The organism is Agarivorans sp. TSD2052, from assembly GCF_023238625.1.
Taxonomy (GTDB): Bacteria; Pseudomonadota; Gammaproteobacteria; order Enterobacterales; family Celerinatantimonadaceae; genus Agarivorans.
Genome location: NZ_CP096670.1, coordinates 547501 through 605171, shown reverse-complemented (window position 1 = coordinate 605171; position 57671 = coordinate 547501). Strand labels below are relative to the sequence as shown.

At 43.6% G+C, this 57671-nt stretch carries 43 protein-coding genes and 2 rRNA genes (2 of these 45 only partly in view); 13 read left to right on the top strand and 32 right to left on the bottom strand.

Features of this window, described 5'->3' with window-relative positions:
• Together cysI and M0C34_RS02795 are read right to left on the bottom strand one after the other, a co-directional pair.
• On the bottom strand, window positions 1-1156 hold the 5' portion of the coding sequence (gene cysI / locus M0C34_RS02800) for an assimilatory sulfite reductase (NADPH) hemoprotein subunit (protein WP_248714137.1). The gene continues 548 nt to the left of window position 1, outside the view; 1156 of the gene's 1704 nt are visible here — the first part of the coding sequence; its start codon is at window positions 1154-1156; its stop codon lies beyond the left edge, outside the window.
• Window positions 1156-2946 (bottom strand): assimilatory sulfite reductase (NADPH) flavoprotein subunit, encoded by a 1791-nt coding sequence (locus M0C34_RS02795; protein ID WP_248714136.1) that lies wholly within the window; start codon window positions 2944-2946, stop codon window positions 1156-1158. The genes cysI and M0C34_RS02795 overlap by 1 nt, the downstream gene beginning before the upstream one ends.
• Window positions 2947-3231: 285 nt before the next feature.
• On the opposite strand from M0C34_RS02795, the gene M0C34_RS02790 reads away from it, so the two are divergent.
• The 5 genes from M0C34_RS02790 (at window position 3232) to M0C34_RS02770 (ending at window position 9551) form a co-directional block, all read left to right on the top strand.
• Window positions 3232-4986 carry a sensor histidine kinase gene (locus M0C34_RS02790; RefSeq protein ID WP_248714135.1) on the top strand — a complete coding sequence of 585 codons (1755 nt, stop codon included), beginning with the start codon at window positions 3232-3234 and terminating at the stop codon, window positions 4984-4986.
• A complete protein-coding gene (locus M0C34_RS02785; protein WP_305883149.1) occupies window positions 4986-6326 on the top strand; it encodes a sigma-54-dependent transcriptional regulator in 1341 nt (446 codons plus the stop codon). Before M0C34_RS02790 ends, M0C34_RS02785 begins: the two co-directional genes overlap by 1 nt.
• Window positions 6327-6535: 209 nt before the next feature.
• Entirely contained in the window at window positions 6536-7516 is a 981-nt protein-coding gene (locus M0C34_RS02780; protein WP_248714134.1) for a TRAP transporter substrate-binding protein, read from the top strand.
• Between the two features lie 76 nt (window positions 7517-7592).
• On the top strand, window positions 7593-8129 hold the full coding sequence (locus M0C34_RS02775; RefSeq protein WP_248714133.1) for a TRAP transporter small permease: 537 nt from the start codon (window positions 7593-7595) through the stop codon (window positions 8127-8129).
• 24 nt (window positions 8130-8153) lie between these two features.
• A complete protein-coding gene (locus M0C34_RS02770; protein WP_248714132.1) occupies window positions 8154-9551 on the top strand; it encodes a TRAP transporter large permease in 1398 nt (465 codons plus the stop codon).
• Between the two features lie 33 nt (window positions 9552-9584).
• Here M0C34_RS02770 and M0C34_RS02765 read toward each other — a convergent pair whose 3' ends face one another.
• The 8 genes from M0C34_RS02765 to M0C34_RS02730 all read right to left on the bottom strand — a co-directional run bounded on the left by M0C34_RS02765 (window position 9585) and on the right by M0C34_RS02730 (window position 19169).
• A complete protein-coding gene (locus M0C34_RS02765) occupies window positions 9585-10031 on the bottom strand; it encodes an acyl-CoA thioesterase (RefSeq protein WP_248714131.1) in 447 nt (148 codons plus the stop codon).
• A 76-nt stretch (window positions 10032-10107) separates the two neighbouring features.
• Window positions 10108-11454, bottom strand: a complete 1347-nt coding sequence (gene prsR, locus M0C34_RS02760) for a PEP-CTERM-box response regulator transcription factor (RefSeq protein WP_248715583.1) — start codon at window positions 11452-11454, stop codon at window positions 10108-10110.
• Window positions 11455-11473: 19 nt separating this feature from the next.
• Entirely contained in the window at window positions 11474-13513 is a 2040-nt protein-coding gene (gene prsK, locus M0C34_RS02755; protein ID WP_248714130.1) for an XrtA/PEP-CTERM system histidine kinase PrsK, read from the bottom strand.
• A 45-nt stretch (window positions 13514-13558) separates the two neighbouring features.
• Window positions 13559-14620 (bottom strand): XrtA/PEP-CTERM system-associated ATPase, encoded by a 1062-nt coding sequence (locus tag M0C34_RS02750; RefSeq protein ID WP_248714129.1) that lies wholly within the window; start codon window positions 14618-14620, stop codon window positions 13559-13561.
• Window positions 14621-14622: 2 nt separating this feature from the next.
• A complete protein-coding gene (locus M0C34_RS02745) occupies window positions 14623-16092 on the bottom strand; it encodes a TIGR03016 family PEP-CTERM system-associated outer membrane protein (protein ID WP_248714128.1) in 1470 nt (489 codons plus the stop codon).
• Window positions 16064-16951, bottom strand: a complete 888-nt coding sequence (locus M0C34_RS02740; protein ID WP_248714127.1) for an XrtA-associated tyrosine autokinase — start codon at window positions 16949-16951, stop codon at window positions 16064-16066. The genes M0C34_RS02745 and M0C34_RS02740 overlap by 29 nt, the downstream gene beginning before the upstream one ends.
• Window positions 16948-18510, bottom strand: coding sequence for an XrtA system polysaccharide chain length determinant (locus tag M0C34_RS02735; protein WP_248714126.1), 1563 nt, complete (start codon window positions 18508-18510; stop codon window positions 16948-16950). Before M0C34_RS02735 ends, M0C34_RS02740 begins: the two co-directional genes overlap by 4 nt.
• 17 nt (window positions 18511-18527) lie before the next feature.
• Window positions 18528-19169 carry an XrtA/PEP-CTERM system exopolysaccharide export protein gene (locus M0C34_RS02730; RefSeq protein ID WP_248714125.1) on the bottom strand — a complete coding sequence of 214 codons (642 nt, stop codon included), beginning with the start codon at window positions 19167-19169 and terminating at the stop codon, window positions 18528-18530.
• A 276-nt stretch (window positions 19170-19445) separates the two neighbouring features.
• Here M0C34_RS02730 and M0C34_RS02725 point away from each other — a divergent pair, with 276 nt between their 5' ends.
• Both M0C34_RS02725 and xrt read left to right on the top strand, forming a co-directional pair.
• Window positions 19446-20849 carry a TIGR03013 family XrtA/PEP-CTERM system glycosyltransferase gene (locus M0C34_RS02725; RefSeq protein WP_248714124.1) on the top strand — a complete coding sequence of 468 codons (1404 nt, stop codon included), beginning with the start codon at window positions 19446-19448 and terminating at the stop codon, window positions 20847-20849.
• Window positions 20850-20852: 3 nt separating this feature from the next.
• Window positions 20853-22289: an exosortase gene (xrt, locus tag M0C34_RS02720; RefSeq protein WP_248714123.1), complete on the top strand. Its 1437-nt coding sequence runs from the start codon at window positions 20853-20855 to the stop codon at window positions 22287-22289.
• Here xrt and M0C34_RS02715 read toward each other — a convergent pair.
• The 9 genes from M0C34_RS02715 to M0C34_RS02675 all read right to left on the bottom strand — a co-directional run bounded on the left by M0C34_RS02715 (window position 22266) and on the right by M0C34_RS02675 (window position 32175).
• Window positions 22266-23813 (bottom strand): hypothetical protein, encoded by a 1548-nt coding sequence (locus M0C34_RS02715; RefSeq protein ID WP_248714122.1) that lies wholly within the window; start codon window positions 23811-23813, stop codon window positions 22266-22268. The genes xrt and M0C34_RS02715 overlap by 24 nt on opposite strands.
• 86 nt (window positions 23814-23899) lie before the next feature.
• Window positions 23900-24907, bottom strand: a complete 1008-nt coding sequence (locus tag M0C34_RS02710) for a polysaccharide deacetylase family protein (protein WP_248714121.1) — start codon at window positions 24905-24907, stop codon at window positions 23900-23902.
• The gene (locus M0C34_RS02705) at window positions 24897-26087 is read right to left on the bottom strand and encodes a hypothetical protein (protein ID WP_248714120.1); all 1191 of its coding nucleotides are present in this window, start codon (window positions 26085-26087) and stop codon (window positions 24897-24899) included. The genes M0C34_RS02710 and M0C34_RS02705 overlap by 11 nt, the downstream gene beginning before the upstream one ends.
• The gene (locus M0C34_RS02700) at window positions 26084-27256 is read right to left on the bottom strand and encodes a glycosyltransferase family 2 protein (RefSeq protein ID WP_248714119.1); all 1173 of its coding nucleotides are present in this window, start codon (window positions 27254-27256) and stop codon (window positions 26084-26086) included. The genes M0C34_RS02705 and M0C34_RS02700 overlap by 4 nt, the downstream gene beginning before the upstream one ends.
• On the bottom strand, window positions 27256-27783 hold the full coding sequence (locus tag M0C34_RS02695) for a serine O-acetyltransferase (protein WP_248714118.1): 528 nt from the start codon (window positions 27781-27783) through the stop codon (window positions 27256-27258). Before M0C34_RS02695 ends, M0C34_RS02700 begins: the two co-directional genes overlap by 1 nt.
• A complete protein-coding gene (locus tag M0C34_RS02690) occupies window positions 27780-28973 on the bottom strand; it encodes a glycosyltransferase family 4 protein (protein WP_248714117.1) in 1194 nt (397 codons plus the stop codon). The genes M0C34_RS02695 and M0C34_RS02690 overlap by 4 nt, the downstream gene beginning before the upstream one ends.
• Before the next feature lie 5 nt (window positions 28974-28978).
• The gene (locus M0C34_RS02685) at window positions 28979-29611 is read right to left on the bottom strand and encodes a polysaccharide deacetylase family protein (protein ID WP_248714116.1); all 633 of its coding nucleotides are present in this window, start codon (window positions 29609-29611) and stop codon (window positions 28979-28981) included.
• A 100-nt stretch (window positions 29612-29711) separates the two neighbouring features.
• Window positions 29712-30839 carry a glycosyltransferase gene (locus M0C34_RS02680; protein WP_248714115.1) on the bottom strand — a complete coding sequence of 376 codons (1128 nt, stop codon included), beginning with the start codon at window positions 30837-30839 and terminating at the stop codon, window positions 29712-29714.
• A complete protein-coding gene (locus tag M0C34_RS02675; RefSeq protein WP_248714114.1) occupies window positions 30829-32175 on the bottom strand; it encodes a phenylacetate--CoA ligase family protein in 1347 nt (448 codons plus the stop codon). Before M0C34_RS02675 ends, M0C34_RS02680 begins: the two co-directional genes overlap by 11 nt.
• A gap of 295 nt (window positions 32176-32470) precedes the next feature.
• On the opposite strand from M0C34_RS02675, the gene M0C34_RS02670 reads away from it, so the two are divergent.
• On the top strand, window positions 32471-33673 hold the full coding sequence (locus M0C34_RS02670; RefSeq protein WP_248714113.1) for a hypothetical protein: 1203 nt from the start codon (window positions 32471-32473) through the stop codon (window positions 33671-33673).
• 86 nt (window positions 33674-33759) lie between these two features.
• Window positions 33760-35148: an oligosaccharide flippase family protein gene (locus tag M0C34_RS02665; RefSeq protein WP_248714112.1), complete on the top strand. Its 1389-nt coding sequence runs from the start codon at window positions 33760-33762 to the stop codon at window positions 35146-35148.
• Between the two features lie 29 nt (window positions 35149-35177).
• On the opposite strand, the gene M0C34_RS02660 is transcribed toward M0C34_RS02665, so the two are convergent.
• The 6 genes from M0C34_RS02660 to tviB form a co-directional block, all read right to left on the bottom strand.
• The gene (locus M0C34_RS02660) at window positions 35178-36071 is read right to left on the bottom strand and encodes a glycosyltransferase family 2 protein (protein ID WP_248714111.1); all 894 of its coding nucleotides are present in this window, start codon (window positions 36069-36071) and stop codon (window positions 35178-35180) included.
• A gap of 27 nt (window positions 36072-36098) precedes the next feature.
• Window positions 36099-36986: a polysaccharide pyruvyl transferase family protein gene (locus M0C34_RS02655; protein WP_248714110.1), complete on the bottom strand. Its 888-nt coding sequence runs from the start codon at window positions 36984-36986 to the stop codon at window positions 36099-36101.
• Window positions 36987-37050: 64 nt separating this feature from the next.
• Window positions 37051-38166 carry an O-antigen ligase family protein gene (locus M0C34_RS02650; protein WP_248714109.1) on the bottom strand — a complete coding sequence of 372 codons (1116 nt, stop codon included), beginning with the start codon at window positions 38164-38166 and terminating at the stop codon, window positions 37051-37053.
• A 251-nt stretch (window positions 38167-38417) separates the two neighbouring features.
• On the bottom strand, window positions 38418-39473 hold the full coding sequence (locus M0C34_RS02645) for a GNAT family N-acetyltransferase (protein WP_248714108.1): 1056 nt from the start codon (window positions 39471-39473) through the stop codon (window positions 38418-38420).
• A gap of 195 nt (window positions 39474-39668) precedes the next feature.
• Window positions 39669-40691 carry an SDR family oxidoreductase gene (locus M0C34_RS02640; RefSeq protein ID WP_248714107.1) on the bottom strand — a complete coding sequence of 341 codons (1023 nt, stop codon included), beginning with the start codon at window positions 40689-40691 and terminating at the stop codon, window positions 39669-39671.
• 14 nt (window positions 40692-40705) lie between these two features.
• Complete coding sequence (tviB, locus tag M0C34_RS02635; RefSeq protein ID WP_248714106.1) at window positions 40706-41974, bottom strand: Vi polysaccharide biosynthesis UDP-N-acetylglucosamine C-6 dehydrogenase TviB; 1269 nt, start codon at window positions 41972-41974, stop codon at window positions 40706-40708.
• Window positions 41975-42170: 196 nt separating this feature from the next.
• Here tviB and prsT point away from each other — a divergent pair, with 196 nt between their 5' ends.
• Window positions 42171-44909: an XrtA/PEP-CTERM system TPR-repeat protein PrsT gene (gene prsT / locus M0C34_RS02630; RefSeq protein ID WP_248714105.1), complete on the top strand. Its 2739-nt coding sequence runs from the start codon at window positions 42171-42173 to the stop codon at window positions 44907-44909.
• A gap of 32 nt (window positions 44910-44941) precedes the next feature.
• On the opposite strand, the gene M0C34_RS02625 is transcribed toward prsT, so the two are convergent.
• The 3 genes from M0C34_RS02625 to M0C34_RS02615 form a co-directional block, all read right to left on the bottom strand.
• Window positions 44942-45898: a PEP-CTERM/exosortase system-associated acyltransferase gene (locus tag M0C34_RS02625; protein WP_248714104.1), complete on the bottom strand. Its 957-nt coding sequence runs from the start codon at window positions 45896-45898 to the stop codon at window positions 44942-44944.
• A 156-nt stretch (window positions 45899-46054) separates the two neighbouring features.
• Window positions 46055-47011 (bottom strand): THxN family PEP-CTERM protein, encoded by a 957-nt coding sequence (locus M0C34_RS02620; RefSeq protein WP_248714103.1) that lies wholly within the window; start codon window positions 47009-47011, stop codon window positions 46055-46057.
• A 181-nt stretch (window positions 47012-47192) separates the two neighbouring features.
• The gene (locus M0C34_RS02615; RefSeq protein WP_248714102.1) at window positions 47193-48053 is read right to left on the bottom strand and encodes a ThiF family adenylyltransferase; all 861 of its coding nucleotides are present in this window, start codon (window positions 48051-48053) and stop codon (window positions 47193-47195) included.
• Window positions 48054-48172: 119 nt separating this feature from the next.
• Here M0C34_RS02615 and M0C34_RS02610 point away from each other — a divergent pair, with 119 nt between their 5' ends.
• Window positions 48173-48928 (top strand): S1 family peptidase, encoded by a 756-nt coding sequence (locus M0C34_RS02610; RefSeq protein WP_248714101.1) that lies wholly within the window; start codon window positions 48173-48175, stop codon window positions 48926-48928.
• Between the two features lie 82 nt (window positions 48929-49010).
• Here M0C34_RS02610 and ssb read toward each other — a convergent pair whose 3' ends face one another.
• Window positions 49011-49634: a single-stranded DNA-binding protein gene (gene ssb, locus M0C34_RS02605; RefSeq protein ID WP_248714100.1), complete on the bottom strand. Its 624-nt coding sequence runs from the start codon at window positions 49632-49634 to the stop codon at window positions 49011-49013.
• A 52-nt stretch (window positions 49635-49686) separates the two neighbouring features.
• The gene (locus M0C34_RS02600) at window positions 49687-51057 is read right to left on the bottom strand and encodes an MFS transporter (protein WP_248715582.1); all 1371 of its coding nucleotides are present in this window, start codon (window positions 51055-51057) and stop codon (window positions 49687-49689) included.
• 166 nt (window positions 51058-51223) lie between these two features.
• Between M0C34_RS02600 and uvrA the strand changes: the two genes are divergently transcribed.
• Entirely contained in the window at window positions 51224-54055 is a 2832-nt protein-coding gene (uvrA, locus tag M0C34_RS02595; protein WP_248714099.1) for an excinuclease ABC subunit UvrA, read from the top strand.
• Window positions 54056-54088: 33 nt separating this feature from the next.
• Window positions 54089-55984: a PglL family O-oligosaccharyltransferase gene (locus M0C34_RS02590; protein ID WP_248714098.1), complete on the top strand. Its 1896-nt coding sequence runs from the start codon at window positions 54089-54091 to the stop codon at window positions 55982-55984.
• Window positions 55985-56568: 584 nt separating this feature from the next.
• Here M0C34_RS02590 and rrf read toward each other — a convergent pair.
• Both rrf and M0C34_RS02580 read right to left on the bottom strand, forming a co-directional pair.
• Window positions 56569-56684, bottom strand: a 5S ribosomal RNA gene (gene rrf, locus M0C34_RS02585).
• Between the two features lie 113 nt (window positions 56685-56797).
• Window positions 56798-57671 (bottom strand): 23S ribosomal RNA (locus tag M0C34_RS02580) (it continues 2015 nt past the right edge of the window).

The following is a 57671-nucleotide window of genomic DNA, read 5'->3' as shown; positions in this document are numbered from 1 at the left end:
AATCACCTTTGTGAATTTCAGCAATGTTGGCCACACCCGTTTTTAGCGCTTTTTCTGGGTAATCCAACAACCGACCATTCTCAATAAATAGGGTGAGGTGATGTTTACCGTCGATACCCTCAACCCAACCAATACGGTCACCCCGCGAGGTAAACTCATAAGGTCGGCTAGCTTCAAAGGTGATCCCAGCACGTTTCTCTACTTCTTGCTTAAAGGTATCGATACCTACGCGATCGAGCGTGTACTTGGTTTTGGCATTTTTTCGGTTAACTCGGTTCCCCCAGTCACGCTGGGTTGTGACTACCGCCGCTGCCACCTCTAAGGTTTTGTCTAATGGCACAAAACCGAAATCGTCAGCGCGACGTGGATAGGTAGATTTATCACCATGAGTCATGGCCAGACCACCGCCCACCAAAACATTAAAGCCTACCAATTTGCCGTCTTTAGCAATCGCTACAAAGTTTAAGTCGTTCGCATGAACGTCAATATCATTGCTTGGCGGAATAACCACTGTAGTTTTAAACTTACGCGGTAGGTAGTTCGAGCCTAAAATAGGCTCTTCTTCACCACCTTCAACCTTTTCACCATCTAACCAAATTTCGGCATAGGCGCGAGTTTTAGGCAATAGGTGTTCACTAATCTTGGTCGCCCATTGGTAAGCCTCTTGATGCAGTTCGGATTCAACCGGATTGCTCGTACAAAGTACATTACGATTAACATCACCAGCGGTCGCGATAGAATCGATGCCAATACTATTCAGCGTTTGGTGCATCAACTTAATGTTGGGCTTTAATACTCCATGAAACTGAAAAGTTTGACGAGTTGTTAAGCGAATGCTGCCGTACATAGTGTGGTCTGCAGCAAATTTATCAATAGCGAGCCATTGCTTTGGTTGAATAATCCCACCAGGCATACGGGCACGTAACATAACGTTATGTAGAGGCTCTAGTTTTTGCTTAGTACGCTCGGCACGAATATCACGGTCATCTTGCTGATACATACCATGGAAACGAATTAACTGGAAGTTATCAGCTGTAAAACCACCGGTAATACGATCACTTAAGTCAGCTTCTATGGTGCCACGCAGTAAGTTACTCTCTCGCTTTAGGCGCTCATTATCCGACAACTTGCCTTCAACAATTAGGTCCGAACTCATTAGTAAACATCCTTTTGGTAACGCTTAGCACTGCGTAACTGTTTCAAATACTCTTCTGCTTGCTCTGGACTCTTAGCCCCTTGCTCAGCAATAATTTCTAGCAGGGTTTGATGAACATCTTTAGCCATTCGGTTGGCATCACCACAAATATAGAGATGCGCGCCTTCTTCTAGCCATTGATAAACGTCAGCTGCATTTTCTTTCAAACGGTCTTGAACGTAGATCTTTTCCGCTTGATCGCGTGAAAAGGCCACATCAAGCTTGGTCAATAAACCCGACTTTAGATAAGCCTGCCATTCTGTTTGATATAAGAAATCTTGAGTAAAGGTTTGGTCACCAAACAACAGCCAGTTTTTGCCGGTCGCGTCGCTGGCATCACGTTGTTGTAAGAAAGCTCTGAACGGCGCGATACCTGTTCCAGGGCCAACCATTATGACTGGCGTATTTGGGTCACTTGGCAAGCGAAAGTTATCATTATGTTCCACAAATACCTTAACCGTAGCACCTTCTTCAGCACGCCCACCTAAGAAACCAGAAGCCCCCCCTAAACGCAGCTCATCGCCTTTTTGATAACTCACCACACCTACCGTTAAATGTACTTCTTCTTCCACTTCAGCTTGAGCAGAGGCTATAGAGTACAAACGTGGTGTGAGTTTGCGTAAAGCATCAACAAAATCTTGAGCGTCGACTTTAGCTTTCTTTTCAAGTAATACATCAATCACCTGATGGTTAGCTGCATAGTCGCGCAGTTTGTCTTTATCGGCCACCACCGTTTGTAACTTTTTGCTCGCTGACCAACGTGCCCAGGCTTCAACAAAGGCTCCGCTGGTTTGGGTGATTTCTAGCTTCTCAGTTAAGGCCGCTGCTAACGTAAACTCTTGATCGTCAATGCTTACTAGCTCATCTTCTATTAAGCCTAAGCGGGTAATGATTTGCTTTACTAACACTTGGTCATTCTCAAACCATACACCCAGCGCATCACCAGCTTGATATTGTAGGCCTGAGTCGCCTAAATCAATTTCAACATGGCGAACATCTTTAGCTGAATCTCTACCGGTTATTTTTTGGCTAAGACTTAACTCCGCAGCGTAAGGGTTCTTTTTATTGAACTGACTAGTAGTTGGAGCATGAACAGGAAGATTAACCACAGAACCACTTGGTTCTGCCGCTAAAGTTTGCTGTATTTGCTCAAGTGCTTTTGCTGTCCAGCTGTCAGCGTCTTTATCGTAATCAACATCACAATCAACTCGCTCACAAACTCGCTCTGCACCAAGAGCGGCTAAACGCTCATCAAAGTCTTTACCCGTTTGGCAGAAAAACTCATAGCTAGAATCACCAAGCGCCAATACGCTATATTTCAAGTTATCCAGTTTGGGCGCTTTTTTCGACGCTAAAAATTCGTGAAACTCGATAGCATCATCAGGCGGCTCACCCTCGCCGTTAGTACTCGCTACAATCAGTAAGTGGGTCTCATTTTTAAGACTCTTGGCTTTATAGTCAGAAACATTTACCAACTCAGCATGAATATCCTTAGCCAACGCCGCCGCTTTCAACTCTTCAGCTACACCTTTGGCGTTACCGGTTTGGGAAGCGTACAGAATGGTTAGCTTGCCCGCAGGCTGTGCTTGTGTAAGAGGGGCTATTTGCCCTGCATTTTGCCCCACTCCAGCAAGGTAGCCACTTACCCACGCTAACTGAGTTACCGATAGCTCGGCCGTAGCCTGTTGCAGCAGGTTAACCTGTTGCTCAGACAATGGGCTAGCCAATGACGAAAGTTCCTTTAACAGCATTTTATCGCACCCTAGAATCACAATTGACGCTAGTCTACCCAAGCATTGGTATCGACAATAAAGAATAAAACGGGCTTTTTTATAACCATAGGGAATATAAGCAACTCAAAACAGGAAAAGTAGCGTCGGCATTTTCACTATGTGACTAAGTAGCCAGCAAAAAGCATATTTTTCTTTTAAGCTGAAATATCCAATCAATCTACTTAGTGAGCTATGGAACAGCGCCTAACAAACAGAATTCCGCTTGGACAAAAATTCATTATTATATTGGCTTGGTTCGCGCTAATGCTGATAGCTGCTTTAGTGGCGCACTATCAGGCAGGACTAGAGCGTCAACGCCAGCTATTAGAAGAAAGTCAGCGTTTACAACGCAGCATCCAGCACGAGTTAAACCGATTTCGAAACTTCCCAAAGGTATTAGCGGTACAGCAACAATTAGTAGACGGATTAACTCACGTATCGAGTAACGATATACGCCACCAGCTCAACCTTTATTTGCAGCAAGTCAATCAACTACAAGGTAGTGATGTCACCTATCTCTTAGATATAGAAGGCAATACGCTGGCCTCTAGTAATTGGCAAAGCAGCCACTCTTTTGTTGGCAGTAGTTATAGTTACCGGCCTTATTTTCAAACAGCGATATTGGGGAAATATGCGCAATACTTCGCTTTAGGTTCACGCTCGGGGGTGAGGGGGTATTACTTTTCAGCCCCGGTCTTCAAACAGAATGCTGTTATTGGGGTTTTAGTGGTTAAAGTCGCACTTAACATTATCGATAAAAGCTGGCGCGATCCTAACTTTGAATATTTGTTAACCGATAAACACGGGGTCGTGTTTTATGCCTCTCAAGCTCATTGGTTATATAACAGTATTAAGCCACTGGCTGATTCACTGCGACAACAACTAATTAATTCGCGTCAATACGGCGATTACCTTTTACCTAACATTGCAGAGAACTTACAAGAATCAAGCATCAATTTACCCGACTATAATGGTAAAAGGTCAGATTACATCAGTACGAGTAGAGTTCTACCTACAGCTGGTTGGCGTCTCTACGCCTTATCTAAAGACAGAGGTTACACTCGAGAAATTGGCGAAGCATTGTTGTTAAGCTCATTGCTTTATTTCGGGCTTATTTTGCTCTATTCATATTGGCGTCAGTTACAAGCTGGACGCCGCTTACAAACTGAGATAAACCAGCAGTTAGAAATTAGAGTTGAGCAACGCACAGCCCAACTCACCACCACTAACCAGCAACTTCAGCAGGCCATTGACGACTACCAGCGTACTGCAAACACACTAAAAAAAACCGAAGATGAATTAGTTCAAGCCGCCAAACTAGCCACCTTAGGCGAGCTCTCTGCGGGTATCAATCACGAGCTAAATCAGCCGCTCACAGCAATGCAAAGTTACGCTGAAAATGCCTTACGCTTCCAGCATAAACAGCAATATGAACAGGTCACGAGTAACCTTCAAGACATCGTAAAGCTCACTACGATGATGAGCAAAATGATCGCTAAGTTTAAAATTTTCTCTCGAAAATCCTCCGGGCAAACCAGTGCTGTATCCAGCTCCACATCGATTAACGCGGCGTTGTCAATTTTGGCCAACCGCATTGTACTCAACAATATAAAAATAGAATTCAGTGGGCTTGATGAACAGTGGGTCAAGGCTGATGCTATTCAGCTTGAGCAAGTGCTAATAAATTTAATTAACAACGCCATTGATGCTTTAGAGCTGGTAGATAGTCCCATCTTGGGGATTCGCCAATACAAAGATAACAACTGGCAATGCATTGCCATTTGGGATAATGGCGCCCAGTTAAGCGAAGAGCAACTAACAAGAATTTTTGAGCCCTTTTTCACCACCAAGAAACAAGGACTCGGACTAGGCATGGCAATATCAAAGCGTTTAGTCGAATCCTTTGACGGTCAACTCACAGTCAGCAATTTGGTTGATACTGGCCCAGAATTTGTCATTAAATTACAAGCGCAAGTACCTCAATGTTTTAAGCCTTCTATTAAGCCACAGGGGGAATAGTGAAAGCACCCGTAATCATCATTGACGATGATCCAGACATCCTTCGATCGCTAGGCCAAACACTCGAGTTAGAAGATTATACCTGTTTAGCCTTTGACAATGCCGAACAAGCCTTAGCGCAACTCAAGGTGAATTGGCCAGGAGTCATCATTTCAGACATTAATATGCCCGGTTTAGGTGGCTTAGAAATGATGCAGCAAGCTCACCAAATTGACGCCGACTTACCGATCATCTTACTGACCGGTCATGGGGACATTTCAATGGCGATTAAAGCGATACGTGATGGCGCTTATGACTTTCTGGAGAAACCGTTCTCTACTAGCCACTTGTTAGATGTATTGCAACGCGCCTTAGATAAACGGCGGCTGACCATTGAAAACCGTGAATTGAAAGCGGAGTTAGACGCGCAAAGTGGTCCCGGCCCTCGCATATTAGGTTCAACACCCGCTGTTGCCCGCCTCCGCAAAATTCTCAGTCATATCAAAGATACCCCCGCTGATGTCTTAATTAACGGTGAAACAGGAACCGGTAAAGAATTGGTTGCGCGTTTTTTACATGACCATAGCGTACGAGCTAAGCATCCTTTTGTAGCAATTAACTGCGGGGCTGTCCCCGAAACCATGATTGAAAGCGAGTTGTTTGGCCATGAAGTCGGTGCTTTTACCGGCGCGCAGAAAAAGCGAGTAGGCAAAATAGCCTTTGCCAATAATGGTACTCTCTTCCTAGATGAAATTGAAAGCATGCCGATGGCCTTGCAAATAAAGCTTTTGCGGGTACTAGAGGAACGCAGTGTTGAACCGCTGGGAAGCAACCAAGTAATCCCACTCAATTTACGGGTGATTGCCGCCACCAAAAGTGATTTAAAGCATTTAGGTGAGCAAGGTGAGTTTCGCAGCGATCTTTATTATCGCCTCAATGTCGTAGAGGTCTATATACCTGCACTACGCGAGCGCTGTGAAGACATCCCTTTATTACTTGAAAACTTCTTACGGGTAGCAGCCGCCCGTTACCAACTAAATAGCCCGGAGATCAGTCAGCAGCGCTTATCAGAGCTGGTGCAACACAACTGGCCAGGCAATGTACGAGAATTGCGTAATCTGGCCGAGCGTTGGGTACTAATGGGGGAAGACGCGGCTTTTAACGAAGCGCAAAATGACCAGCAAAGCTTAAACTTGGCGGAGCAACTTTTTCGCTTTGAGCGGACCTTATTGCAAGACGCACTGCATCGCCACAAAGGTCACCTAAAAGCGGTCCAAGAAGAACTGCACATTGGCCGTAAAACCCTTTATGAGAAAATGAAAAAATACCAACTCGATAAAGGTGACTATAAAAACCATTAACAACGCTAAGGGGTGGAGTTCCCCCCATTCGTGCCTAAGCGGTGGGGGGAACTCCCCCCATGATTGCTGATAATGGCAATTTCAGCCCACCATGAAAGTAAATATTATTCATATTCTTCAACCACTTAAAATCCGATCTTAGTGTTGGCTCGTAGCTTGCTAATAAGCCTAGCGAAGTAAGCAACCAACCCTACACAAGGATGATAAAAATGAAATTATTAGCAAGCACGCTGACAGCATTGAGTATCGCTTTAGCCAGCGTAGTAAACGCCGCTCCAATTGAACTGAAATTTTCCCATGTGGTCGCCGAAAACACGCCTAAAGGACAGATGGCACTTAAATTTAGAGACTTAGTTGAACAGCGCTTACCTGGAAAAGTGGAAGTGAAAGTCTACCCTAATTCTCAGTTGTACGGTGACGGTAAAGAATTAGAGGCTTTATTGTTAGGGGATGTGGAGCTTATTTCACCTTCATTATCTAAATTCAAAAAATATACTAAAAAACTGCAAATCTTCGATCTACCGTTTTTGTTTAAAGACATGGCATCAGTTGAACGTTTTCAAGCAAGCAGTGCTGGTCAAGAGTTATTATCGTCATTAGAGAGTAAAGGCCTAATTGGCTTAGGCTATTTACATAACGGCATGAAGCAACTGTCGGCCAACGAGCCTTTATATACGCCTGCCGATGCCAAAGGCAAAAAGTTCCGCATTATGTCTTCAGACGTATTAGCCGCTCAATTTGAAGCTGTGGATGCGGTGCCACTTAAAAAACCCTTCTCAGAGGTATTTACGCTGCTGCAAACTCGCGCTATCGACGGCCAAGAAAATACGTGGTCAAACATCTATTCTAAAAAATTCTTTGAGGTGCAAGCCAGCATTACCGAATCAAATCACGGCGTACTTGATTACTTAATTGTGACTTCCGCTGAGTTTTGGTATGGCTTACCTGAAGATATTCGTGCCGAGCTGCAATTGGCTTTAAACGAAGCCGTTGCCCACGGTAATCAAATCGCGGCAGAAAAAGCAGACAAGGATAAAGCCAATATCATGGCATCGAATCGCTCTGAAGTTATCTCTTTGACAGCTGAGCAACGTCAACAATGGGTAGAAGCAATGAAACCCGTCTGGCAACAGTTCGAAGATGAAATAGGCAAAGACACCATTGCCGCGGCAGTTGCCGCCAACCAATAAGCATAGGCTTTGTGCAGAGACCCCTCGCTCTGCACTCTCTTTGTAGCCAAACAAAAAATGCGAATAAGGACATCACATGAAGTTTGTTAATTGGTTTCGGCGCTTTGAAGAAAATTTCATTGCCTTTCTACTGGTCGCGATGACCCTACTGGTTTTTGTAGAAGTGATTATGCGCTTTGTCTTTAATACGGGGATCCACTGGGTCCAAGAAGTCACACTATATAGTTCAGCATGGTTAGTGCTACTCGGAGCAAGCTGGGGCGTGCGTGAAGGCGCCCATATTGGTGTTGATGCCTTTGTGCGAATACTCCCTCCAGCACAACGTAAGCTACTGACCTTGATCGCTTTAGCACTATGTTTATTTTACTGCGGCTTATTTATGTATGGGTCTTGGGTGTACTTAAGCAAGCTACACATGATTGGTATTGAAATGGAAGACTTACCGATTGAAAAATGGAAGACCATGAGTGTTCTATTTATCGGCTTTGTTTTACTAGTCATTAGATTTTTAGAAGTGGCTTGGAAGGTAATTACTGACCAACAAGATGGTTTCCATCTCGCAGACGAAGCTAAAGACAGCATGCTCTTAGCTGACGAAATAAAAAAACAATAAGCATTAGCGGCAAAGGATTTGACCATGACTACCTTCACTTTATTTCTGCTTTTATTTGTATGCATGCTGATTGGTATGCCCATTGCGATTGCCTTAGGGCTCGCAAGTATCACTACTATACTGTTGTTTTCTAATGACTCTTTGGCGTCAGTGGCATTAAAACTGTTTGAAGCCACCTCTGAGCACTACACCTTGTTAGCCATTCCATTTTTTATTCTATCGTCAGCCTTTCTATCTACAGGTGGGGTGGCGCAACGGCTGATTAACTTTGCCATGGACAGTGTTGGACATATTCGCGGAGGCCTCGCCATGGCATCTGTATTAGCGTGTATGTTATTCGCCGCTGTCTCGGGTTCTAGCCCAGCCACTGTAGCCGCGATTGGCTCCATTGTCATTGCAGGCATGGTGCGCTCGGGCTACCCCGAGTCATTGGCAGCAGGCGTGATCGCCAATGCGGGTACCTTAGGTATTTTAATTCCACCCTCCATTGTTATGCTGGTGTATGCGGCCGCTACAGAAGTATCGGCTTCACGCATGTTCATGGCGGGGTTTATACCTGGCATTATGATGGGCAGTATCTTAATGATTGCTATCTACGTGGTGGCAAGAATCAAAAATTTACCTGCTCAACCCTATCCTGGTTGTCGCCAGTGGGGAATATCAGCCCTTAAAGCCACCGGCGGCTTAATGCTAATTGTTATTGTATTGGGTTCTATCTATGGCGGTATCGCTAGCCCGACTGAAGCGGCTTCTGTGGCTGCGGTCTATGCCTTTCTGGTATCGGTATATGGCTATCGAGATATAGGACCGATTAAGGACCAAGCTTGGAAAAACCCCGGAGAAAGTAACGGGGCCGCCGCCGCCCGTAACTTGGCCTTGTTTCCAATCAGCATCATAAAGTCAGTCACCAACGAAGAGGTTCGCCATGTATTAAAAGACGCAGCAAAAGTCAGCATTATGCTGTTGTTCATTATTGCCAACGCTATGTTGTTTGCTCATGTACTCACCACTGAGCGGATCCCGCATATGATTGCAGAATCTATCGTGGCGTATGGACTGCAGCCTTGGGCTTTTTTAATCGTGGTAAATATTTTGCTGCTAATTGCGGGTAACTTCATGGAGCCTTCTGCCATCTTGCTAATCATGGCTCCGATCTTATTTCCAATCGCAACCCAATTAGGAATTGACCCAATCCATTTAGGGATCATCATGGTAGTGAACATGGAGATAGGGATGCTTACCCCACCGGTAGGCCTAAATTTATTCGTTACCGCAGGGATTACCGGAAAAAGTATGGGTTGGGTCATTAAGGCGTGCTTACCTTGGCTAAGTCTACTATTGTTCTTCCTAATACTGATTACGTATATCCCACAAATTTCTCTGTTCTTACCTGAATATTTCGACCGCCTCAACGGCTACTAATAAGCTAATAAGGCCTGCAGAGCAGGCCTTATTTTATAACTTTTCCATTCTTCTTTGGCGACGTCGTAAGGCATCGTCAAAACGACGTTTTGCTACTTCAGTCGCGGGTTTAAGCGGAGGAACCTTTGCAGAGTTTCCTTGTTCGTCAACAGCAACCATGGTGAAAAAGCAAGAGTGAGTATGACGCACGGTTTGTTCTTTAAGGTTTTTAGCGATCACCTTAATACCGATTTCCATTGAAGTGCGACCGGTATAGTTAACCGATGCCAAAAATGTAACAAACTCTCCAATTTCGACTGGGTTTTTAAACAGCACCTGATCGACGGATAAAGTCACCGCATAATTACCACAGTATTGTATCGCTGTCGTGTAGGCCACTTCATCGAGCTTCTTAAGCATGGCGCCGCCGTGCATTTTCCCCGAAAAATTTGCCATTTCCGGGGTAACCAAAATATTCATTTCAGTTTGAGAGTTATCCATAATTCGCCTAATTGGATTTGTGGGGCTACCTATAGCAGCCCAATAGATCTAATGTTATAACGCTGAGAACTGCGGTTTAATCGGTTTTCAATCCATATTTCTCTAACAATGAATACAGAGTTGGTCTAGTCACTCCCAATAAACCCGCGGTATTAGACACATTACCATTACTTAAAGCCATTGCTTTATTAATGGCTTGTTTTTCTGCGGCCTCACGCACATGCCGTAAGTTCAAGGCCAGTTTTATTTGTTCTTCGTCCCCCAACGGTAAGGAGAGGTCTTCAGCAGATATCTGTTTACTATCAGCCATAATCACTGCTGATTTCACCTTGTTTTGCAATTCTCTAATATTGCCTGGCCAGCGGTGACTAGTGAGAGCGGTAATAGCGTCATCACTGAAGCCATTTATATTTCTTTGCATTTGCTTGTTGTAGCTTTGTAAGAACGCTCTAGCCAACAAAATAACGTCTTCACCGCGGTCTCGCAAAGGAGGGATATTTATCGTTATCTCGCTAATGCGATAAAATAAGTCTTCTCGGAATTCTTTCTGTTGCACCATATCTTGTAAATTTTGGTGAGTAGCGCAAACAATTTTCACATCAACAGGGATCTCTTTTCTACCGCCTACTCGCTCAACAATTTTTTCTTGTAAAAAACGCAATATTTTAGCTTGCAGCGAATAAGGCATATCGCCTATTTCATCAAGAAATAGAGTGCCGCCGTTGGCACACTCTATCTTACCTTCAGTTGTTTTATGCGCGCCGGTAAATGCCCCTTTTTCAAAGCCAAACAACTCACTTTCAAGCAAGTTTTCAGGTATCGAGGCACAGTTAATGGCAATGAAGGGATTATCTTTACGTGGACTTTGCTGGTGAATGGCCCTAGCGAGAACCTCTTTACCGGTTCCACTTTCCCCAAGTAATAACGTTGTCACTTCTGTCGGGGCTATACGCTCAACCATACGGCACACTTTTTGTACCTGCGGAGAGTTCCCCAAAAAGCCGTTATTATCTAATGACGCCCCCTTTAGGGCATCATTTTCTAACTCGATATTGGCGACCCAGAAAGCGCGAGCAATAATCACCGACAAGGTATCATCATCGATCGGCTTTTGATAAAAATCATGCGCCCCCATAGCAATCGCCATCAGTGCATTCTCTTTGTCTTCATTGCCGGTTATAACAATCACTTTCAACTTGGGGTTGAGGTCTAGCATTTCTTTTAAGGTCGCCAAACCTTCGCTAGCATTTGCTTCATCGGGGGGCAAACCTAAATCAAGGGTAACGACTTTGGGTTCATAACGCCTTAGCGCAGTAATCGCCTGATTACGATCACCCGCTACCACTACCTGATAGTCGCTAAAACTCCATTTCAACTGTTTTTGAATACCCGGATCGTCTTCAACAACCAGTAAGGTTTCCATCGTTATATCATCCATTTAGCTAAATCTTATGAATAGGTAGGTAAAGCTTGAATAAGCTGCCTTCACCCAAACTACTTGTTACTTGAATGTGCCCGCCGAGTTCTTCTACGAAGCGCTTGGCATCGTATGCTCCAACACCCATCCCTGCATTCCCTTTGGTAGTATCAAACGGCTTAAACAATCGCGTATCGATAAACTCGACACTCATGCCTTCACCATGATCTTCAACCTCCACGATGCACTCTTGTGATTGGCAATAGGCGCGAACAATAATCTCTCCCTCATTGTCGCTGGCATCTTGGGCATTTTGCACTAAATGCGACAACACGTTCACAAATCTTTCTTGGTCGCCCACTAACTCGAAATCTGGCTCCGCAGAATATATTAGCTTAGGTATAGGTACATTCAAGGATCGCGACACCACCACCTGTTGCAGCGCGCTTTTTAGGCCGAACGGCGCAACAACTGTATCAATACGTTGTTTCTTGCTTAAATGCGCCACCACTTTGGTTAATCGAGCGGCCGCAGAGTCAACGGTTTCAAACGCATCGTCAATAAACTCTGGATTATGTTTGTGTTTAACTGCATTTTTTGACATTAACTGCAGTTGTGCCAGTACATTCTTTAAGTCGTGTACCAGATAAGCTGACATTCGATTAAACGTATCGAATTGCTGGCTCTCTGCTAAGGCCAAGTTTGAACGGTGTAAGTTCAAAAAAACCGCTAATTGGCGACTAATTGCCCGCATCAAATCCCTGTCTTCCCAGTTTACACTATGGATAGCCGTCGGTGCGGACAGCAAAATAACCCCTTTAAAACCGGCACTGGTGCTAGCAGGAATAACATAACTAAATTTCTCTATTCTGGATAAATCGTCGAGTGACACTTTAAAAGGAACGACCGATAAATCCTTTTTCAGCTCTTCAATATCCACGATCCATTGGTGCTCAATGGCGTGAGCAGCCAGGCACTCCAAACACAAAATGGCCTGCGGGTCATCATCGCGTAGGTTATAACTAGCCTTAACGGTAAAGCGGCCATTTTCAACAATCGCTAAGCTGGCATAACGACAGTCAAATGGCTGGTTGATCGCCTTTAAGGCAATAGCATATGGTGAAATACCATCTTCTTCGAGAACCGCTGCAAACTTCATCCATTCTTCTCGGTACTCATACTTATTGGCAAAAAAGTGTTTAGTGATTTGGACTTTCAATTTCTTTCGTAAACGTTCCGACAGAAACAAACTCACCAATATCAAAACACTTAAGGCAAAAAAACCATTCTGTGCAATGTTGCCCCAATCACCACCTGCATAACGAATATAGTAACCCACTAGGGCCATTACCAATAAATAGCCTCCAGCAACCACCAACAAAGTGCTGTGATAAATTACATCCCGTGAAATGTAAATTTTGGTCGACCAACGCTTCACACGTCTAGCGCTTAACAATACTAATGGCGCGGCCAAAATAGCGACAGGACCCCGTAAGCTCCAAAAATCAAAAGAGATACCAGAGGTTATCAGCGCGTTCGCATAGAGCGCAAAGTCAAAGGCAAACATTCCCCCTAGACCCAAACACATGGGTTTTATAGTGGCCCTAGCGCTAACGTCAATCCGTCGATATAACTGCTCAATTAACCACAAGCCAATAACCGCTTGTGACAACTGTGTGATTAACCACAATTGGTTTAACCCCAGTTTAAAGCTAGCGCTTAACAACTGACAAAGCGCGACAAAAATCAGGGCAATTAGGATCCCTTTGCGGTGCGCTGATCCAGTAAAAACATTGCCAAGAGAAAATCGAGGAGCAATGGTGGAATAAAGCAGTAAGAACCACAATCCATTGCGTAAAGTCTCAAAAAAATAGAGGTAACCGAGGGGTAACGAAAACCGCATCTGAGCGGCGGCTAGCCCAGCCCAGAGCACAGTAAAAAATACCGCTAAACTCAAGGCTAAACGTTGAAAACCACTTTGCTTAGTTGTCAGTAAAAGTAAACTAAACACCAAATAACAAAGTGCAGCTAAACTGTATCCCAATAAACCAACAATAATACTCAATCTAGATCATCCATATGCAGAGCGTATAGCTTCTTAGCTCGATAACTAACTATTTTCGCCTAACTCGACAATGTCTTTACGCTTCTTTTCAATCATTTTATCTAGATAACGAATAATCTTGATTTTTCTCAACACCACTTCCTCTAGGTAACTAGACACATCGAGTAAATTGGCCTTTATTTTGTCATCGCTTAAGTTAATGGAGTGATGCTCTGAAGGGCTCTCGTCATAGCTACGACCAAGAAGCGCCTCTATGTCACCACCATGCTGTTGAACTGGGGTAGCTTGTAACGACCCTGAAAGTTCCCCTCCCATTTCTTCAATAACAGCAGCGACATCCTTTTTCTCAATGCGATGTAGGTCTTCAAGAAAAGCGTATAAAAACAAACGGTCAGCAAAAATATTGATTTTACGCGGGACACCCTTGGTAAAGTCGGCGATTTGCTGGAAAATATCTTCGTCTAACTTCGGGTTTTGCTGCCAGCCAACTTTGTTTAATCGGTGTAAAATGTACCCTTGGGTTTGCTCCGCATCAAAAGGTTGTAGGTGGCATGAAGCAATTATTCGCTGCCTAAACTGCTCCATCTCAGGCAGTTCAATAATCGGCTTTAACTCTTCCTGCCCTAACAAAAAACTTTGGAAGAGAGGCTTGTCGTCTAGTTGAAAATTCGACAACATTCGCAATTCTTCCACCGTTTCTGCCGGTAAGTTCTGGGCCTCATCAACCACCAACAAGGCGCGTTTCCCTTGCTTATGCAGAGTTAATAAATATTGCTCAAAACGCTTTAAAATTTCAGCCTTATTTAAACCCTCTACATCGATATTAAATTGAGCCGCTACTAATCGAACTAACTCATCGGGACTTAATCGTGTGGTTGCAATTTGGGCCGCGACAATCGACTCATCGATAGAAGCAAGCAAACTACGTGCAATAGTGGTTTTACCTGTACCAATTGGGCCAGTAATCACAATAAAGCCCTCGCCCTGAGAGAGACCATAACGCAGATAAGAAACGGCTCTATCATGATGGGGGCTAGCAAAGAAAAATTTTGGATCGGGGCTAAGTTTAAATGGCTTGTCACTTAGCCCAAAGAAAGATTCATACATGTTTAAAACTGCTTAGTCGCGTTGATAGAAACTCGGTTTTCGTCATAGCTTCGATCAACGAAATTCGAGCTACGATGGGTAAATTGATAACGATAGGTTAAGAAAAAACCTTCGATAAGATCTTGTTCTAAAGATAAGTCATAACGGCTATATTTATCGACTTGATCGGTGCCAGTAAGACGGTCGAATGTATAATGATCATAATCAAAAGCAAAAGCTATAACCAACTTGCGACTGAGCTTGTGGTCGATACCAATGCCACCACCGTAAGTGATATCTTTTACAAAATCAGTTTCATCTCTTAAGCTCGCTCTAGTCTGATGACGAAGTTCGAAATCGATACCTGAGCGACGTAAATCTAGCGCGGTTGTCCAGCGAAGTGTTTTATCCAGCTTTTGTTCTTCAACAGTGTCGCCCTCTACAAAAAATCGACGGTCAAAGCTGGTAGGCTCTTCAATATAACTTATATCGGTATTAATGCGGCGTTTTTGATGAGTAAATGTAAACTCGTAAGCGTCACCATAAAATCGCTTGCTGTACTCAAAGAACAATTTAGTGCGACGATTGGGCTCAAGGTTTACTGCAGCGCCTAAGTAGTCGTCATTTTTGTCTTTATCTAACGAGAAATTATAACTCAACTCTAGGTAACTCAAGCGAGAGCGAAAGTAACGAATAGCCGGGCCCCAGCTTTCTGACTCGCCGACTTTTGAAGAAGAGCTGACCCCTTGCAAGTAGCTTTCAGCGTAATAACGAATAAACGGACTGAAACCAGAGCGTTGTTGTAAACCAAACTCGCCTTTGTATTTAATATTCTCTGTTTCTTGAGAATTTCCGCGCGCTTCGCGCCTGATATAATCGGAGTCAACTAACCAAAATACGGTATTAACTTTCTGACCATTTTTAAAAACGAGGGACCCATCGAAATCATTATTATTACCTCGGTCGTCTTCATAACGATACAAGCTAGCAGCTGCTCGAGCATTTAAATCGATCCACTTTCGGCGATTTGACTGATAATTTAAACCAACACCTATCTCGCTACCTTGAATCAAATCGCCTGAAATTACATCGGTAATGGCGTTGCTACTAAATTCAGCAGGTAATATATCTACTGCTGCTACAGCGTCTATACTAAAGCCACTACCGCCAAGTTTTTTATCGGCGGTAAAGTCGAGTTCATGATAGAGTTTATTTTTGTTGGCATCGTAAGAATGGTAAGTTTGCCTCGCTCGGTAATCTAACGAAACTTGACCGTCTTTACCGGTAATTTCGGAAACAACCCCTGCGGACAATATGCCAATTTCACCCGACTCTGGTGATTCTTCAGTTAAGCCTGCGTTGTCGGTATAAACCAACTCTGCACCTATTTCAGGGCGGAATTGCACATCAGCTGCATACACCGATGCAGACAAGCCCATAGCGATAGCAAGCGCAAGAACAACACTAGGCGCTGCGTTCTTCCTCATATCCATAGCCATATCCGTAGCCATAACCGTAAGTCCCTGTTTTACCGTGCACTGCTTTATTTAATACGTAACCGATCGCTAGATCTTCACTAAATTGCGATACAGCTGATTTAATCGCTGCCATTTTGGTACTGTCTTGCTCAACGACAACCACTGCTTGGCCAATGAAATTGGACAACACCACCGTTTCATTAACCCCTAAAACTGGCGGGCTATCAAATAACACAACCCGGTCAGAATAACGACTATTCAATTCTTCAGTAAGCGAACGCATTTTATCACTGGCCAACAACTCATTACTTAAATGATGAGGCATACCAGCTGGCATAATCCTTAGATTGGGGATGTTGGTGTGATAGATCACATCCGCGATATCGTCGGTTTGACCTAATAGGTATTCCATTAAGCCCATATGCTGGCCAATGCCTAAAGTTTTACTGACAGTGGGCTTCAGCACATCGGAGTCTATCAACAAAACCGTCTTGTCTTTCTCTAAAGCTAGGCTTAACGCCAAGTTGATTGAGGTGAACGTTTTCCCCTCCCCAGGGTTAGCACTGGTCACCATTATTAGATTACTTTTGTTTTGAGGAATTAAGCCTGTCTCAAAAGCATTTTTTAACAGTTTACGTTTAATGCCTCGGTACTCATCACTTAACATTCTTGTCTCTCTAGTTCGAATGTCAGAAAGCATACCTAAACGCTTCAATACTGCTGAATCAATTTGTAAAACCGGTTTATCATTTCTGGCTTCGCTTTGAGTAGCATCTAATGGCGCGGATGGCTGCTCAATACGGTTTTCACTTGACTCTTGGTTGGCTTGAGCTTGCTTTGCTAGCTTGCCCATCGCTTTTTCTATCGTACTCATAGCAAGCCTACCCCAGCTAATCCGGTTATAATTTTATTGTGTAAGCCGGGCAGTGCATTAATCACCATAAATCCGACAAAACCGCATAATAAAATGGTATTTGATAAGACAAACAATCGCATTTTTCTCTTCTCAATGCCGATTAGCCCTGAGCTTTCAGTGGCTGACACTACGCCCAATACAGGGAAGCCAGTTTGCTGATAAAGCTGCTGCACACTCGATACCGCAGGATTTATCTGACTAAAAGCTAATGACAAACCACCACCAACAGCTAGAGCAAAGATTAACACTGCGGCAATCAACAATGGTCTTTTGGGGCCTGAAGGCTCTAAAGGTACACGCGGAGCATCAATGACTCTAAATTTAATATCATCGGTAGTTTTACCGGCACTTTGAGAAATTAAGGCGCTTTCTCTACGCGATAGCAAATCTTCATACTTAGACTTGGTGATTTCGTAATTACGATTTAAGCCAGTTAGTTTGGCCTCTACATCTGGCACTTGGCGTAACTGTTCTTCTAGATCATTTACTTTAGCGTCATGCCGTGATTCGCGAACTTTCAACGAAGCCACTTCGTTTTCGAGCTGGCTGACGGTAATCTTTAAGTCTTGATAAATCACTGACTCAGAAGCGAGGGCTGCCGGGCTTTTAGCCGTAATTAACGCATTGTCTTTTTGTTTTTGGAGTGATGCAATTTGGCGTTTAACTTCAATCACATCAGGGTGGCGCTCGGTGTAACGCAATAACAAATCATCTAAACGCGTTTTCATAGCGACAATACGGTCATCAAATTCTGTACGAACTTTCGCCGTTTGTTGTGAAGCCAATATTTCTTCGCTAGCTAGTTGCGAACGCGCAGAGACTAGCTTGGTTTCGGCTTCGCTCAACTGCAGACGAGTCTCTTCAAGCTGCTTCTTTACACCTTCCAAATTACTGTAATAAGTAGACTCTTTGCCCGGTAAAAAGGCGGTATATTCTTGCTTGAACGAGGCCAGCCTTTTTTCAGCTTCAATTAAGCGCGTTTCATACTCTTCAATCTGCTGATTAATAAAAGAATTAGCCGTATCTGTATCTTGGCGTTTCTCTCCTAAAGTATTTTCAACAAAAACATCCAGAGCGGCCTGGACCACATCTCTAACGTATTGCGGAGAATCAGCTTCAAAAGTAATGGTGTATAGGTTTTCACGACGTGTTTTGTTTATCTCAATATTGTCTTTCAAATTGTCCAACAACACGTCATATTCAGCCCGATTGTTAACACGAACATCAGCATCGCTGGCTCGAGCAATTTTTTCTAGGTTGCTGCGGCTAAGCAAAGTTTTAACCATCATGGCCAATTCCTGCGACGGATCGGTTTGAATAGCTAAACCTTTCAGCAGAGGTTGCAATAACGAGCGAGTGTCGGCATAAACTCGAGCTTCAGCGGTATATTGATTAGGCAGTAAAGTAACCGCTATCCAACCAATAGGACAGATGATCCAAAGTGCGATCAAAATATAGCGGCGCTTTAGCCATACCCCACGCAGGTATTGCAAAAAGTCCTCAATTAAATCTTGCATTTAAACGACTACTCCGACTAAAACCAAGCTTCTGGGATAATAATAATATCACCAGGAAGGATATCTACATTGGCTTCAATCTCACCATCTTGTATTAGCTTACCGACCATTACATTATACGAACGTTGCTCACCACTAACCACTCGAACCAAGCGAGCATTGTCGCCGTCAGCGTACTCTGTTAAGCCGCCTACCTGAATCATCACATCTAATAAGGTCATGTCTTCGCGGTAGTTTATGGCTTGGGGCTCAAAGGCTTCTCCGATGACCCGGACTTGCTCACTAAACGGCCCTATAAAGCCATCAACAGTAACAGTTACGATAGGATCACGAATAAATTCTGCCAGCTCTGACTCAATAAGACGGGCCAACTCTGTTGGAGTTTTACCAGACACTTCTAAGTCTTCAACCAAGGACGTTGATACCATACCGTCGGGACGAACGATGAAGGTTCCCGATATTTCAGGGTTGCGCCAAACAAATATATTAAGCACATCTCCAGCACCGATAAGATACTTGTATTCCGCAGGGTTTTTGGTCAACGAAGGGTTGACCGATGCACTAGGCAAATTTGGTAAAGAGTTCGAACACGCGGTAAGGTAAAAACTAACCGCGACAAAAGAGAGCAACTTTATTACTACTTGATTGATTTTTTTCATAGCACTATCCATTACGCTGAGTGTCGATCAACAAACATTGATTGATAAAATCCTTTTGACCATCATAGTGCGCGAGTAAGCATCTTGTAAATCTATTGGGCTAAATAGTTTTAATTTATCGACATTTTTAGGTAAATCAGCCGATGTAAAGCAAAAGTAACAAAATTGTTTTTTAATTAGTATCTATGAGCATTCAGGTTTTTGGTGGCTCTAGTAGTAAATCTCGGTATACTGGTAAATTAAAAATCAAATTTCAATTTGTTTCAAGGAAGAAGCGTGGCTGGTTCGAAGTTTCACAATTTAGACCCTGGTAGCAGAGCTATCATTTTTGCTGAGTTTTTGGCGCTGCTAACAATATTTGTTATTGGCGTTGAGCTGTTGCGATTTACGGGGTTTGAAGGCATTCCCCCTTACGGCGAAGGTACTATATTAATGCACTTGGTTGCATTTACCTTCCCTATTCAGTTATCAATATTGTCAGTTGGACTTTATAACCAAAAAATCCGAGAAACGTTTCGGGGTGTAATAAGACGACTGCTGGTTAGCATCGCCCTTGGCTACTTCATTTCCTCTGTTATTTACGTATTAACGCCTTTAGATGTTCTGCCGGGTAACTTTAGAGAGTTGTTATATGCAGCTGTCATGATCGCTCTCACCACCATCCGTTATTTTGCACTCAAGATGCAATATGAACATATGGGCAGAAAGCGTATTTTGGTACTAGGAGCAGGAGAGCGAGCAAGCATTATTGAAAAAAGAATGCGTCGAAAATCTGATCGAGTGAGTTTTGAGATGGCGGGTTTTGTCCGCATGCAAGGAGACTCCGAAGACGGCATCAAGCGCGAGACTATTTTAGAACTAGACCAGCCTCTAGAATCATTTGTTTTAGCTAATGGCGTAGAAGAAATCGTTATAGCGGCAGATGAACGTCGAGCGAATTTACCCGTGGATAGCTTATTTCTCTGCAAGCTGCGCGGTGTAGAAATAACCGACATCATTGATTTTATCGAACGCGAGTCGGGCCAAATTGCGGTCAACCTTATCTACCCTTCTTGGGTCATATACAGTAATGGTTTCCACTCTACCAACTACTTACGTAGCTCGCTAGACTGGATTTGTAACACCTTCTTAGGGCTAATTGTTCTTCTACTCACCTGGCCACTCATGCTCATTACTATTGTGATGATAAAAATCGAAGAGGGGATTAAAGCTCCAGTACTTTACTCTCAAGAGCGTATTGGCCTAAATGGCCAGCCATTTAACATCTTCAAATTTAGAAGCATGCGCACCGATGCAGAAAAAGATGGAGCCAAATGGGCACAGAAAGAAGACCCACGAGTCACTAAAGTGGGTAACTTTATTCGCAAATACCGTATCGACGAGCTACCGCAAATATATAACGTACTAATCGGTGATATGGGATTTGTTGGACCTCGCCCCGAACGCCCATCGTTTGTTAAAGAGCTGGTATTATCTATCCCTTATTACAACCAGCGCCACAATGTTAAACCCGGATTAACTGGCTGGGCTCAGCTGAAATATCCCTACGGAAGCACTGAGGCGGATGCCTTAGAAAAGCTAAAGTTTGACCTTTATTACATCAAGCATCGCAGCTTTTTGCTTGATTTATTAATTTTGGTGCGCACTGCTGAAATAATTTTGTTTGGTAAAGGGCGCTAATTTTTGGAGCCAAATCAAGTAGAAGTTAAGCAATCAAACACCGGTAACTTGCAGGCTTTAGTCGTGCTAGGTATTACTGGTTTGGTTGCTTTGCTATTTTGGCCAGTCTTGTTAGATATATGGCGCTATAGTTTTGACGACGGCACCTACTCTCATGCCTTTCTCATTCCTTTGGTTGCATTATATGTGCTTTACGACTGCCGCCGGCAGTTACAATTCCGCCAGACCACTAGCCTTTGGCTAGTTTTGTTAGTGATATGTTTAGCTCTAGAATTGCTGTTTTATCTAAGCCAAATCAGCTTGCCGGTGCGTGCGCTGCTCCCTCTTGTATTATTGTTTAGCCTATTAAGCGCCTTTAAGCACAACAAAGGGTTGTATGTATATGCCTTGGTGATGCTATTTGCTACACCCATTTGGGGGATCTTATCTCCCCCCCTACAAAGCCTTTCTACCAACATGGTAGAAATGGTAATGGCCTATACACACGTGCCTAGTTATTTTGAGGGCAATGTCGTTTCCATTCCCTCTGGACGCTTCGAAATAGCCAATGGCTGCAGTGGATTGCGCTACTTTATTACGTCCTTGTTTCTATGTTTATTATACATTTACTTCAATATTCGTAGCCTCAAAAAAGCTGCCATCTTTTTTATCGTATGCATGCTAGGAGCATTACTGGTTAATTGGGTACGGATAATAACCATTATTTTAATTGGCCACGAAACCCAAATGCAAAGTGACATTATCTACGATCACAATAATTTGGGTTGGTATTTATATGTTCCCTATTTATTACTGGCTTTTTACATTGGGGGGAAGTTAGCCAATGATTCAATGCCGACTGCTGCCCTTCCCAAAACCTCTTCCCCGTCAGTTAAGCCTCTTGCGTACCTAGCGCTTGCGCTGTTGGCATTTTCGCCCAGTTTAATTGATTGGCCAGTGGTAGATGCCAATAAGTTAAATACTCATCAGCAAAGCCCTGCTAGCCCCTACCATAGCTCATTGCAAGTAACTCAATTTCAGTCAGTTGAGCATCAAACTATCGTGGTTAACACTTTTGAGATCCATCAATGGGTCTATTTGTTTAGCGGGTTGGGTTTAGATAACAAGGCTTCATTCTATTTAAATGATGTTGTACCAGAAGATCTAAGAGTGGTAAGAAATGAAAAAAATAAAGCCATTAACTTTGTTTATTTTCACCCCTCCAGCAATCAAACCGCTTTGTTAGCCTACAGCTACGCTGGAGTAAACGGTATGGTAGCAAACAGAGCCGCATTAAGGGCCCAGCGCTTCTCAGAGGTGCTATCAGGGAAACGAAAAAGCGCAATTATAGCCGTCTCAGCGCTTTGTATTGACCAGAGTTGCAGCCAAGTTAAAACCTCGCTGGAACAGCACTTATCTCAATTTAGCGACTTCCAGTTATTGTTGCAGCATCCAGGTTAATGAACCATTACTGGCAAACCACCAATTAAATTTCCTCAATGGTTTTAAGCCCCATGCCGGCTTACTGGCTGCCGTTTTACCTTTCTTATCCATAGTACCATTACAGGTATTTAACAATTCCTGCGCGAGTAGCTCTAACAAAAACTCATCTTGGCCACCTTCGCGCTTCAAGTAAACAGCTTTATATACCATACCTGCCACATCACAAGCGTGTTGCCGTTCTGTCCAGGAGTTTCTGTCTTGAAAAATAGATTCTTTAAAAAAGACTAAGTAATCAGGAATGTACAAAGTCTTCCCTTTAGAGTCGACCTTATACACACCTTGGTGTAGCAGCATTTCAGCAAAGTCTACGATTAACTCTGCCGCTTGCTGATCTTTAGTCATCCAAAAGTAACGCCACAATTGCTCTGCCACTAAGGCACTCATCCACGGCGAACACACCTGCTCTTTACTATTTTTTGCGGAGTGAGACTTAAGACTGTGTTTTAAGCATCCCCCCCGCCCTGGCATACTGACCCAAAGGTTATCTCGAATGCCCGCTAGCAGCAGCTCAAGACGCTTATAAGCTTGCTCTGAACCGTCTAACTCCCAATGGTTTAGCGCTAAACCTAAAGCCACAGATAAGTGTCGTTCAGTCCAAAAGCCTAAATTTGAGCTATATCTGGCTGGCCAACTGAGACCTTTAGCTGCAATTTCTTCTATGACTAATTTGGTAGATTGGTGTGGATAAAATAAGTAGTCAATCAACAGGCCTGCGCTCAACATATACTTGAGATCAGCGGAGCCTTTCAATGCAAAGTCACCATTTTTATCCAATTGACTAATAAAAAATTGCGCTTGTTGATGCGCCGTTGTTTTCCAGCGTCGGTCTGCCGTTTTAAAATACAATTGATAGAACGTGTAAGGCCGATCGTACAGCCAAGGTGCCGCACTATTACTGGGTAAAGTCGTTTTCTTAGCTGGATCTTTGGGTTTACTCAATTCGCCAATCAATACTTCGTCTGCGCTATAACTTGCATAACGCCAATAAGCGTTATCAAACCAGCCCCAATCAATATTGTTAGCGTTATATATAACAGGCGAGTAAAGCGCCATATTCAGCCATTCATCAGTAAATTCAGCTTCGACCAATAAAGGCTCTTCAATCGCTATTATACCTGAGGGTTTAGTTAAATTTTTTGCCCAGCGAATGGTCAACTCACCTGCATTGAGGCCAGTGACTTTAAAAAGTACTCCTCGGTAATACCTACTAGTGTTGGCTTGCGGCCACATAAGATGGGCATTTGCTGAAAAATCGAGAACTCTACCTGCTTGACTAAGCTCGAAACCGTGTTCTCTAGAGATAGTAAAATTTGGCACAGGCAGAACGAAGTAGCGATAAGAACTAGCGCCTTCAAAGGACTGAATAACCACCTCTAATTGTGACGGTTTGGCGACAGCATTGGTTGATAACAAAACACTAACCAGACAAAATATAGGAACTGATACTAATTGGGCTAAAACTCTACCAACAAACCGAGTCATTTCAATCATCCTTGCTTGTTACGTAAACAGAGCTACATTGCTCTCCTAGTTAAGTGCAAATAGTTGAATTCAGCAAGCCTGCGTTTTCAATTCCCTAGTTTGGAATTCAGCTCCATTATTTGCACCTTCAGTGAATCTACCGACTTATTTCCATCTACAGAGATACGCTTTAAGCTGTATGCACTTTGCTCGTCTAACTGTTTGTTAATACCGTTCATAAATGAAAAAGCCAAGCGATACCCAGTTTCTTTAGCGAGCATCTGAGTGACCTCAGTAAAGCTATCGGTACTGCCAACAGGATAAGCTAACATGCACACCGAGCTATTTAATTGATTTTCGATATAACGCCGAGACTCATCAAGCTCTTCGCGCTGTTGGTCGGGCTCTAAATGAGCCAATATTGGATGACTGCGAGTATGAGAGCCAATGGTCATGCCTGAAGCCGCCATTTCTTGTAACTGCTGCCAGTTAGCAAATAGGCTGAGGGAGTTTTGCAACGCAGGAGCCTTACAAATGGCCCTCAGTTGCACTAATTTTTGTTCCATTGTGTACTGTTGGTCAGCCTTAAAAGCAAACAGCATTTTACGAATATTTTGCTTTTCATTTTTACCCGATAGATCCACGGCATTTGCCCAATGTTCAAGCTTAAGTTGGCTGACTTTACTATGTTTAACTAACCAAGCGACTTCATCCCACCATGCTAAGCTCCCACCGTTAGTATATTCAGTAACAACAAAAAACATCGCACTTAAACCATGCTTTTTTAACAGTGGAAACGCCTGTTGATAGCTATCAATATAGCCATCGTCAAAGGTAATTAATGCATACGGCTTTGTAATCGCTTGTTGCGAATCTAACAGACTCAATAGTTGAGCTTCATTTAGCACATCGAACTGCTGCTTGTAGAAAAGTAAATGCTGTTCAAATTGCTCCGCTGTACAGCTAAAAACATTAGGATCAAAGTCACTAGAGCGAGCATCACCGATACGGTGATAATTAAAAACATAAATACCAGGCAATCGTTGCTGCCAACGTTTGTCTGAAATACTGCGTTTACCAAATATTAACTGCCTAATTTTGGCCTTATTCAGCATTAGCGCACTCGTCTAAGGTTTTATAGCTTGGAGCTTTTACTAGGTAGTCCCGGTACGCATGAGGGTTACCTGTTTCTCCGGCCTCTGCAGCTTTAGCCATATTATACATCTCTCGAGCCGATACATAATGCAACACGTAATCACGACCATCGTTGTACCTGCTCTCTAGATAACTACACATTTCATCAAACGGTTTACCTAGTAAGGTTGGCATGTCAGCCTCTTGGGTGCCATGAGTGTGGATTTTAATAAAGCGCCATTCTGGGCGTCCTTCCACGTGAATATTGGCGTTTACCCACAAATCTACGCGGTCTTTAGTTGGTGCCATGCTAGTTCGAATATCTGCGTTTTCTATTTGCGGAAAAATGCCTTTTTTACGCGCTTTCCAGTTCAAATCTAGTGGGCCGTTAATTAGCATTAAATCCCCCCAAGCTTGACCACCAACTTCGACCATTTTTCCTTTGTCATGTGACTTAGGTCCATGCGGGTCATCTTTTGCGTAATAAATAGCATTCACGGTAGCTGGTTGTGTCACACTCGGCGCAGAAGGGAAGGTATAGTCAACAAAACAACCGGTTTCTCTTAAAACGATAAGCTCATCATTTACTCCACATAATTTGCCATCAGGGTGAGAGTTATCGAGAGTCCAGTTACCATGAATAAAGGCATACTGCAGTTTTCCGGTTTCTTCACTACGCACGAACGCACCGTGTTTTTCATGTAATAACTCGGTAAAACCTTCAAGCGTTTTGCGAAGGTTAGCACTAGTATCATCATCATGATGCAAGTGAATCTCTATTTCACCAAAGCCACGAGCACACAAATCAGCAACTTTAGCTAAATGCTCGAAACGGTACTCTTCTTCTGGGTAAAAAAAGGAGTGCTTTGGAAAACAACCATCAGCGTCTTGGTGTTTACCCGCCACTTCAGGGTATTCATTAAACCAACGATCTACTCTTGAGCGCTCTTGATCCAAACTAATGTTTTTCCCCCACTGCGGCTCATAATGATCAACAAAACAAAATAAAATGTGGGTGGGGCCATCAATTTTTACGCGAGGCCTAAACTTTTGCTTAAGATAATGAGGCAACCACAGATGCATCTGTTTTTTGCGAATGATAAGAGCGACCGCTGCAGTGCCAGCTAGCAGTAACAATAGTAAAATGAAAAAGATTATCACCTTGACGTCCTTTGCCATGTGCCTTGCACATTTTTAAATAAGAATGAGTAAAAGCCTTTGAGTAACGCTAAGTTCATCGAAACAAAAAAAGTTAAAAAGGCAATACTTCCGGGTAAGCTTTTACCTTGCTTACTGCGGCTATTACCCCAAGCCGCGATGAGGTAACCCGCTACCTGCAAAGCCAGTAAAGCGCCATACCAAGCGTGCCCAACTAACATAAGGTTGGAAAACAAGGCAATCAGCATTAAGTGAGGAGTAAACCAACGCAGTACCTTATGGCTAATATAAGAAAAACAACGCGCACCCAACAAAGGGTTTAAAGCCCATAAACAACGCGTAAAAGCTTGATAGTTTCCGGTACCAATGCGCACTCGGCGCTTCTCTTCCTCATGTAATGAAGGAGCAACCTCCTCGTAAGCTACTGCGTTAGGTTCATACAACACCTTTTTGCCCGCCTTAGATACATTCATTACAATCATGAAATCATCCACTATCGTATTGGCCGGTAAAGCTTGATAAAGTGGTTTAGCTATCGCGTAAATCGCGCCGTTCGCCCCCAACAAGGCGCCTAGACGTGACTCATGAAATTTCAACATTTGCTCATAACGCCAGTAAATACCGTCTTTATTATCTTCCGATTCTGAATCGACTAAATGCAACTCTCCGCATACAGCACCAATATCATCGCTATCAAAATGACGAACTAGGTTTTCAATTACGTCGGCTTCAAAATGAGTATTGGCATCAGACATAACCAAAATAGAATCTGCAGCTATCTCGACCAAATCATTCAATACGTTGATCTTGCCGCGATTTTGTTCGAAAACATGGGCCTTAACATGGCTCGCCTTCACCGCATTTAAGATGTCAGCGGTAGCATCTGTACTACCATCAGAGCCAATATGGATGTTTAACTTATCTTTGGGATAATTAAGCTGCAAAAGATTATCGATGCGCTGTTGTAAACATTGCTCTTCGTTGTAGGCGGCAATAATGATTGATACTGAAGGCCAGGTCTCCGGCTGATTAGAACGTCGCTCGTGACGGCGCCAAACATAGCGAGTATCACGTATTGCCTGCTTTATACCGCTCATCATCAACAATACAATCGGATATAAAGCATAACTATAAATAATTAGGCCTACCGCTATCCAAAATAGTAGTTCCATTATTGCTCTGCCTTCTCTGCAGCCCGATGGTAAGGCTTAGCTGGAATACCCAACATAGTCATCCCTTCTTCTGCGTTTTTAGTTAATACCGCATTAGCACCAATTTTCACCTTGTCAGCCACGGTTAAACCACCAATAATTTTCGCGCCAGCCCCTACAAAAATCTCAGAGCCCAAGCGCGGAGATTTGCCTTTTTCATCGCCAATCACCACCCCACTTTCTAAAGTGATATTAGCGTCACCTTTTACTTTGGAATTAATCACAATTCCTACTGGGTGCATAATCACAAAGCCTGGGCCAAACTCTGCTCCACTACCAATAACACAGCCATTAAGAAACTTGTTAAACCATTGAAAAAAATAAGCAAGTAAACCCAAGTTATGGGTCGCACACCAACGCATACAACGATAAATAATGTTGGCACTTGAGCCATCGGCCATCACAATCCGCAACATACTTACCGCTGCACCATCCTGTTTAAAGATTTCTTGTTTACGACGAAAATCAGCCTTGAGTTGTTCCATCATTTCACCAACGTTAATAATTGTTCCGCGTTATGACGCCACTGTCTTTCGCGTTCGATATATGCCCGTGCCTGCTTACCCACGTGCTGCTGTTGCTCTGGCTGAGCAGACAAACTCAATACCCGTTCCACACAAGCTTCACGATCATTAGCTTTAAACAGCCAACTGGTTTCACCGTCTGCAACCACTTCTTCAATAGGCGTAAAATCAGGCGCGACCATACCTTTTCCCATCGCCATAAATTCAAATAATTTCATTGGCGAACCGTAATCGTTAGAGTCGGGCAAAATACCAAAGTCCATCGCTGACAGGTAAGTCGGCACTTGATCATGAGCCACCCGACCCGGCATGATAATTTGCGCACCTGCTCCTGCACTTTCAATCCGTTGCTTAATGCTTTGATAGCAAACACCGTCACCCACCAGCAACAATACGATATTAGGGTAATCCTTCAGCCGTTCAGCAATGAGGTCTACAAACCAGTCGATACCATGCCAATGGACAAAAGCCCCTACATAACCCACCACCACTTTGTCTTCAACTTTCAGTTTTTCTCTGAGTGCTTGGGCGGCCGGCTTATCAATGACAAACTGGTCTAGATCTGCAGCATTTGGCGAGATAACCGAAGCCGCGATATTTGGATAAGCGTCTTGGGCAACTTGCTGAAAACGACTAGAGATAAATACCAAGCCAGTGGCATTGCTAAATATCCACTGTTCTACGGACTTAGCAAAACGTTGAAAGAACAATTCCCGCACTCGATGCACTAAACACGAGTCATTAATCTCTAACACAATCGGAACATTGTGCCGTTTGGCCCACCAAACGCTAGCAAACATAAAAAGAGAATAGCGTTCGTAAATAAGCGCTATATTCTGTTGCTTCACCGCCTTGCGTAAACGCCACCAAGCCAACACGTTAAAAGCGAGTTCAAACAACTCAAAGACAAACTCAGGGGTATATTTAGTTAACTCAGCTAAGCGAGAGAACAGGCTCTTTTTAGCCGGTTTTTTTGAAGCTGATTGTTGCTCGGGTTGAGCTGCCGAAGCAGTCAGCTCTTCTTCAGGATCTGCCCCAGGTAACGATAAAATACTGACTTTATGGCCCAAATCACGCAGGCCTTTAACCACACCACGAATATGCACACCTTCAGCACCTCTGCCACGAGTTCGGTGGTGGAATAGAATATTCATTTACGTTAGCTCTCCAATGCTTTAAGTTCAAAACCCTGCGCTTGCCACTGCGGAATCAGAACCGCTAAAGCTTCAATACACAAGTCATTGTCATCGTGAAAAAGAATAATATCGCCCGCTTTAACAGGCTGATCGTTGAAACGCTTAATTAAGGTCTCTGTTGGGTCTTTTTGGTAATCGAGGGAGTCACGACTCCAATGCACAGCGGTTATGCCACGGCGAATCAAATAAACCAATAATGGCCAATCCCAACGCCCTTGCGGAGAACGAAACAAACGACAGTTTTGGTTAGTCAATTGCTTAATCGCATGATTGGTTAATTCAATTTGTTGGTTGCGTTCGGTGATAGCTATTTGATCAAATCGAGGATGATTATACGAATGGTTGGCAAGCACATGCCCCTCTTGAACGATTTGCGTAGTTAAATCAACGAACTTCTCTGCTCGAGCGCCTAATACGAAAAACGTCGCCTTGGCGTTGTATTTAGCCAACAACGCCAATAATGAGGTGGTAAATTCTGGGTAAGGTCCGTCATCGAAGGTTAGATATAAAGCTGCCTTTGGCGAGCTTTTTTTTATCAAAAACCAACGATCTGGAAGGACCTTATCGCGTATAAGATATTTGATCTTATTTAACATTAACTACAAATCCGTTTGCGCCAATCATTTCGGGTTAAAACCAGCCGCTGAGTGTAACAAAATACCAGCTTAGCCCCAGCAATTCATTAACTTATCTATTTTAAGCTTCGCCATTTTTCAACATACTTAAAAACTGCTGCTGATTAGTTTGCCAAGAAAACTGACTAGCGTGCTGCTTAATGGTTTGCTTGTCCCATTTCCTAGCCAATATTTGTTGCAAGCCTTGCGCAACGGCTATGCTATCTTGCGGCGGAATCAATACGCCACAGCAGGCCTCATCAACTACCTCAGGAATACCACCAACAGACGTTGCCAGCACAGGTGTGCCACAAGCCATTGCTTCTAGCACTACGTTCGGCACTCCTTCAGCATAGCTGGGTAATGCCAGTAAATCAGCATGAGCAACCCAAGCGGGTAATAAAGCATGCTCAACTGAGCCCAGAAAATGGACCCGTTTAGCCAAGTCATCTGCGTCAGCTTGCTGCTCAATGATTCTTTTCATTGCTCCGGTACCAGCGTAAACCAACTGCAATGCGGGTTGTTCGCTAGCAATTTGAGCGAAGCCTTGGTATAGCTCCAACACGCCCTTATCCGCTTTCAAATTACCGACATAAAGTACATAGTTTTGACGAAAAGGGCGTGCTGTCACACCACCAAACTTTTGGTGATCAACACCGTTATAGATCACCGAAATTTTGGCATGTTCAATTCCTAAGCCGACCATTTCCTTCGCTAACGCTTGTGATACCGATAAAATGCCTAGCGCACTCACACTGGCTTTTTTGATTTGTTTGGCGCGAGCAGGATCCTTGGCTAATAGATTAATGTCACTACCATGTACCTTAAAGAAAAACCGAGCGCCAAGTAACTTCGCTAACCAACTCGAGGCCACCGCTTCAGGAAACGCCCAACTGGCCATCAAAATTTTTGGTCGTTTACGCCTTAACCAAAAGCCACTATGCAGCAACAACGATAAAAACATCATAAGGCTGTAAAAGCGACGCGCTAACTTAGGTGTATAAAAATAAGGTACATAACGCAGCGTTTCGGTTTGGCGAATCTGTTTACGATGCTTGAACCACTCAAGAAACGCGACTGGAACCAAAATACTTAACTGATAACTAGATTTGAGTAACTCAAACTGCTGATGATTAAATTTGCCACGGTTTGGTTCCCAAGGCAGAGGGTACAAGTTGGTAATTATCACCATTTCAGGGTTAGACTTCACAAATGGTTACCCTATGTTTGCCGCTTACGGTTAAGGGGATATCATCCACCAGCTCAAAATTGAGGCCCAGCTCGCCGTGACTATATTTATTGATTTCTTGACTAATCATTTCTTTATCGGCTTCGCCAAACTGCTCATTGGCGACTATTTTCATGGTGATTTGATCAAGTTGCTGCTGAATAATTTGGAAGCGCGAGATCCCAGCAAACTCTTTGAACAAATGAGGGAATAACTCTCCAGGTATACTGCCGCCAGACGGCGTTTTAATGATATCAAGTTTTCTACCATCTATGCTGGACATAATTGGCAAAGGATTTCCACAGCTGCAAGCCTGCTCCACCAAAGTAGCTCTATCTCCGTTAACGTAACGAATCAAGGGCATACCGTAGTTATACAAATCAGTCACCAATAAATCACCGCTGCTTCCTGTAAGCGCATTGCCTCTATCATCAATAGTTTCAACAACTAAATGATCAATATTGATGTGCAACTGACGGTGTTCTTGGCAATCTGCCGCCATTAACATGAATTCTCTGCAGCCAAAGGTATTATAAACCGGAGCATTAAAGGCTCGTTCTATTTCTTCGCGCTGAAAATCATGTAAAGGCTCAGCACCCGTTAAAATAGTTTTTGGCCGCCATACCTTAATTTTGTTGTCATTAATAAATCGCGCCAACTCAAATAAAGGATTGACATAAGACACCACCGCCGTCGGCTGGTAGCCATTAATATCATCAACATATTGCTGCTTATTGCTATTGTTCATAGCAAAAGAATTAAGCATTTTTCGGTTATAGAAGCCATGGTAGAGCGCATTTTTGATGACTTTAAAACGCGACGGCTGGCCTAAATCGGCTCCCCATAGATATAAGGTTTTTTGCCCTAATCCAGCGCCCAACCAGCCATAACCACGCCACATCACCGCTTCTCGACGAGTATTACTGTTAAGGTCTAATTCAAAATGAAATGGTTGCCCCGTCGAGCCGCCTGTTGATTTACGAATATTATTGGGGTGCTTAACCGAGACAAACTCTGCGTAGTACTGTTTAATGTCGTTTTTTGTCACAATAGGCAGTTGCTGAAAGTCACTTAAATTAGCGATATCACGAACATCAGAGATCCCCGCTTCAGCCCAAACTCGTGGGTAATATTGAGTATTTTGGAAGGCGTGAGTTAACAGTTTTTGCAACTCTAGCCATTGATGTGCCAACAATTGCTCTTTTGACCAACTTAAGCGTTGTTCGTATGCGCCTAAGTGTTTTAATAACTCTTTGCCTTTAACTGCCTCGTAGCCGGGCATTAAGACCTTACGTAAAAAAGATGGGTAAATGGCCATCAGTGGCTTCCATGTCCGTATGATAATTAAATAGCGAGAAACTGCAGAGTAAGGAATAAAAGCATCTTTGCTTTCAATCAATAGCTGCTTGCCAGTATGACAACAAGCCTAACATCTAAGCGGGCGACAAGCATCTTTTAGCCTGTTTGAACACTTGTAATAAATCGATACCCTAATCCCCCATTTTACCGCTAAATTGATCCAAATATAAACGCTAAGCTAACTACTAATTTCACTTAAGATACGTTAGCCTAAGCATCATTAGATGATAAACTCGTGTTAAGGAAAACGCTGTATGGACATCGGTCCAGTTTCAATTGTCCCTAAAGAGGGAGCGATTGTTTATCAGGTTAACTTTGATCTTAAAGGTCAAGCACAGCAATTATGGTTTGAAATCAGCCACTCTGCCAACTTAAGCGTCTCCAATAGCGCTGACACTGCTTTAGTTTCTCTGCTGCTCCCCGCAATGTTAGCCAACGAAAGCATCCATGTCTCAGGCAGCGTTTCAGAGCAGCTATTGTTCAACCTTAATAACGCTTACCAAACGCTGGTTATTCAACAAATCCCTAAACTACAGCGCATTACTATTACAGCAGACCACTGCTGTAATAAATCAAACTCGGCAACGGGGGTGATTTCAGGCTTCTCCGCGGGGGTCGATTCTTTCTGTACGATTACCGACTACTTCGCAGACTCCACACCGTCAGCGCTAAAAATAAGCCATTTATTGTATAACAATGTGGGTTCACACGGTTTAGGTAAAGAGCGTTTGTTTAGAGAACGTTACGAACAATTGAAGCACTCTGCTAGCACTTGGAAACTGCCATTCATTATGGTGAACTCTAATATGAATGACTTTTACAAGCGGGCGCTAGATTTCCAGCTGACTCATACCATTCGAAATGCTGCAATTCCGCTTTTATTTCAAAAACATATTGGCCACTTTCTTTATTCATCCGCCTACAGCTATCAAGATCTCTATGTCGGCTCAAGTTATGACATGGCCTATAGTGACGTATTTAGTTTACCCCTACTGTCAACCGAATCTTTGCAAAGCCACTCAGTAGGGAGTGAATATTCGAGAGTAGAGAAAACCTTAAGAATAAGTTATAACTCACACTCTTTTAAAGTATTAGATGTGTGCGTAAAAGGCGATCTGGCACAAAACTGCTCACACTGTGAAAAGTGTTTACGTACACTATTAACACTTGATATTGCAGATAAGCTCAGCCTATACCAAGACAGTTTTGATATGGCTGTATACCAGCAACACAAAGATCAGTTTATTGCAGACATGCTCATCAGCAAGGACCCTCTATTAAAAGAAATTGTGCTATGGGCTAAGCAGCAACGGTATTATTTTTCTTTTAAGCATTATTTATTAGCAGCTTTTTTATATTTGAAAGGCACTCCAAACATAGCCTTAAAAAATGCAAAAAAACCAGTGAAATTTGTTTTGGCACGCTTAGGTTTATACCATCCCAAGCAATACCACTAAACCTACCTAAGCGAGCAACAAGCTGCATCATGACTAAAAATGCTAATTTAAAAAGCCAAGTTTTATCATCTTTAAAATGGGTAGCGATGGGAAAAATTGTAACCCAACTACTACGCTGGGCAATGACCTTCTGGGTTATCCGCTTACTAAGCCCCGATGATTATGGCGTAGTGGCTATGTCAGACGTGCTCTTTGGTTTTTTAAACCTGTTATTGGGTTCTTTGTTTGCGTCATCAATCATTCAGGAAAAAAACTTAAGTAAGCAAAGCCTCAAGCAGCTATTTGGCGCGATTATTCTTAGCCACCTCGGCTTTTTTGCCCTTCAGTACTCTTTAGCAGATGTCGCAGGCAGTTACTATCAATCAGAAATGGTCAGTAGCATTCTTAAGGTAAACGCTTGGTGTTTCATTATCTTGGCGCTTGAGGTTATCCCGGCAGCCTTGCTCGCAAAAAATATGGAGTTTAAACGGGTATCCATTATTGCCGCTATCTCTAATATAGTGGCCGCAATATTAACCCTAGTAATGGCCTACATGGGTTATGGCTTTTGGTCGCTGGTTATTGGCGAAATCATTTTTATTGGTCTTCGCGCATCATTAACCTTTGCTGCAAAACCCATCAATTTTTTGCCTAGCTTTAAAATAAGTGATATCACCGCCATGCTAAAGTTTGGCGGCATGTTATCGATACAATCGGTATTGTTCTATGTATTTATGCATATGGACGTAGCGATTGCCGGTCGTATAATGACTCCCACTGAAGTGGGGCTATACGCCATTGGCCTACAAGTAGCTTTAATGCCGCAGAAAAAAATTATGCCCCTATTAAGGCAAGTGGCATTTCCTGCATTTTCACAAATTCAAGACCAACCAGAGCTGATAGCAAAGTACGTCTTAAAAGCGCAACGTTTATGTATTAGTTTAACCTTACCTATTTTTTGGGGTTTGGCTTCGGTAACCGATCTCGTCATTCCATTATTACTTGGTGATAAATGGCTAGGAGCAATCATTCCCACCACCATTATGTTAATGGTAATGCCTTTAAGATTTAGTGAAGAGCTGTTCAACCCTGCCCTAAAGAGCCTTAAAAAAGTCAATCACATGCTAATAAATCTGTGCTTCATGGTCGTAATCATGCTGATCAGTATATCTGTCGCGGCACAGTACGGAGCGACAGGTTTAGCCTTAGCTTGGCTATGTGGCTTTCCCTTAGCTTATTTGATCGTAGCATGGCGAAATAGCCGTGCTTTAGCGACTCAATTTAGCCAGTTTGTAAAATTACTGATCGCTCCGATGCTGGCTGGCGCTGCCATGTTTGCCGTGGTATTCGCGTCAAAAACTATGTTAGACCTAAATACAACTCTCCAGTTAGTGATGCAAATTACACTGGGGGGCATAACTTATGTCGGCCTCATGCTGTTGTTAGACCGACAGTCGATTAAGGAAATGCTATTGATGCTTAAGAGAAGCCAATAAGGTGCGTCTACGCTGTCGGCATTTGTCATTTAAGCAGGCTTAATTGAATTCAACATGCCTTTTACGAGAGCTTTAATCATTAACCAAATGGTAGCCGTACTGAACTTCAACAACAATGAGCGAGAAAGCACTTTAAAGGCTGGATAAGCTTGTTGATTCCACAACAAGTCTTTACCCCAGTCAAAGAAAATCTTGGCCTTAACTTTACCAACTAAGCTGCGCCACTGCTCAATCTCTGCTTGGCGTGCAAGAAAAGCGTCAACAACATCGAGGTTATCTTGATAGGAAGACAACAAACTGCCTAAACTACCTTCGATGTCAGCCTTCCAGACTAAACTTTTTTGCACTTGGCCAATGACACCTTGTTCCGCGACACGCAAGTACAAATCAATATCTTCAGCAGTCTTTAAGCTTTCATCAAACCCCCCAACCTTAGCGAGTATTTCTCGTCGAACCATAAATGACGATGTAACCAAGTAGGGATGCAGGAACACTTGCTGTAAGCTTTTCCCGACTAAGGTCGCTGATATCCTTTCATCTTGAACGTTACGCTCTTCATCGGCCTTGTATGAAGTTTCGGTATAACAAGCCACCCAATTAGGATTTTTTTGCATCGCATCAACTTGTAATGCTAGTTTTTGCGTTCGCCATAGGTCATCGGAATCTAAAAAGGCAATAAAATCACCCGTAGCCGCTTTAATCCCGGTATTTCGAGCTTTCGATGCGCCACCATTTGCTTGCGTGATTAAAGTGATGTCGTCGGCGTATTGTTCTAACACCTCTAGAGTATGATCCTTCGAACCGTCATCAACCACGATAATCTGGTAATCACTAAACCCTTGATTAAGTATCGAATCAATCGCCTTACCGATAAATGCAGCCGCGTTATAAGCTGGCATAATGATACTGACTGTACTGGTCATAATTTACCACTCCCCACTTTTGCTAAGCTATTGCTGTAATACATCGAGGCATTGATTAAGGCGAACAATTAGTTTGTTTTGGATGAGCTCACTACTCAGTTCACCCTGGGCATTACTAGCGATAGCACTGAGGCTCCTACAGACCTCAGAGCGAGTTTGCTCACTCGAATTCCGCGGTTTAGGTTTGTACCAGTTTTTGCCTAAGCCTGCACTTTGCAATTGACGCTTTATTTCGTCTTTAATCGAGTTAACCGTGCTGATTGGCTGACAATAAAAATAATTAGGTACCTTTTCAGGCTTATATCGCATATCAACGGTAGAGAGCCAGTCTTGCCACTTCACTTGGTTAACATGAGCACCCAAAATCACCGCTTTCCAGGGTAAGCGCAAAGCATCAGCAACAATCGCCCCGTGCATTGCTTCAGTGAGCATAAATTTACATTGCGCCATTTCAGCAAAGACTTTGTCGACCGACCATTCTGGAGAAATAAATCGGAAACCACAGGCTTCAGCGATGTTTTGCCAATCAGCACTGCGACAACTTAAATAGTGGGGCATAAAGCCAATATCACCATCAGCTTTATAGTTAGGCTCCATTACATTTCTCAATAAAAGAGCAGAGTCAGTGACGGCCGTACTGGGGTCCAAATTCAGTGCTTTGGCACTGTAAGGCCCTCTAACCGCATGTACTTTCCAGTGCTCGGTGACGTTGGGTAACTGACCATAACCGACACCAGAGCCAACAATATGTAAGGTTTTATTACTAGGTAAACGATGATTAAGTAATGTGCCGATACCCACCAATTGCTCAGAGGGATCATCATTAAAAAAGTCTGGCAGTAATTGCGGCCACAACCAAGGGTTTAAATCATCCCCAAAATTGCCCACTTCATCCTTGTAGTAAAATAATTGCATTTTTAACCTAGTTAATCCTTTGTTATACAGCCCCATTTAACAGAGCTATTTACCTATTTAGAGCTTATAAGCCAACTTTTAACGTCATATACACGGCAACAATAATCGCCCAACTATACCCCATACATCGCCACACCATTTTTGCAGAAAACAATTCCACTAAATTCGGGCGAAGCTTCATCAAGCGAAGATGACTCGCCGTTTGCATCCCCATAAAAATAAACATCAATAAAGTAAACTGACGACTCAAGAAGAAAGCGGTGACCATAAAGCCGACCATAGAGTAGAACAGCGTTTTATTAAGGCTAGCTTCCTCTTGGTATTGTGTAGAGGTGTCTTCAGACACCTCTAAATCCGCAGGGTCTTCTTCATTGGGGAATCGGTTATAGCGTTTCAAAATGGCATAACCCACCAGCATATTAAGCACCAGAGCTCCGCCCCAAAAACTATACCCCGGTATACCCAGTTCGGCGGCAACATGCACGTAAGAATTGTGAGCGACTTTGCCATGCTCATCGATAAAATTACTCATGCCCACACCAAACATGGGATTATGAATAAGCATTTGAATTCCATCGTACCAAGCGTCGAGGCGACCTGCTGCTGAGGACTCAGAGGAAGATAAGCCGCCAAAAGAGGCCAGCAATGTTGCCGCAATCGGCGCACTTAAAGAAATGAACAACACTAAGCGAGCACCTGCATTGCTAATCAAGAAATAAATACCGATAACCGCCACTGAACCCAATAGTGTGCCCCTAGAGCCAGTCATATACACGCCATACCCAAAGGCCACGAGAATCGCTAACATTGCGATTTTTACAATAGCCCCACCCCGGCCATAGAAATAAGCGACAAATGGCATATTCATCACTAAAAACATACCTAAGTCGTTAGGATCACTAAAGAAGCCAAGGTAAGTGATTCGCATTTCTTCTCGACCGACAGTGATACTATTACCAATTCCGATGCCATATTTACCGTTAAATGAGGCTTGCTGAATGTGACCGTTGTAAACCATGATTAATGCTGCAGCGATACATATCAGCATTAACATACGCTGTCTATTTGGCGAAGTAATCAAAGCACTATAGAGGAAGAACGGAATGATTGAACTGACGAATAAGCGTTGCGCCTGTATGACTCCGCCACCGCCCCAGCCATTCAAAACGGCCGAAACCATAATCAATGGAACCAAGCCAAGTAACAGAAAATGCTGAGCATGTAGTTTTATCGGCCTTAACGTCAACAAAGTAAAAGTAAAAGAGAGGATCGCAAAAACCTTAACGACTATGTATTCGGAAGTAGCAATGGAAAATTCATGCGGGCGAATAAGCACAGCGATGGAGTACAAGCAAAGAAAAAAGAAGGCTAAAGGCGCTGTTTTCTCTTTTACAGGAAACTGTATTCTTCCAGCAGGGTTACCTTTAACTCCTAAAGGATTTTGTTGACGAGTTTGAATAGTCTTGTCCTCCAAGGAGATTTAATTAAAGAAAAATTGGCCATTGCGCTTTCATCACATGAGAATTTGGCCTTATAACTCGCTGATTGAGCCCCCATCATAAAATCATAGCGCGTAACCGGATTGTTAATAATGCTCCAGACATGCAAAGCAAAGCCAGGCGAATAGCGAGAGTAAGTGTGTTCATCCCAACCAGATTGATAAAAGTACAAATTATTTTGGTCTAGTAAGTAGTAATTTAGCGCTATTGCTTTACCTGCAATGAAGACCCCGCTCATTGCAACATTTTCCGGGCACCCCTGAGCAAACTGTTCATGGAAAGCAATAAAACGAGAGTCTGCAAAGGCCCCTGCTTTGCCTTTCTGTTTCCACCTAATTTGGTGAAAAGCAATTAATGCTGACCACTGCAGGTTAATCTCATCGCTGTTAAGCCATTTAAACTCTGCATTTTGCTGCTTTAACGCCTTATCAGCTCGTCGCCATTGTGAACGCCCGTTGCGGCTAAGTTGATTGATTGACCACCCCTCAGAGCCCAACGAGTAGCCTCTAGCGCTATTCACAATCAGCTTTGGCTGACTAGCTAAAATCTCATACAACAAACTGCTTTGTTTCAAGGCTCGGCAATAAAACACATCCACCTTAAGCTGTGTGAACCATGCTAATATTACCGGCTGAGCGATGCCCTTATACAAAGGATCAACTAAAATATCGGGATACTCAGATGCCAGTTCAGCACGCTCTTCTTCTCCTTGAGCCAACACTGATAGACGCTGTAATTTTAGCCCGCGCCCTTCCACTTGAGAGTAGAATGGAGCCAGAGCAACTAAGGTCTCACCATCAAATCCAGCTAAACAGCTCAAACAACATCCTGAATGCCAAAACTGTTCAGCCCACTGCTTCACCCAACGACATTGGCTAAACAAACTCGCGCTGCACGTTAATGCTAATTGGTCCCATTGTTGTTCTAAAGAAAACAACTCATCCAAGGTTTCCAAGGTTTGCCAACGTATCTTAGCAGCGCTCATCATTGGCTAACTCGCACAGCAATGTCCGAGCCCTTAAAAAGGCATAACGAGCTAAATAATAAAGACAAAAACCAGCGAATATTTTGCCGCTGGTTTATTACTTGGGTCGCTCTTTCATTCCTTGAAAGGGTCATAGTACTGCTTCAACTCTTTACGCTGTCATAGTCTGTAAGCCAACAGCACCAATCTAATCAAATTTTAGAGGCTAGACTGATTAATGTACCAAGGCATCGCAAGTGCTAAACCCTGACCAATAGTAAATTCTGGCGCATATCCGAGTAGTTGATTAGCTTTGCTTATATCGGCTCTTGAATGCCTTACATCTCCGGCTCTAAAATCTCGATACTCTGGCTTAGCTTCTCGTTCAACACCATGTTTAGCTAGATTGTCACGAAGAAGGTCGTACAACTGCGTTAAGCTAGTTTGGTCGTTTAGCGCGACATTAAAGACTTCACTGCTGGCTAGATCGGCGGTTGCCGCCAAAATATTCATTTGCACAACATTATCGATAAAGCAAAAGTCTCGACTAGTTTCACCATCACCATTGATGAAAACCTGTTCTTCATCAATCAAAGCCGCGGTCCATTTGGGGATAACGGCCGCATAGGCCCCATTAGGATCTTGGCGTGGACCAAACACATTAAAATAACGTAAGCCAATAGAGGGAAAGCCGTAACTACGTTCAAACACCGAGCTATAAAGCTCATTGACATATTTAGTTACTGCATAAGGCGACAACGGGTTACCAATAACACCCTCTACTTTGGGTAAATCAGGATGATCGCCATAAGTAGAACTAGAGGCAGCATAAACAAACGCCGAAACTTGCAGCTCTTTGGCCGCCACCAGCATGTTTAAATACCCTGAAATATTCACTTCATTAGTCGTAATAGGGTCATTAATAGAACGGGGTACTGAGCCCAAAGCCGCTTGATGAAGAACATAATCAGCACCAGAGACAAATTGTTTACACGTATCTAGGTTACGAATATCCCCTTCGATAAACTGAAATTGCTGCCATTGCTGTTCTGTCACTAAACTCTTTACTTCATCGAGGTTGTGTTGATGACCTGTGGCAAAGTTATCGAGACCAATCACTTTCTGATTGAGCTTTAGCAAGGCTTCTAAAAGGTTAGAGCCAATAAAGCCAGCAACCCCTGAAATCGCCCATACCTTTGGCTGTGCCTGCAACTGCTCACAGACTTGTTTAAAACGAGTCACTATTAAACTCCTATTTACAAGCGAAGGTCGCTAGCGTCAGCTGGCAGTAGGTATTTAAGATCATAAAGCACATGTTCAGACTTACCAAACGCACGGATATCTTCCACCGGCATGTCTTTAAACTGTTGATGCGCTACTGCAAGAATAATCGCGTCATAACTATCAGCCTGAGGGGATTCAACAAGGTCAATACCATACTCATCGTGACACTCTTGCTTATCCGCCCATGGATCATAGGTGTCAACTTGCACACCATAATCGGCAAACTCATGCACAATATCGATAACCTTGGTATTACGAATATCTGGACAGTTTTCTTTAAAGGTTAAGCCCAAGATAAGTATCTTACTGTTCACCACAGAAATATTGCGCTTAACCATCGCTTTAATACACTGTGATACCACGTAACGGCCCATATTATCGTTGATACGACGCCCCGCTAAAATTACTTCAGGGCGATAGCCGATCGATTCCGCTTTATGAGTGAGGTAGTATGGATCAACACCGATACAGTGGCCACCAACCAAACCAGGGCGGAAAGGTAAGAAGTTCCACTTGGTACCGGCAGCCTCCAATACGGCTTCAGTATCTATATCTAAGCGATTAAAAATAAGAGCCAATTCATTGATTAAGGCAATGTTTACATCACGCTGAGTGTTTTCAATCACTTTCGCAGCTTCAGCAACCTTGATGCTAGTGGCTTTATGAGTCCCCACCACAACAATCTCGCCGTAAAGATTATCAACGATAGTGGCTATTTCAGGTGTTGAGCCTGAAGTGATTTTTTTAATGGTAGAAACACGGTGAGTTTTATCGCCAGGGTTAATCCGCTCAGGACTATAGCCAACATAAAAGTCTTTATTGAATATTAGACCCGAATTTTTTTCCAGCACCGGAACACATTGTTCTTCTGTCGCACCTGGGTAAACAGTCGACTCATAGATAACAATATCGTTGGGCTTTAATACTTTAGCTACCGTTTCGCTAGCCCTAATCAATGGAGTAAGGTCTGGCTGCTTGTGCTCAGTAATCGGCGTAGGCACGGTAACGATGAATACGTTACATTTTGCTAGGTCTTCGATTTGGCAACTGTAAGACATATTTCCAGCAACTTCCTGTAATTCGTCTTTGCTTACTTCTTGTGTAAGATCAACACCTTGCTGTAGCTCGGACACGCGACCTTGGTTGATATCAAAACCCACTACGGTGCGCTTTTTAGCAAATTCGACAGCTAAAGGTAAGCCAACATAACCTAGGCCAATTACGGCAATACTCACGTCCATGTATATATCCATTTAATTTGAAAACAGTTTTCTAAGGCTAATTAAACCGCATATTGAAACAGAAAGTAAGAGCCTAAGTTCAGTTAGCCACAAATCACCCCACAAAGTAGGACATGAGGCTAATTAAGCTGTATGATTTTAAGGTGATATATCAATCCAACAAACAGGGAAGAATATGAGCAATCATAGGTTTGGAATGAAAAGAATCCTGGCGACTACAGCCCTAACTATCGCATTAACAGCTTGTGGTGGGGATACTGCCGAACAACATTTATCTAATGCGTCTAGCTATCTTTCTGAGAACAACCAAAACGCAGCGATTATCGAACTAAAAAATGCGATTAAGAAAGACGCTAACTTAGCTCAAGCCAGGCTAACTCTAGGCAAAATATATCTAGAACGTGGTAATTACCTAGCGGCTGAAAAAGAATTAGAGCGGGCGCTAGAGCTCAATGCTGACAAAGATCAACTTATCCCCTTACTCGCAAGAACTTACTTGAATCAAGGTCAACCTGAAAACATTGAGGAATTGCTGCTCGAAAATCGCCGTTTGAGTATCGAAGTAGAAACGGAAGTATTAGCCATTCATGCTTTAGCGCTGTTTAGAAATGGTCAAGTAGACAAGGCGAAAACAACCTTGAGTCAAGCTCAAGATCTGGGAATAGAAGGAACCTATTCTACCATGGTGAAAGCCAGTATTTCAGCCGCTGAGCAACAACTGGCTAGTGCCAATGAAACCATTAACCAATTGAGCCAAGAAGCCCCCGACAATACCGATGTTTGGCTCCTCAAAGGACACCTAGCGTCGTTAGCAAACGATAATGCCACAGCCGTTGCCTCATACCAACAAGCAGTCGAGTTAGCGCCAGAGGCGGTGCAATTCACTCTATATCTAGCGCAAGCCTTGGTTAAAAACAAACAGTTTGATGAAGCTGAACCCTATTTAGATAAGTTATTGAAGGTAGCCCCAAACCATATGCTGACGAATCAGCTAAAAGCTTATATTTTTTATGAAAAACAAAACTATCTAGATGCATACACTCATGCAACAAGGGCCCTCCAAAACGGTTCCAATAATCCTTCCACGCAAATGGTAGCTGGCGTATCAGCCTATCGATTAAACAATAATGAGCAGGCATTACCGCTACTCTCTAGGGTTGTTAGCAATGACCCTTCAAACCAACTCGCTCAGAGGCTGTTAGTATCGACTCAATTTAGACTTGGTCAGTTAGACGGAGCCATCGATCAATTAAACCAGCAAGACTCTTCTTCTCTGGAAAACGCTGCTTTTCTCAGTAATGCTAGTCTACAACTGAATCAATTAGGTCGAAATGACGAGGCGTTAAACCTTGCAGAAAAAGCGGCTAAGTCTGGTGGTTTACCAGAAAAAACGCGTTTGGGGCTATTATTAGTTAAACGTAATGATCCGAACGCCATCAACGTTCTTCAAGAAGTTCTTGATGAATACCCTGCCCACTCACAAGCGTTCTTAGGGCAACAAGCTTATTACTACCAAAATGATGGTATTGAACAAGTCATTCCGATGTTACGAGAGTGGTTAGCAAATATCCCGCAAGATCAAGCGGTACGACTCTACCTCGGCACAATGCTAGAGCAACAAGAAAAATACGACGAAGCACTCCAAACCTACCAAGATATCTTAAAAGTAAACCCTCAAGACTTAACTGCTAGGCTATTCAGCTCTTCGGTATTAGCGCATCAGGGAAAAACCGAAGAGGCCTATAAGCAAGCTTACCAACTAAAGAGCGAAAACCCAGAGAACCAAAGCGTATTCAAATACTTGGCCACTTATGCCAATCAAATTAACAAGTTGGAGCAAGTGCAGGTACTCGTTGACGAACAGCTTTTGTTGTTACCGGCTTCCACCACCTTACTTGAGCAAAAAGCGCTACTTTTAACCGCTCAAAAAGAATATCAATCTGCATTAAGCACGCTAACAGCAATCCCTGAGCTACAGAGAAATGATCGTCATTGGCGGCAAATTGGCGACCTATACTTACAAACAGGCCAGCCAGAAAAAGCCCATTCTACTTACCAAGCTTGGTTGGATGGCTCTCCACTATCTTTAGTTGCCTACTTAAAAAATATCAATGTCCTCGAATCTAAAGGGCAGCTCAGTGAAGCCGTATCTTTAAGTAATAGAGCTGCACAAGTATTCAAAACTAATCCCAAAGTACATTTTCTTAACTCCGTATTATTACTCAAAGCTGGCGACACCTATGGCAGCCAAAATGCGCTCAACAAATTACCTCCTAATCAGCTAGAAACACCAGCCGCTATACAACAACAAGGTTTTATTTATTCGGCTCAGCAAGAATGGGGGAAAGCGACCAGTACCTTTGAAAAGCTATATGCTCAATTACCAAGTGTTAAATCTGCGAGCCGCTTAATACAAAGCTACAAGCGAGAAGGAAAATTGGCTAAAGCACAGGATTTCGTCACACAAGTAATAGAAGAGCATGGTGAATTAGCGGCCCCCCTTAAATTACAACTCGCTGAACTACAAATGGACAAGCAGCCTCAACAAGCTTTGCAGCTCTATAAAAATATACTGCAAAATGAGCCTAATAACATTATAGCCTTGAACAACATTGCATGGGTTTTGCACCAGCAAGACCAACATAATCAAGCTCTTGAATATGCACTTAAGGCTCACCAGTTAAAACCTGAGCTAGCTCAAGTGAAAGACACTTATGGCTATATGCTATTGAAATCAGGTAAGGCAAGTGAAGCCCAACAAATACTAGAGCAGAGCTATCAACTACAAGCAAGTAACGAAATTGGATTGCATTATGTTGAGGCGTTGATTGCTAACAAACAAACTACTCAGGCAAAAGAATTGTTGGATAAGCTAGTTGATATAGAGCCAGCGTTGGTCCATAAAAAAACTGAGCTAGAAGCTCAGCTAAACTAAGTAAGGTAAACGCAATAGTTGTTTAACGGCAACTATTGCGGAATATAAAGTCCGCTAGAATCAGACCATTTAAAATTCTCCCGCATCGACATATTGGGAGATTTTTTTTTCTCAAAGTCTGGCGAATACATTTTTTTAATATACTCGTCATTATCATCGTTGTTTCGAGCGGCCATGCAGCCTTTCTCGACTTCTTTATCGATATTATTCATTAGCGTTTGAAAACCCACAGGCAAGCTACGAGTCAACATTGAAGCACTAATGTAATAAGGCGCTCGCACGCCATGATACTCAATCGCGGGCCCAAGCTGTTCAAATTTAATTCCCAGAAAGCTCATGCTTCTCGCTAAACGCGGCTCCATCATAACAAAAGCATGATGTGTGCCCGCTCTAACCGCTAATGACGCTATAGATAGATACAAACCAATAGCCAAGAACGGGAAACAACGTAGCTCTTCTTCTGAGTAAGTTTGCTCATTAATCGCACCAGCAGCTGCACCGTCGAAATTATCGGCTTTACGGCGACGAAACTGAGGACGAACCGCTAAACGAGAAATTTCACAAATCTCATTGCGTTCAAATTGAGAAGGGTGAAACTTGGCACCTTCAATCGCCGAAGAGCAAAACTTTTCAATGGGTAATAACTCATCACTATTAGAAGGTGAAACAATTCGCACACAACCCGCATAGTTAGTCGTTGGCTTGTGTTCAATTAAGCAGAATCGAGAATACTGATCAAATTCGTCTTGCTCCATTCCGTCTTCACGAACAGGTTCGAAGTTCAATTCCTCACAGTACACGTCATGGCGGATCCGAAATGCTTCATTAACAGTATCTTTTTTATAAGCCACAACAGGGCGAAGATACTCTGCGAAATGTTGGGCAATAAGTTTCGCTTCTCGCTTCACCAATAGCGAAATACCACCTCTTACTGCCGCACCTATAACGGGATAAGTTGCCAGATTTTTCACAAACTTGTTTCGAATCATAAGTGGCTCTCAAAGTGTCTAATTAGCCAAAACGCTGCATTTATAGTTTAGAACATAGCTGGAATGATAGGGGGCAGGTTGGCAGAAAAAAAAAGCGCAGAACGAGTCTGCGCTTTATGTATGCAATGCTAAATGTTAGCGACGTTTAATTAAGCATTATGCACGGCGACGAACAGATGCCAAACCTAGCAGACCAAGACCAAAGATAGCTAAGGTACCAGGCTCTGTTACTGAGGTTGCTGTGATAGAAAATGCTGCACTTAATTCGTTGTCAGAACCTTCAACGGTCACGAAACCTAAACAAGTTGCACCAGTTACACAAGCTACGTTCTCAACAGCTTCTAGACCAGCTAAACGTGTTGTAATGGTGTAAACGTACTCGTCATCAATTTGGAAGTTATTTGACAAGTAAAGAGTACCATCAGGGTCTTGTGTGTAAGATACGTCATCAGGAATAACAACCGTGAACAAATCTGAACAGCCAAACTCGTTGTCTGTGCCCACTTCACCCGTAACACCATCACCATAAGCACAAGTAGAACCGGCGACTAAATCACCACCTGGGTAGTTAGTTGTTTCTTCAAACAAAACTGCGAATACTAACAGCGGTGCAGGAGCTAACGGAGTAGCAAAAGGCTCAGCAGGCGCTAGGAAAAGACCATCATACAACAATGCACCTTCCAAAAAGTCTCCAGATACACCGTAGTTGTTATGAACTAAGCCAGTACCGTCAGTCCAATCAGTATCAAGCAAACCACCTTGTAGCGCGCCGTCAACTTTACTGGTTAGAACTGTACCATCACCTAAAGCTGTACCCTTAGCATCGTCGATAACTAACTGGCTCTGTTTACCTTCTGGATTTTGCGGAATCCAAGGGTTACCCCAAGCCAAATCTTTTGGTAATTCGCCACCAAACATCGTGTCAAACTCGTCTAACGTTTCACCAGTAGCAGTGATACCAGTCTGATCGATTGGGTCAGAACCCAAATCAGAGGTGTATGCATCAAAGCCTGCGTCGTTTAGGTAGCTCCATTCTGTAATAAGTACAGCGTTTGCTGAGATGCTTGCAAAACCCAAGCTCGCTGCTAGTAGTGTCACTTTCAATTTATTCATGTCGCCCGTCCATTTGGTCATGTAATTCGGATACAAGCTTAATAAAGCAAACATAGTGCCAAGTTTTTATATCTAATTATTACAACAAGTTAGATGAAGAGGCTGGTGAAAGAATGAATGAAATGTAAAAATATCTGACACCCTGATATCGATCTTAACACCCTTAAAGGATCATTAGGATCTATTTACTCAATACTATTTTTTTAGCCACGCCAAATACAATACGCTGCAGAGGGTTTCTGTTTCCCATGGGGCGCCAAGTTTTTTTAAAGCGATTCCTATACGCATCAAAGTGCAGACCGTGAGGCGCAGTAATTAGATCTCCTCTATTTAACAAAATTTTTAACACGTACGTCCCCGCTATTCCGCCACACATCTTCACCGCCATTGGCATCGATGGACCTTTCTTTGCGTGAAAGTCAGCTTTACTGGGATCAACCAAGTAAGGCCGCTGTAACATTGCTGGCGATAGGCCAATCAAGAATTTGATATACTGCTCATTCTCACTACTGGCATCTTCAAAACGAAAATATTCTTCATAGGTCATGCTACCCGGCATAAAACATAGAAATGCGCAGCCCATTCCCAAGGGTGCCGCGGTAACTAAAGGAATGTTCTTTTCTAGACACTTTTGAAACACTAACTTTCGGGCAGATAAAGCAAAAAAATCTAAACTATCCACGTACACATCTACACCGTCTAAAAATTCATCAACGTTGTGCTCGAAGATCCCTTCAGGAAAAGACTTCACCTCGGCTTCAGGATTGATATCCAAACAAATATTTTCCATCACCTTCACTTTTTCCTGCCCTACAGTAGACATAAATGCGCCAGCTTGCCGGTTGAAGTTATGCACCTCGTATTCATCGAAATCTGAAATATGAAATTTGCCAACACCTAAGCGCGCTAGCGTAACAATGTGCTCGCTGCCCACTCCGCCAGCCCCCGCCATTGCTACCCGCTTGCCACGCAGTATTTGCTGCTCAGCATCAGTTACCCAACCGATGTTTCTTGAAAAAGCATCTTCGTAATTAAAACTCATGATTAATTGGCCTTTTACTTGGCGACATTCAACACCATGGAATATCACTGGGTTTTATACTAACTTGCTCTAGTACATAGTAAAATTAAGATAAAGCAGTTCTCAAGGAAGAATATAGTATGAAACTAGTCTTGATCGTTATCATTGCGTCACTTTCTTCACTGTTTAGTTTAGAAGCATTAAGCGAACTTGCTGACACAATTGAAAAGATCAAACCTTCAGTAGTGGGTATTGGCACTTATAACAGGCTCAACTCTCCTCGTGCTAGCCTAAGAGGAACAGGGTTTGTGGTTGGTGCACACCTCATAGCCACCAACGCTCATGTGATCCCCAAAAGCCTCAATCAGCAACAAAATGAAAAACTGGTGGTATTTGTTGGCCAAGGTCGCTCGCCGGAGCTTAGGTTTGCAACAGTCGTCGCCAGTAATCAACAGCATGATTTAGCCCTACTACAAATAGAAGGAAAAGCACTCAGGCCGATGGTTTTATCTACACAGGAAGTAAGGGAAGGCGAACTATATGCTTTTACCGGCTTTCCGATTGGGGCTGTTCTCGGTTTATATCCGGTAACGCATCGCGGTATTATTTCAAGCATTACGCCTGTAGTGATACCCGCTCGCAATGCCAGTGAACTAAACTTAGCCCAATTAAAAAGGTTAAAAGCGCCTTATAATATCTACCAGTTAGACGCAACTGCATACCCTGGCAATAGCGGCAGCCCTTTGTATCACCCTGAAACGGGCCAAGTCATCGCTATTATTAACAAAGTGTTTGTAAAAACAACCAAAGAAGCTGTGTTGTCGGACCCCAGTGCGATTAGTTACGCGATACCGGTTATACACCTACAGCAACTGCTCAACTCCCTGAAAAATTAGCCCGTCATTACATAAATATAAAAAGGGCCTGTAAAAACAGGCCCTTAAATCATTCAATCTACACGTTCAAAAAATACACTTTCTAGAACGGAATGTCGTCATCAAAATCCATTGGCGGCTCATTAAACTGAGGAGCTGCTTGTGGTGCTGGCGCTTGCTGAGGTGCAGCAGCAGGCTTAGCTTGTTGCTGATAGCCACCTTGCTGGGGAGCCGCCTGTTGCGGTGCTTGCTGGAAGCCACCTTGCTGTTGTGGCGCAGCCTGTTGCTGGAAGCCACCTTGTTGCGCCGGCGCACTAGGAGCAGCAGCTTGTTGCCCACCCCAATTACCTTGTTGCTGTGATGCACCGCCACCAGGACGACCACCCAACATTTGCATAACACCATTAAAGCCCTGCACAACCACTTCCGTAGAGAAACGGTCTTGACCACTTTGATCTTGCCACTTACGTGTTTGTAATTGACCTTCAATATATACCTGAGAACCCTTTTTAAGGTATTCACCAGCCACTTCAGCCAATTTGCCGAACAACACCACACGGTGCCATTCTGTCCGCTCTTTTTGTTCGCCGCTTTGCTTATCTCTCCAACTTTCTGAAGTAGCAATGGTAATGTTGGCGACGGCCCCTCCGTTTGGCATAAAACGGACTTCAGGATCCTGTCCTAAATTTCCAACCAAAATTACTTTATTAATGCCCCGAGTGGCCATGTATTTCGCTCCTATAATCTATCTGTTGTGGCGAGGAAGACCCGCTATCATACTAGGCTGCTCGCACCAAATCCAATGCTCTAGCCAATTCAAATTCTTTTGTTTTTACTTTAAGGTAAACCGTGTGATCGCTAGCAATCATCACCGCTTCTACAACTCCAGGTAAAACCTGAAGTTTTGCCAATAAGCTTGCAGGTTTGTCGGCAGATGATATCGCCAACGAATAACTTTTTATACCGCTTTGCGCACGCATTCCCAAACTAACCAATATCCAAATCAGCAATAGGCTGATGGTAAACCAACACACCGCCACCATGCCGCCAGCCATATATAGGGCTCCGGCACTACTTCCACCAACGAATGCGCCCAAAAACTGACTCGTAGAAAATACCCCCAGCGCTGCACCTTTGTTTCCAGGGGGGGCAAGATTTGAAATCAGTGCTGGCAAACTTGCTTCTAGGTAATTAAAACCCACAAAAAATAGGGTGAGAATGATACCCAATAGCCATATAGAGCCATGCTCTACCAACAACAAAACATTGGCTAACAACAACAAGCTAATCGCAAAGATAAAATAACCGCGCTGCTGATTACGTTTAGCGGCAATAATCAGCAAAGGCACCATGAGCACAAACGACACTAATACAGCGGGTAAATAGACCTGCCAATGCTGCTCGGCGGCTAAGCCAGCATCAAGTAAACGCAATGGCATAATGACGAATAACCCGGTAAGCACCAAGTGTAAAGTGAATACCCCCCAGTCTAAGCGGACTAATTGAGGATGTTTTAGCAACTTAAGCATTTGTTCGGAGTTGGCATTCACTTCGCCTCTAGGCGCTTTAACTTCGGCATTTGGCACAATAAAATGAACCACCAACATCGCCACAATGGCAAGCGCAGCGATCAGCCAAAATAAGCCTGATAATCCCAACAAGGCCGACAGCACAGGTCCTAAGACCAAAGAACCCGCAAACGACAAGCCAATGCTTACACCGATAAAAGCCATCACCTTGGCGCGCTGGGTTTCTCGACTTAAATCAGCAGCTAAGGCCATTACCGTGCTGGCAATCGCTCCCATTCCCTGTAAAGCGCGACCGAGAGCAACACCATAGATTGAATCGGCCAGCGCTGCGACGACCGAACCTAAGGCGAAAATAGCGAGCCCCAAAAAAATAACCGGTTTACGTCCAACACGATCTGACAACCAGCCCATCGGTATTTGAAACATAGCTTGCGTTAAGCCATAGGCACCTATCGCAAACCCCACCCATAGCGGTGAAAAACCGTTTAGCTGCTGGCCATAAATCACCAATACAGGCATAAGCATAAACAAACCAGCCATACGCAAGGCAAACAACAGTGCCAAAGAATACGCGCCGCGCTTTTCGGTGGGATTCAAACCTTCTTCCACTACCACAACCATCAAAATTTAATCAATAAAGAACCGATAATGCTACCACAGCCACTTAGCTTCAAACCAGCTTAAGATTACAGATCGCTAACTGACTAAATCGCCATTACTTGGGCTAAGCATTATGCTAAACAATATGTAATACTGAGTGATTTACTGCAGCATTTATCAGGTAACAATGGATAGTATCGATATTCGTGGTGCTCGCACCCACAATCTAAAAAATATTTCTTTGACCCTACCTCGAGATAAACTGATTGTGATTACTGGTTTATCGGGTTCGGGCAAATCTTCACTGGCATTCGATACCTTGTATGCCGAAGGACAACGACGTTATGTTGAATCCTTATCAGCCTATGCGAGACAGTTTCTATCGCTTATGGAGAAGCCAGATGTTGACCATATTGAAGGTTTATCTCCGGCAATATCTATTGAGCAAAAATCAACCTCGCACAACCCGCGTTCAACGGTCGGCACAATCACCGAGATCTACGACTATTTGCGCCTACTATACGCTCGGGTAGGTGAACCACGTTGTCCTCACCATCACTTACCTTTAGCAGCTCAAACCATTAGTCAAATGGTCGATAAAGTTTTTGAAGAGCCAGAAAATAGCAAGTTGATGTTGCTCGCTCCGGTTGTTCGAGACCGCAAAGGTGAGCACGTTAAAACCTTAGAAAGCCTAGCCGCTCAAGGTTTCATTCGTGCACGAATTGACGGTGAAGTCTGTGATTTAAGCGACCCTCCAGAGTTAGAGCTGCATAAAAAACACAATATTGAAGTCGTCATAGATCGCTTTAAAGTACGCGCCAGTGAAGATCTTGCTCAGCGTTTAGCCGAGTCATTTGAAACCGCTTTAGAGCTTGCAGAAGGCACCGCGATTTTAGTCGATATGGATAGTGGCGAAACTCGCCAGCTATTCTCGGCAAACTTTGCGTGCCCCGTTTGTGGCTACAGCATGACCGAGCTAGAGCCGCGGATTTTTTCTTTCAATAACCCAGCTGGCGCCTGTCAAACTTGTGATGGCTTAGGTGTTGACCAGTTTTTTGATGACAACAAAGTGATCCTAAACCCCAGCATTAGCTTAGCCGGGGGCGCGATTAGAGGCTGGGATAAGCGCAACTTCTATTACTATCAAATGTTGAAGTCTTTGGCAGCTCATTTTGGTTTCGATCTAGAAGCGCCATTTGAAAAACTCAGTGATAAACACCAACATTTGGTACTGCATGGCTCCGGTCGGACCAATATCGAATTTAGGTATATGAACGACCGTGGTGACGTTACCGTGCGCAAACACCCTTTCGAGGGAATTATCCCCAATATGCGCCGCCGCTACAAAGAGACAGAATCAAATGCTGTCCGCGAAGAACTCGCTAAGTTTATTAGCAACCAAGAGTGCCCAGGGTGTGGCGGAAGTCGCTTGCGAGAAGAAGCGCGTAATGTGTTTATTGGCAGCACTAATTTACCTCAAGTAAGTCGCAAATCAATTGGTGAAGCGGTTGAGTTCTTTGGCTCGCTAACATTAACTGGTCAACGAGCCGCTATTGCAGACAAAATATTAAAAGAAATCTGCGAGCGTTTGAACTTTCTAGTTAACGTTGGCTTAGATTACCTGTCACTTGACCGCAGCGCCGACACCTTATCAGGCGGTGAAGCACAACGAATCAGACTAGCTAGCCAGATTGGGGCAGGTTTGGTTGGCGTCATGTATGTGCTTGACGAGCCCTCGATTGGCTTACACCAACGGGATAATGAACGCTTACTTGCTACCCTTAACCATTTACGCGACCTTGGCAACACGGTGATAGTGGTAGAACACGACGAAGACGCTATTCGAGCAGCTGACTACATAGTTGATATTGGTCCTGGAGCGGGGGTTCATGGTGGTGAAATTGTGGCACAAGGGTCGTATCAGCAAGTAATCAATACCGCCAACTCATTAACCGGTCAATACCTCAGTGGCGTTAAGTCTATCGCTATCCCTGAGCAACGCCATACTCCAGCAGGCGATTGGCTAAAGCTCAATGGCGCGAGTGGCAATAATCTTAAAAACGTAGATTTGGCCATTCCCCTAGGCTTGCTAACCTGTGTTACCGGTGTATCAGGCAGCGGTAAATCCACCTTAATTAACGACACCTTGTATAAAATTGCACAAAAAGAGCTTAATGGTGCCGCTGGCGAAGATATCGCCCCCTACAAGAAAATTGAAGGTTTGGACAAGCTCGACAAAGTTGTCGACATTGACCAAAGCCCTATCGGCAGAACACCGCGTTCTAATCCTGCGACCTACACCGGTATATTTACCCCAATTCGCGAGCTGTTTGCGGCTACACAGGAATCGCGTTCTCGTGGCTATAAACCGGGTCGATTTAGCTTCAATGTTAAAGGTGGTCGCTGCGAAGCTTGCCAAGGTGATGGCGTTATCAAGGTAGAAATGCACTTCTTACCCGATGTTTACGTTCCTTGTGACGTATGTAAAGGCAAGCGTTACAACCGTGAAACCCTTGAGATTAAATACAAGGGCAAAAACATTCATCAAATTCTAGATATGACAATAGAAGAAGCCCGCCCCTACTTCGATGCGGTTCCAGTTATCGCCAGAAAGCTACAGACATTGATTGATGTAGGACTGACTTATATCAAGTTAGGGCAGTCAGCAACCACGTTGTCGGGAGGCGAAGCGCAGCGGGTTAAGCTAGCGCGCGAATTGAGCAAACGAGATACCGGCCAAACCCTATATATCCTCGATGAACCAACTACCGGCTTGCATTTCCATGATATTCAGTTGTTACTTGATGTGATCCATCGTTTACGGGATCACGGCAATACCATTGTGGTTATTGAGCACAATTTGGATGTGGTGAAAACGGCCGATTGGATTGTAGATTTAGGGCCTGAAGGCGGTAAAGGCGGCGGAGAAATCCTGGTTGCTGGCACACCAGAGGATGTAGCAGAAGAAGCTCGTTCTCACACAGCTCGCTTTTTGAAACCAATGCTGAAACAAAAATAGTAGCAGGGTCAGCACTTAATTCACGGAAGAGTAATGTTAGCTAAACTAACCATAGAGCGATGTTTTATTGCCCTATTTGCCGCGCTGTTACTGTTAGGTATGCACTATTTTCAGCATAACCAAGGCGGCACTGGTTTGTCTTTGCCGTTTAATTTGCTCGTATGGTGTATAGCTGGGCCAATAATAGGCCTAGGCTTATTCAAAGTCAGCGCAAGTAAAACCTTGCGCTATAATCGCAGCCTATTGGTAGTCGCTATCGGTACCGCATTACTTTGGCTCCCAATACTTTACCCTAACGCCGTGCTAGCTTGGTTTGCTGTTAGCCGGCTAATCGGTATGACCGCGGGACTATTATTAATCTTTACCGTAATACAACTGCAACTAACTCGTCAGCAGTGGCAGTCTATCTTTTACCTCATCATCGCCGGAATAGTGATAGAAAGTCTCTACGGTCTGATTCAAATCTACTTACTCAGTGAAAACAACTGGCTTGGATTCAACACTCTCTCAACTAGAGCGTCAGGGATATTTCAACAAGCAAATGTTTACGGCACCTTCTTGTTATTTTCGCTTCCTTGTGCCGTTTGGCTAATTAGCCAACAAGCCGTGCGCAGTACACTGCAACGAACATTGGTATACGGCGGCTGTTTTTTTGCAATGTGGGCGGTAGTACTGAGTGACTCACGCACTTCATTTTGGGCGCTCACGTTGGTTATCCCACTTTGCATACCGCTATTGATAAAACAAGCCGCCAAAAAAGAAATGGCAGCACTAGGACTTGCCATAGCGATTGGGATTGCGATTCCATTAGCAATCCAATTCTCAAGTGACTGGCAAGCTAGAGGTGGAGCATTAGGAGGCTCAGCAGATCTTCGCGTAAATATGCTTAAGGTAACTTGGCAGCTTATTTCCCAGCAGCCGATACTTGGCTGGGGATATGGCTCATTTGAGATAACCTACCATCAAACCCAAGCCGCGATGGGCTCATCAGGACTGATCGATGGTTTTATGTTTAATCTTGCTCATCCGCATAATGAGCTTTTATTGTGGCTAGCTGAAGGGGGAATATTGCCTTTTATTGCCTTACTGGGTGTATCAGGGTATTTGCTGATAAGCTTATTCCCTCGCAAGGGCAATTTGTCTTATGGTTGTTTGTACCTCGCGATCTTATTACCTTGCCTTTTTCACAATATGACCGAACTACCGTTCTATCATGCCGCGATTCTATGGGTGCTCTTTTGCATACTGCTTGGAAAAATAAGTACAGAAACTCAGCAGCTAAAAACTATACACTTGACTGTCATTTCTGCCTTTAAAGTATCCGGTGCTGTCATAGTAGTGGCGTCTTTAACCTTTATGCTCACCGGCTTACAAGCTATCCAGCACCTCACTCGCTTTGAGCGAACCGGATCAAGTAACGTGGCGTTACTTGAATCCATTGTGAACCCTTTGCCTATTCTCGGTCGTTATCAGTTTAATGTTATGTCTTACCGATTATCAGCAGCACTAACATTAGGCCTTAAAGAGGAGCTAGAAAATTATTTGTCGTGGTCTGATTCCTTAATACAAAGAGAAACCCGCACGGAGCATTACTTAAATAGAATCATTGCATTAAAAGCACTCGCTATGAGTAAGCAAGCTAAAGAGAGTTATTTAACAGCGCTGTGGCTATTTCCTGATACCGAGCGAGTTTCGTTTAGGTATTTATCATCCCTTAGCCGAGGAGAGCAAGCCCTAAAACAATATGTAGACTGGAACCGCGAGCAATTATCCACTCGGCCAAAGCTAAATTTGTACATTCATCAAATCAATGCCTTAGTAAGCTTAGGCGAAATAAAACAAGCCGAACAGTTACAAATGGAGGCGATAACGTTGTTTCCTAACGAGCCTCGGCTTGCCAAAATCCTCCATTTAGCCAGTGCTCACTGATAGGCAGGAAACGACTATTTAGTTGCTCTGCTAAGCATTCAACATCCCTTCTTATACCATTGGAAATAAATCAATAAACAAGCGCTACTTTTGACTGTAATCATTTGTCATTTATCTAACGAGCCCAATTAGCCAAGCCCGAGATCTTTCAAAGACCGTCTTTAAATAACGGAACCACGCTATCATGTATGGGTATGGGGATATGAAGTGCCGACTATAAACAACAATACTCCAGGGTAATGAAAGCGAAGGCCTTCTCTAAATAAGTGCCTGGCGGTTTATCTGACGACTGTCACATGCCTAACCATAGCTATCGGCTCAGCGTAGTACCCTGTGACTAAAAGCCTATGACTAAATATCAGGCATAAAAAAGCCTATCCCTTAGGATAGGCGTTCTCTAAATAGACTCTGGCAGTGGAACAGGTGCGCAGCATAGCGGCTTTCTCTTCAGCCTGAAAAAGCATGCTTACCCATGGCTATCCATGGCCATCAGCTCAGCATGGTAGCCGGTGACTAAAAGCCTGCGACTAAATCTCAGGCATAAAAAAAGCCTATCCGTTAGGATAGGCTTTCTCTAAATAGGCGCCTGGCAGTGACCTACTTTCACATGGGGAGACCCCACACTATCATCGGCGCAGTTGCGTTTCACTTCTGAGTTCGGCATGGGTTCAGGTGGGTCCACAACGCTATTGCCACCAGGCAAAAACTTGTTGTCTTTAACATTCGAAAAAGCTGAAAACATCCCACGAGTATAACAAGTACTCTTGGTCATAAAAAATAAGATGTCTATAAGCAACACCACTTGGGTGTTGTATGGTTAAGCCTCACGGGTAATTAGTACAAGTTAGCTCAATGCCTCACAGCACTTACACACCTTGCCTATCAACGTTGTAGTCTCCAACGGCCCTTCAGAGGACTTAAAGTCCTAGTGAGAATTAATCTCAAGGCCTGCTTCCCGCTTAGATGCTTTCAGCGGTTATCAGTTCCGAACGTAGCTACTGGGCAATGCTATTGGCATAACAACCCAAACACCAGCGGTTCGTCCACTCCGGTCCTCTCGTACTAGGAGCAGCTCCTTTCAATTCTCAAACGCCCACGGCAGATAGGGACCGAACTGTCTCACGACGTTCTAAACCCAGCTCGCGTACCACTTTAAATGGCGAACAGCCATACCCTTGGGACCGACTTCAGCCCCAGGATGTGATGAGCCGACATCGAGGTGCCAAACACCGCCGTCGATATGAACTCTTGGGCGGTATCAGCCTGTTATCCCCGGAGTACCTTTTATCCGTTGAGCGATGGCCCTTCCATACAGAACCACCGGATCACTATGACCTACTTTCGTACCTGCTCGACGTGTCTGTCTCGCAGTTAAGCTGGCTTATGCCATTGCACTAACCGTACGATGTCCGACCGTACTTAGCCAACCTTCGTGCTCCTCCGTTACTCTTTGGGAGGAGACCGCCCCAGTCAAACTACCCACCAGACACTGTCCGCAATCCCGATAAGGGACCAACGTTAGAACATCAACACTACAAGGGTGGTATTTCAAGGTCGGCTCCACATCATCTAGCGACAACGCTTCAAAGCCTCCCACCTATCCTACACATGTAGGGTCAATGTTCAGTGTCAAGCTGTAGTAAAGGTTCACGGGGTCTTTCCGTCTAGCCGCGGGTACACCGCATCT

What these genes read in the sequence shown, in the direction of transcription:
- M0C34_RS02795 (WP_248714136.1), bottom strand. Translation starts at nt 2,946, where the DNA reads ATGCTGTTAAAGGAACTTTCGTCATTGGCTAGCCCATTGTCTGAGCAA.
- M0C34_RS02790 (WP_248714135.1), top strand. Translation starts at nt 3,232, where the DNA reads ATGCTGATAGCTGCTTTAGTGGCGCACTATCAGGCAGGACTAGAGCGT.
- M0C34_RS02780 (WP_248714134.1), top strand. Translation starts at nt 6,536, where the DNA reads ATGAAATTATTAGCAAGCACGCTGACAGCATTGAGTATCGCTTTAGCC.
- M0C34_RS02775 (WP_248714133.1), top strand. Translation starts at nt 7,593, where the DNA reads ATGAAGTTTGTTAATTGGTTTCGGCGCTTTGAAGAAAATTTCATTGCC.
- M0C34_RS02770 (WP_248714132.1), top strand. Translation starts at nt 8,154, where the DNA reads ATGACTACCTTCACTTTATTTCTGCTTTTATTTGTATGCATGCTGATT.
- M0C34_RS02765 (WP_248714131.1), bottom strand. Translation starts at nt 10,031, where the DNA reads ATGGATAACTCTCAAACTGAAATGAATATTTTGGTTACCCCGGAAATG.
- prsR (WP_248715583.1), bottom strand. Translation starts at nt 11,454, where the DNA reads ATGGAAACCTTACTGGTTGTTGAAGACGATCCGGGTATTCAAAAACAG.
- M0C34_RS02750 (WP_248714129.1), bottom strand. Translation starts at nt 14,620, where the DNA reads ATGTATGAATCTTTCTTTGGGCTAAGTGACAAGCCATTTAAACTTAGC.
- M0C34_RS02745 (WP_248714128.1), bottom strand. Translation starts at nt 16,092, where the DNA reads ATGGATATGAGGAAGAACGCAGCGCCTAGTGTTGTTCTTGCGCTTGCT.
- M0C34_RS02740 (WP_248714127.1), bottom strand. Translation starts at nt 16,951, where the DNA reads ATGAGTACGATAGAAAAAGCGATGGGCAAGCTAGCAAAGCAAGCTCAA.
- M0C34_RS02735 (WP_248714126.1), bottom strand. Translation starts at nt 18,510, where the DNA reads ATGCAAGATTTAATTGAGGACTTTTTGCAATACCTGCGTGGGGTATGG.
- M0C34_RS02730 (WP_248714125.1), bottom strand. Translation starts at nt 19,169, where the DNA reads ATGAAAAAAATCAATCAAGTAGTAATAAAGTTGCTCTCTTTTGTCGCG.
- M0C34_RS02715 (WP_248714122.1), bottom strand. Translation starts at nt 23,813, where the DNA reads ATGACTCGGTTTGTTGGTAGAGTTTTAGCCCAATTAGTATCAGTTCCT.
- M0C34_RS02710 (WP_248714121.1), bottom strand. Translation starts at nt 24,907, where the DNA reads ATGCTGAATAAGGCCAAAATTAGGCAGTTAATATTTGGTAAACGCAGT.
- M0C34_RS02700 (WP_248714119.1), bottom strand. Translation starts at nt 27,256, where the DNA reads ATGGAACTACTATTTTGGATAGCGGTAGGCCTAATTATTTATAGTTAT.
- M0C34_RS02695 (WP_248714118.1), bottom strand. Translation starts at nt 27,783, where the DNA reads ATGATGGAACAACTCAAGGCTGATTTTCGTCGTAAACAAGAAATCTTT.
- M0C34_RS02690 (WP_248714117.1), bottom strand. Translation starts at nt 28,973, where the DNA reads ATGAATATTCTATTCCACCACCGAACTCGTGGCAGAGGTGCTGAAGGT.
- M0C34_RS02685 (WP_248714116.1), bottom strand. Translation starts at nt 29,611, where the DNA reads ATGTTAAATAAGATCAAATATCTTATACGCGATAAGGTCCTTCCAGAT.
- M0C34_RS02675 (WP_248714114.1), bottom strand. Translation starts at nt 32,175, where the DNA reads ATGGCCATTTACCCATCTTTTTTACGTAAGGTCTTAATGCCCGGCTAC.
- M0C34_RS02670 (WP_248714113.1), top strand. Translation starts at nt 32,471, where the DNA reads ATGGACATCGGTCCAGTTTCAATTGTCCCTAAAGAGGGAGCGATTGTT.
- M0C34_RS02665 (WP_248714112.1), top strand. Translation starts at nt 33,760, where the DNA reads ATGGGAAAAATTGTAACCCAACTACTACGCTGGGCAATGACCTTCTGG.
- M0C34_RS02660 (WP_248714111.1), bottom strand. Translation starts at nt 36,071, where the DNA reads ATGACCAGTACAGTCAGTATCATTATGCCAGCTTATAACGCGGCTGCA.
- M0C34_RS02655 (WP_248714110.1), bottom strand. Translation starts at nt 36,986, where the DNA reads ATGCAATTATTTTACTACAAGGATGAAGTGGGCAATTTTGGGGATGAT.
- M0C34_RS02650 (WP_248714109.1), bottom strand. Translation starts at nt 38,166, where the DNA reads ATGGTTTCGGCCGTTTTGAATGGCTGGGGCGGTGGCGGAGTCATACAG.
- M0C34_RS02645 (WP_248714108.1), bottom strand. Translation starts at nt 39,473, where the DNA reads ATGATGAGCGCTGCTAAGATACGTTGGCAAACCTTGGAAACCTTGGAT.
- tviB (WP_248714106.1), bottom strand. Translation starts at nt 41,974, where the DNA reads ATGGACGTGAGTATTGCCGTAATTGGCCTAGGTTATGTTGGCTTACCT.
- prsT (WP_248714105.1), top strand. Translation starts at nt 42,171, where the DNA reads ATGAAAAGAATCCTGGCGACTACAGCCCTAACTATCGCATTAACAGCT.
- M0C34_RS02625 (WP_248714104.1), bottom strand. Translation starts at nt 45,898, where the DNA reads ATGATTCGAAACAAGTTTGTGAAAAATCTGGCAACTTATCCCGTTATA.
- M0C34_RS02620 (WP_248714103.1), bottom strand. Translation starts at nt 47,011, where the DNA reads ATGAATAAATTGAAAGTGACACTACTAGCAGCGAGCTTGGGTTTTGCA.
- M0C34_RS02615 (WP_248714102.1), bottom strand. Translation starts at nt 48,053, where the DNA reads ATGAGTTTTAATTACGAAGATGCTTTTTCAAGAAACATCGGTTGGGTA.
- M0C34_RS02610 (WP_248714101.1), top strand. Translation starts at nt 48,173, where the DNA reads ATGAAACTAGTCTTGATCGTTATCATTGCGTCACTTTCTTCACTGTTT.
- ssb (WP_248714100.1), bottom strand. Translation starts at nt 49,634, where the DNA reads ATGGCCACTCGGGGCATTAATAAAGTAATTTTGGTTGGAAATTTAGGA.
- M0C34_RS02600 (WP_248715582.1), bottom strand. Translation starts at nt 51,057, where the DNA reads ATGGTTGTGGTAGTGGAAGAAGGTTTGAATCCCACCGAAAAGCGCGGC.
- uvrA (WP_248714099.1), top strand. Translation starts at nt 51,224, where the DNA reads ATGGATAGTATCGATATTCGTGGTGCTCGCACCCACAATCTAAAAAAT.
- M0C34_RS02590 (WP_248714098.1), top strand. Translation starts at nt 54,089, where the DNA reads ATGTTAGCTAAACTAACCATAGAGCGATGTTTTATTGCCCTATTTGCC.